We start from the raw sequence: 54,148 nt of genomic DNA on the forward strand, positions 1-54,148 counted from the left end.
CCATGCGCACGTCGTCGCCCCAGCGGGCCTGCAACTCGTTCCGCACCAGTACCCACGACGCGGTCCGCAGCGTGAAACCGTGCACGAAGAGCACGGTGACCGGCGCCGTCCGGGGGCCGACCTCGCGGACGTGCAGGGGCACACCGTCGGGGCTCATGACGATCGACTCCCGGTCGGACCGGAACACCAGGTCGTCGGGCGAGATGGGGTCGTCGCCCGCCCCGCGCACACCGAGAACCCTTGCTGCGGCTGCGATCGTCGTCAGCGCGGCGACGGCGACGCCCGTTCCGAGGCCGGCGAGCAGGGCGGGGCCGGGCAGGCGCTCGGGGATGTGGATGCGGCCGCGATCGTCGTTCACAGTTCCCCCGTGTAGGTCCGGACGGCGCGCCCGCGCACGCCGGTGAGGATCTCGTAGTCGATGGTGCCGACCTTCTCCGCCCAGTCGGCGGCGACGTCGGCGCCGGGCGCGTCCCCGAACAGGACGGCGGTGTCCCCCTCGGACACGCCTCCCCCGTCGGGCCCGAGGTCGATCACGCTCTGGTCCATGCAGACCCGGCCGACCTGCGGGAAGCGCCGGCCTCCGATCGCCACCTCGATGCGGCCGCTCAGCGGGCGCCACACGCCGTCCGCGTAGCCGGCCGGGATCAACCCGACGACGGTGTCGCGTGGCGCGATCCAGCTGTGGCCGTAGCTCACCCCGTCGCCCTTGCGGATCCGCTTGATCAGGATGACGGGCGCGGCGAAGGTCATCGCGGGCCGGAGCCCGAACTCCCTGCCGGGCACCGGGACTCCGCCGTAGAGGGCGATGCCGGGGCGGACCAGGTCGAAGTGCAGGTCGGGGCGCGTCAGCGCGGCCGCGGAGTTCGCGGCGTGCACCTGCGTGGGCGTCAGTCCGTGCGCCCGGGCGTCGGCGACGGTGGCGGCGAGCGCATCGCGCTGGACGTCGAGGAACGGGTGCTCCGGCTCGTCGCCGTGCGCGAGGTGGGTGAAGACGCCCTGGAGTTCGACCGTGCCCGCCCGCTCGGCCTCGACGAGCGCGTCGCGGGTGGCGGCCCACTCCGCGGCGGAGACCCCGTTGCGGCTGAGCCCGGTGTCGACCTTGACGTGCACCGTCGCGGGCCGGCCGACGTTCCTCGCGGCGGCCACGACGGCGGCCAGCTGGCGCGGCGAGCTGACGCCGATCCGCACGTCGGCGTCGATGGCCCGCTCGAAGCCGCTCGTGCTGAGCCAGCTGAGCAGCGGCGCGGTGACGCCGCCCTCGCGCAGCGCGACGGCCTCGTCGACGGTGGTCACGCCGATCTCGGTGGCGCCGCCCGCGAGCACGGCCCGCGCCACGGGCGGGGCGCCGTGCCCGTAGGCGTCGGCCTTGAGCACGGCCATCACCTCGGCCCCCGGCGCGTGGTCGGCGACGATCCGCGTGTTGTGCGCGACCGCGCCCAGGTCGATCTGCGCGGTCAACCGCTCCAGCCCGGTCACGGGAATCGATGTCTTCATGGCGCTGCTCAGCCTAGTCGCGCAGCAGGGCGACCAGGACGCCCGGCACCGCCGCACTGATCGCTGCGGCGTGCGTCGGGGCACCGTCGGCGGCGCGGTCCGCGGCGAGGCCGTGCACCCGCGCGGCGCAGGCGGCCGCGTCGAGCGGAGCGAGTCCGGAGGCGAGGAGTTTGCCGACGAGTCCGGTCAGCACGTCGCCGGAGCCGGGCGTCGCGGCCCAGGACGAGCCCGCGGTGTCGGCCACGCCGGTGCCGTCGGGCGCCGCGATGACGGTGACGTGCCCCTTGAGCAGCACTGTCGCGTCGAGTTCGCGGGCCGCCTCGCGGACGGCCGCGACCCGGTCGTTGCCGACGGGACCCACGAGCCGCGCGAATTCCCCCGCGTGCGGCGTCAGCACCGTCGGGGCGGTGCGGCCGGACAGCAGCCCCGGGTGCTCGGCGAGCAGGGTCAGCGCGTCGGCGTCGAGCACCGTCGGGAGGTCCTGGTCGAGGACCCGGGCCAGACGGTCCGCGGCGGCTCCGTCGGTCCCCATGCCGGGGCCTACGGCCCACGCCTGCACGCGCCCCGCGTCCGCCACGTCATCGCTCGCGACCACCTCTGGCCAGGCGGCGAGAACCACCTCGCGGGCGGTGCCGGCGTAGCGGACCATGCCCGATGTCGCGCGGATCGCGGCGCCCGTCGCCAGAACGGCCGCGCCGGGATACTGATCGCTCCCGGCGACGACGCCGAGCACGCCGAGGCTGTACTTGTCGTCGGCCGGGCCGGGGACGGGCCAGAGCGCGGCCAGGTCGGCGTCGTCGTAGGCGCGCAGCTCGCCCGCACCGAGCGTGAGACCGATGTCGACGAGCTCGACACGGCCGCACCGGGCCGGAGCGAGGGCGTGGACGGGCTTGAGAGCACCGAAGGCGACAGTCACCGCCGCGGTCACGGCCGGGCCGTGGACGACGCCCGTGCGCACGTCGACGCCCGACGGGGTGTCCGCCGCGACGATCGGCGCGGTGATCCCGGCGACGAGGTCCGCCGCCTCCGGCCGGAGCGCGCCGTGCGCGCTGATCCCGACGATGCCGTCGACCACCAGGTCCGGACGGCGCGGCACCGCGACGACCCGCCCGCCCGCGCGCTTGAGGGCGCGGAGCCCCGCGGCGTGCGCACGGTCGGGGGCGAGCAGCACAGCCTCCACGGCGACGCCGCGGCGGCGGAGGAAGGCGCCGGCGAAGAGCGCGTCGCCGCCGTTGTCGCCGGAGCCGACGAGCAGCGTGACGCGGCGGCCCGCGGTGCCGCCCGTGCGATCGATCAGGTCGCGCGCGCACACGCCCGCGAGGCCGTAGGCGGCGCGGCGCATGAGTGCGCCCTCGGGCAGGGCGGCGAGGAGGGGCGCCTCGGCCGCGCGCACGGTGTCGGGGTGGTGGAAGTGCCGCACGCCGCCACGGTACGGCAGATCGGCTAACGTGAGCGGCGTGACGGATGCGAACAAGCTGGTGAAGCAGTTGCAGCGCCGGGGCCCGCACCGCGTGCTCAAGGGCGACCTGGGCGTCGCGGGCCTGCCCGGCGTGATCTACACGCCCGAGATCGGCTCGAACCTGCCCGCGGTGGCCTTCGCCCACGACTGGCTCACGCCGTCGAAGCGCTACTCGAAGACGCTCGAGCACCTCGCCTCCTGGGGCCTGGTGGTTGCCGCGCCGGACACGGAGGGTGGCGTGCTGGCCTCCGACGGTCGCCTCGCGATCGACCTGGGCACCGCTCTCGACGTGATCACCGAGGTCCGCCTTGGCGATGGCGCCATCACCGTGAACAAGACGAAGCGCGCCGTGGTCGGCCACGGCTGGGGCACCGGGGCGGCGCTCATCGCCGCTGCGGCCGACTCCCGCGTCGAATGGCTCGCCGCATTGTTCCCGGCGCCCACCTCGCCGCAGGCCGAGAAAGCCACGACCGGCACCCATGCGAACGCGCTGATCCTGGGCGCGCCCGGCAACGAGCATTCGATGACCTCGAACGCCGGCGTCCTGTCTCTGCGCTACGCGGGCCCGACGGAGCTGCGGATCGTGCCCGGCGCCGAGCCCGGCGGCCTGGCGGAGGGCATCTCACTGCGCGGCGCCCTCGGCGCGGGCGGCTCCGACAAGTCGACGCAGAAGATGGTCCGTGCGCTCCTGACGGGCTACCTGCTCGGCGGGCTCGCCGAGAACAAGGCGTACAAGGTCTTCACCGAGGTCGGCGCCGACCTGGGCGACAGCTCGTACGTCTGGGACCCGAACGCGGAGCCCGAGCAGCCCAGCGCCCTGCAGCGCCTCCGCAGCCTGGCCTGAGGGCCAGCGCTCAACCCGAGTCCTGACTCAGCCCGCGCTGAGCCAGGACTCCGACTGCTCCGCACGCGCGATCACCGGGATCGGCCGGGTGATCTCGGCCGGTTCCGGCGCGACGCCCGCGACGCGCAGGAGCTCGTCGAGCAGGTCCTGTCGCCCGGCGATGCGGATCGCGCGGGCGTGGTCCTCGGGGTGCGGGTCGGTGCTGCTCATCGGTTCTCCTAACTCCCGCTGACCGCGAATTCGGCGCCGGTGCCCTGGTCGGCGGATTCGGCGGGCGGGCACGGCTCCACCGCGGGTGCAGTGTCCTGCGCGCCGTTGTTCTTGGGCTTGACCGGGGCGGCCGGCACCACCGGTACGACGGGGCCCGGCGTGGCCGCCGGGGCCGCGCCGCCACCGGTCGACGGGGCCGGCGTGGTTCCGCCGCCCGTGCCGGACGGGGACGCTGCCGCCGGCGTTGCGCCGCTACCGGTCGCTGCGCCGGTCCCGGTCCCGGTGCCGTTGCCGTTCTGCGTCGCAGGCTTCGCATCGGCCGGCTTCGCGTCGCCGGCCTTGCCCGTACCGTCCTCGCCCTTGTCCGCGCCGTCCTCGGCGTTGACGGCAGTGAGTTTGCCGTCCTCGCCGACCTTGAGCGTGGCCTTCTCGACGACCGTGCCGTCCGGCTTCTTGGCGGTGACCTCCACAGTCTTACCGTCGGGACTGAGCGTGGCGGTGACGGTGCGGCCGAGGGCGTCGACGCCCAGGACCTTCTCGCCCTTCATGCCCCTGTCGCCGGCCTTGTCAGTGCCCTTGTCACCCGTCGAGTCCGTGCCCTTGCCATCGCCGGTCTTGTCCTTCTCGCTCAGAGCCTCGGTGAGTTTCGGGAGCAGCTGCGAGAGCCACGACGGCGTGCCGCTGCCCGTACCGGTACCGGCGCCCGTGCCGGTGCTGGGCGTCGCGTTCGACGGGGCGGTACTCGCGCCCGTCGTGGTGGGCGAGGTCGTCGTGCCGGTGGTCGTGGGGCCGGTGGTGCTCGGGCTGGTCGGGCTGGTCGACGTCGGAGTCGTGCTGGACGGGCTCGTGGACGTCGGCGACGTGCTCGACGGCGAGGGCGTCGTGGGCGACCCGCTGCCGCCGCCTCCGCCGCTGGTCACCGGCGACGCGGTGGTCGGGCTCGTCGTGGTCTGCGTGGTGGTCGCCGTGATCGTGCCGAAGGACGGGGCCGGGAACGCCGACGCATCGATGCCCTTGGCCGCCGCCGGCACGGTCGCGTAGGCGGCCTGGACGGCGGAGACCGCAGCTGCGTTGATCTGGTCGAAGCGGGCGAGGTCCTGCGCGAGTTGCGCTTCGAATCGCTCACGGGAGCCCGCGTTGAGTTCGGCAAACGATACGACTCCCGGAACCACCAGACCCGCGACCCGCATCACGCCTACCCACACGCCGGCGTCCGCTTCCTTCGAAGCGAACTCGCTGAGCGCGTCCGTCTTCGTCTTCACCGCGGACAGGACCGCGCCCGGTACCGATTCCGCCGCGGCCGCGGTCCTCTCGAGGACCGTGGCTACCGGCTCGCTCCGCCTCTGCTGCGCGTCCAGGGTCGTCACGGCGGCGCGTCCGGCATTGTCGGGCCAGGCCGTCTGCACGCTCGTACGCGCCGCGGACTGGTCCGTGACGGCCTGACGCGCGGCCGTGGCCTGCTGCCGCAGCATGACCGCATCGCCCCGAAGAGATGCGAGATCGATGCCTCGCTCGTTGTCGTAGTCGCGGCACACGTGATCACGCCAATCGGGCCATATCTTCTGCGACAACCACTTCGCGATGTCGAGCATCGCCTTGAAGTACTGCAGGCAATCCGCACCCGCGTCGAGCATCTGGTCAACGGTCTGCTCCGCCACGGATCAGGCCCCCGTGACGGCGGCAGCGCCACTGTCGTCGGTGGTCCTGTGCGCCGATGCGGACGTGGTCAACCCGGTGCCGCACGCGCGCGAGGCCACCTGCCAGGTGTCGACGCCCTTCGCGAGGCTCTCCATTGTGGCGGCGTAGGCGGCACCGTCGTCCTGGTACTTCCGCCCGAAGTCACCGGCCTCCGCGGTGAAGCCGCGGAGGCGGCCGGCGACGGTGCCGAGGTTGTCGGCCACCGTCGAATAGCTGCCGCCGGCCGTTGACACCGCGACGACGTCGATCTTCGTGCCCATGCGATCCCCCTCGCTCACACGTCCCCTTACTCATTGGACGCACCAGCAGGCGAATCGGTTCCTCTTCTTCCTCAGATCGCCCCGGCCGCGCGCACCGCGTCGAGCAGACCGGACGGGCGGGCGTTGACGGGGAGGGGCTCGACCTGCGCGAAGCCGCAGCCGATGGCGCGGGAGGCACCGTCGGCCTCCTCGCTGTCGCCGACCATGAGCACCCTCTCCGGCGGCAGGCCGAGGGCGGCGGTGGCGGCGTGGAAGACGGCGAGGTCCGGCTTGGCGTGGCCCACCTCGAAGGAGAGGACGAACTCGTCGACGAGGCCCTCGATGCCCTCGCGCTCGAACGCGGGGCGGATGTCGTAGCCGATGTTGGAGAGCACGCCCACCTTCAGGCCGGCCTCGCGCGCGGCGCGGAGCACGGCGGCGGTGTCGGGGTAGATCGACCAGTTCAGCGGGTTCGAGAACTCGCCGTAGAGCCGCTCCCGCTCGCCCTCTTCGGCGACGCCGGAGTGCTCGAGGACGTGCAGGTACGCGCCGCGGTGGTCCGCGGAGGAGAGATCGCGGGCGTGCCAGGTACGCAGCGCCTCGCCCGCCATCGGCACTGGGACACCGACGGGCACCGTCATCCGGTACAGGAGCTCGTGCTGGGCGGCGTCGTCGAGCTCGCGTCCGTCCGCGTCGTTGAGCCCTGCGAACCACGCCGGGTCCGGCTCCAGCCGGAACAGCGTCCCCGAGAAGTCGAACAGCACACCCTCGTAACCGGTCATAGCCACACGCTACCGGTTATGAAAACGTTTCGACAGTAGGTTCCCGGAACAGCACCGTCAGGAGATGAGACCCGCGAGGCGCTCCGCGGTGCCGCGGGCGACCTCCTCGGTGGGCGCCTCGACCATCACGCGGACCAGCGGCTCCGTGCCCGACGGGCGCAGCAGGATCCGGCCGGCCTCGCCGAGAGCGGCCTCCTCCACGGCCAGCGCCGCGACCAGATCCGACGAGGCCATCGCCGCGGCCTTGTCGATCACGCGCACGTTCACCAGCACCTGCGGCAGCACCGTGAGCACAGACGCCAGCTCGGCCAGCGAGGAGCCGGTCTGCGCCATCCGCTCCATGATCTTGAGTCCCGTGAGCACGCCGTCGCCCGTGGTGCCGAGCGCCGGAAGCACGATGTGCCCCGACTGCTCGCCGCCCAGGGCGTAGCCGCCGGTACGCAGTTCCTCGAGCACGTACCGGTCGCCCACCGCGGCGGTCCGCAGCGTGATGCCCGCGGCCTTCATCGCGAGGTGCAGGCCGAGGTTGCTCATCACCGTCGCGACCAGCGTGTGGTCGGTGAGCTCGCCCGCCTCGTCCATCGCGATCGCGAGGATCGCCATGATCGCGTCGCCGTCGATGGTGCGGCCGGCCGCGTCGATCGCGAGGCAGCGGTCGGCGTCGCCGTCGTGACCGAGACCGAGGTCGGCCTCGTGTGCGAGCACCGCCGCGCGCAGGCTCTCGAGGTGCGTCGAGCCGCAGTCGCGGTTGATGTTCAGCCCGTCGGGGGCGTCGTGGATCGCGATCACCTCGGCGCCCGCGTCGCGATAGGCCTTGGCGGCCACCGTCGAGGCGGCACCGTTGGCGGCGTCGACGACGACCTTGAGGCCCGCGAGCGGGACGTGTACCGCGGACTCCAGGTGCGCGACGTAGCGGTCGACGGCGTCGAAGGCGCGCTTGACGCGGCCGATCGCGGCACCCGTGGGGCGGGGCGGGGCGGGGTCATCGAGGGCCGCCTCGATGGCGTCCTCCTGCGCGTCCTCCAGCTTGTGGCCGCCGCGGGCGAAGAACTTGATGCCGTTGTCCGGCATGGGATTGTGCGAGGCGGAGATCATCACGCCGAGCGCGGCGTCGTACTCGGCCACGAGGTGGGCGACGGCGGGCGTGGGCAGGACGCCCACGAGCAGCACGTCGACGCCGGCGCTGGTCAGGCCCGCGGAGACCGCGGCCGACAGCATCTCCGACGACGCCCTCGGATCCCAGCCGACGACCGCGAAGGGCCTCGTCCGGCCCTCGAGGTCGTGTGCACCGAGCACCGCCGCGGCTGCGGCGGACAGGCGCAGCGCCAGGTCGGCGGTCAGATCCTTGTTGGCCAGGCCGCGCACACCGTCGGTCCCGAACAGACGCCCCATGGGTCATACCTCGCTAGAGAAAGAAGAGGGAGGAGGCGAACCGGCCCCGCGGCCGGTCGCGCTCACCGCCATGACGGCGGCGAAGGAGGTGGAAACGAGACCAGGGCAGGCGCCCGCACGAATGCGGGTGCCTGCCCTGGGACGAGCCTGCAATCAGCGCTTGCTGTACTGCGAAGCCTTGCGGGCCTTCTTCAGGCCGTACTTCTTGCGCTCGACGGCACGCGGGTCACGCGTGAGGAAGCCGGCGCGCTTGAGCGCGGGGCGATCCTCGGGCGAGACCTCGATCAGCGCGCGGGCGATGGCGAGGCGCAGCGCGCCCGCCTGGCCCGACGGGCCGCCGCCGGTGAGGTTGGCGGCGATGTCGAAGGACTCGAGGCGCTCGACGGTGACCAGCGGGGACTTCACCAGCTGCTGGTGCAGCTTGTTGGGGAAGTAGTCCTCGATGGTGCGGCCGTTCAGCACGAAGTTGCCGGTGCCGGCGGTCAGACGCACGCGGACCACGGCCTCCTTGCGGCGGCCGACGGTCTGGATGGGACGCTCGACGACGACGGGGCCACGGGGGGCGCGGGTCTCGGCCGAGGCCTCGGGGGTCTCCGAGGTGTACTCGTTGGGAACGACCTCGGCGTCGGTCTCGTTGTTCTCGATCGTGTCGCTCACTGCTGCGCCACCTGCTTGATCTCGTAGGGAACCGGCTGCTGCGCGGTGTGGGGGTGGTTCGGGCCGGCGTAGACCTTCAGCTTGCCGCCGATGGCGCTGCCCAGCTTGTTCTTCGGGATCATGCCCAGAACAGCCTTCTGCACCACGCGCTCCGGGTTCTTGGAACCGAGGACCTCGCTGATGGTGCGCGAGCTCAGGCCGCCCGGGAAGCCCGAGTGGCGGTAGTGCCGCTTGTCGGTGAGCTTGGCGCCCGACAGGGCGACCTTCTCGGCGTTGATGATGATGACGTAGTCGCCGCCGTCAACGTTGGGGGCGTAGGTCGGCTTGTGCTTGCCGCGCAGCAGGGTGGCAGCTGCGACAGCGAGGCGGCCGAGCACCACGTCGGATGCGTCGATGACGTGCCACTGCCGGGTCACGTCACCCGCCTTCGGGGTGTAAGTAGGCACAGGAGATCCTCTGCTCGATGGTTCGATGCCGGTCCCATGTGCGGCAAGAGCGCTCCCGGCGACCAACGGAGACCCGGGGCTCGACTCCGCATCGCACCCCAGTCCTACGACCGGAGGGCAGCGCGGCGCCACACACCAGCGGACCAGAGTACGCGGGTGCCCCGTCGCAGGTCAAAACGGCCTGATCCCTGCCCGACGGTGCCGCGGCTCAGGGTCCGGTAGGGGGCTTTCCCGGATGTGGCGGGGCACCGTCCGGAAATAGCGTCGAGGACATGACCACCCCGACCGTGGAGGCGCCCGCCGCGCCCGCGACCGACGCCCAGCCCCCGCGCTGGACCACCGCCCAGCTCATCGGCTTCCGCCTGCTCTTCAGCCTGGGCGGCGGCCTGACCATTCTCTCCGTCTTCGGCAGCCTGCAGCTCGCGCCCGTGATGTCGGTGGTGCAGGGCCCGTTCGCCCGGCTCGGCGCGCTCGTCACCGGCACCGAGCTGCAGCTCCCCGAGCTCACCAGCTCGGGTGATTCGATGGGCATCTGGCAGTACCACATCGGCTGGGCCGTGGTCGCGGTCGTGATCACCGCCGTCTGGACGTTGCTCGACCGGGGCCGCGGCGACTACCGCAGCCTCGGCGGGCTGCTCTGGCAGGTGGGCCGGATCGCGCTGGCGAGCGGCATGATCTTCTACGGCCTGGGCAAGGCGATCCCCACGCAGATGGGCTTCATGCAGCTGCCGACCTACGCGCTGCAGCCCGCCGGCGACATCAGCCGGATGAACATGCTGTGGGGCTTCATGGGCGCCTCGGACGGCTACTCGATCGTCACCGGTCTCGTCGAGCTGATCTCCGGCATCCTGCTGCTCTCGCGCCGCACCTGGATCCTGGGCGCGCTGGGCTCGATCGTCTCCATGGTGCAGGTGCTGCTCATGGACAGCTTCTACAACGTGCCGGTGAAGTTCCTCTGCTTCGAATTCCTGGTGATCGCGATCGCCCTGCTCGCGCCGCAGTGGCTGAACCTGGTCCGCGCGGGCTTCGGCCGTGCGACCGGACCGATGCCCGCGATCTGGCCCGCCGCGGGTTCCGACCGGTCGTGGCTGCGCCGTGCGGGGAAGACGGCGGCCGCGCTCGCCCTCATCGCGATCACCGGGGTCGGCCTCGCCGCCGGGGTCATGATGAAGTCAGCGCTCTCGGAGACGCGCGGCGACGTCGACGGTACGTGGCACGCCACGTCGTTCCGGGTGGACGGCCGCGAGGCGGCCCTCGCCACCGACCCGGCGTGGATCAACGTGGCCATCACCTACCGCGGACGCGGAATGTGGGAGGCCGCGGGCGAGTCGTACAACGCCTTCGTCACCCAAGACTCCGCGGCACGGGTCACTCCCTGGCTCCTCGACGTCAGCGACTCCGCGCTCACGATCAAGCCGAGCAAATCCGGCCCCGAGACGGTGCTGCAGTACACGCAGCCGGACCGCGACCGGCTGACGATCAGCGGGCGGGTCGACGGCCGCGAGATCGTGGCTGCCTACGAGCGGCGCCCGATGAAGCGGGATTCCGAGCCGCTGCGGTTCACGCACCCCGTCCCCGACGAGGACGCGCCGACCCTCGACTTCCCCTGAGCCCCGTTACATCTGTCACTAGGAGTGGTCGTGAGCCAGATTTACGATGACGGCATGAGCGCCCCCCAGAGCCCGCTGGGCCCGTCCGCACCGTCGAACCATCCCGGGCAGGGGGTACCGCCCCTGCCCGGTCCCCCGCCGCTGCCGGGGCCACCGCCCCCGTCCGAGCCGCCCGCGCCGGAGCCCGTGTGGTCGAGCGCGCGGAAGCTGGCCTTCCGCCTGCTGTTCGTGGTCGGCGGCGGCATCCTCCTGCTGTCCGTGTACGGCAACGCTGGGCTGGCCGTCGTGTGGAATCTCTCCGGCATCTGGTGGCTGCTCGCGCAGATCGGCAGCTTCGTCACCACCGGCGGGGGCGTCGACATCGTCATCTCCGGCGGCGGCGACAACCGGTGGCAGTGGTCCATGCACCTCGGCTGGATCCTGGTCGGTCTCGTGATCGTGGTGGTGTGGACGGCGCTCGACCGCAACCGGCCGAACTACCGCGCGCTGTTGGGACTGCTCGGCGTGTTCGCGCGGTTCGCGCTGGCGCTGTCGATGCTGTTCTACGGCATCGCCAAGGTGATCCCCACCCAGATGGGCTTCATGGCGCTGCCCGCGCACCAGTTGCAGCTCACGGGCGACACCAGCCTGTTCTCCACGCTGTGGGGCTTCATGGGCGCGTCGGTCCCGTACATGGTGATCACCGGCCTGGTGGAGCTGACGGCGGGCGTGCTGCTGCTGTGGCGGCGCACCGCGGTGCTGGGGTCGCTGGTCGTGATCGTCGCGATGGGCCAGGTCTTCCTGCTCAACCTCTTCTACGACGTGCCCGTGAAGATCATCGCGGGCGAGCTGCTGATCATCGCGATCGCCCTCACCGTCCCGTACGCGCCGAACCTGCTGCGGGCGGCGCTGAACCGCCCGACTGCGACCCCGGTGCCGCCGCTCCCGGTCGCCGGCGCGAGCCGTTCGTGGGCCCGGATCACGGGGCAGGTCCTCAAGTTCGGCATCGCGGGGATCCTGATGATGGTGCTCACGGCGAGCGGTGCGCTCATGACCTACGTGATCCACACCCCGCGCTCCGCACTCGACGGGGTCTGGCGGGCCACGTCCTTCACTGTCGACGGTGCCCCTGCCGGGCTTGCGCAGCGCGATCCGGCTCCGTGGTCGAACGTGGCGATCACCCTGCGCGGCAATGATTCCAACGCGGCCCTGAAGTCGCTGAGCACTGCGTACGACAGCGTGGTGACGCAGGAGCCCTCCGGCTACACCACCGCGTGGGGGCTCGAAATGGAGGGCGACGTGCTCGCGCTCCGCAAGAAGGAGGGTGACGCTCCCCTGCGCGTGACCGCGCGCGTCGACGGCGACCGGCTGCAGCTCAGCGGCACGGTGGCCGGCAAGCGCATCGAGGGCGTCTACGAGCGCCGATTCATGGAGCGGCAGCGTTCGCACTTCCGCTTCGTTCAGCCCGACGATTCCGGCGCCGCCGGCCCGGAACGAGGAGGTTCCTGACATGACCAGACCATTCCGCTTCGCGGTGACCGCACTGCCGGTGCCGCAGCTCGGCGACTGGGCGACCTATGCACGGTCGGTGGAGTCCGACGGCTTCGACGTGCTCGCGCTGCCCGAGAACTACCCGCTGCCCGACGGTTTCACCTCCGCCGCGGTGGCGCTGGGCGCGACCTCGACGCTGGAGGTGGCGAACTACGTGGTGGCGTCGCCGCTGCACGATCCGAAGCACGCGGCGTGGCAGGCGCATTCGCTGGCGACGATCAGCGGCGGCCGGTACCGGTTCGGCATCGGCACGGGCCGGCCCGACGTGGCCGGCGACGCCGCCGCCCTCGGCGTGCCCTTCGGCACGGGCGCCGAGCGCCTCGCTCGCGTCGTGGACACGCTCGACGCCCTGGCAGCGCTCGACGGTGCCGGGCACACCCCGGTGCTCATGGCGGCGGGCGGGCCGAAGGCCCTCGCGGTGGCGCGCGAGCGGGCCGACACCGTGGCAGTCGCGACGGCGCCCACCACCACGGCGGAGGCCCTCGCGGCGCTGACGGCGCCGCTGCGGGACCGGGTGGAGCTCGCGTGCTCGATCTTCGCGGTGAACGGCTTCGCGCCCGACTACGTGAGCGCGTTCATCGGCACCGACCTCGACGCCCTGCGCGCCGTGGACTCCCCGGCGCTGGTGGACGGCTCCGTGGACGAGATCTGCGAGACGTTGATCCGCCGGCGCGAGGAGTACGGCTTCTCGCTCATCGCGCTCGGCGGGCACACCCTGGAGGCGATGCGCCCGGTGGTCTCGCGCCTGGCCGGGACGTGACGCGCCGACGGTGCCCCTCCCCGACGGCACCCCTCAACGGCGTTTCAGGCGCATGATTGGGGGCATGCGCCCAGAACTGAGGTCCGTGCCCGGTGCCGCCCCGCAGGGCGTGGTGTTCGGGGATCCGCACGTCACGCCCGACGGGACGACAGTCATCACCGTCTCCCGGGTGCGGCGCCGGCGCGGCGGCGAGGACCGCGTCTCCGCGATCGGCGTCTATACCGTGCAAGACGGGCAGGCGGTGTGGTCGCCGGCCGTCGACGCGGACCGCATCGCCCTGATCGGCGTGGCGACCGGCCTCATCGCCGCGACGCTGGGTTCCCTCGCCGTGCTGCGGCAGCCGCCGTGGCCGCTGATGACCGGCGCGATCACGGTGACCCGAGACAGGTAGGGCCCTCCGGCTGGCTCGTCCACCATCGCCACTTGCACCAGCTCGACACCGCGGGGCCGGGAAACCGAGCGCCGGCGCAACCTCGAGACACCAGAAGACGAGCGGTACCCACCGCCTCCGCGCAGCGGCAGCCATCACCAGCTCCTCCTTCACCCGCACATCCATTTCAACAACCCGCCACTTGGGGACTCCTCTGCGCCAAGCTACGGAACAGGCTGAGCTCGTTCGGTCTGAGACTTCAGTGGATCTAACAGGACAACTATCGAACCCTCAAGGTCAGCTTGGGCGGATGCTTAAGTCCTAACCCCCACGAGGCAGGGAATCCACCCTGGCCAGCTACCTCCTCCCCGCCCCACCAGCCGCGTCTTAACTATCGCGCCCGAGGCATGGCGGTCGGTCGCCCCGTCGACCAGCCGTTCATGTGCTCGGCAGCCTGGGCGGCGGCAGTGACGTCGGGGGTGCCTATCGCGAAGTTGTCCGAGCATCCGATTGCGTTACAGATCGAACGCGGCGATGAACCGCACCGCGGCGCACCGGCCAGCAGACCTGCCGCGGAAGTACTTGAAGAGTTCACCGGACGCCGCACTGAGTAATGCTATCCCCGTGACAGCCCCCCAGACGGGGGAGCCCGAGATAGCCGCTGACAGTCCTGTGGCGGTTGTAGTCAGGCCGACCGCGGGCGCGCCCACATTGACGGCGGTCTTCCAGCTGGCGGCCTTTGCTCGGCGGTTGAGCTCGTCAGACGCGGAACGAATCTGCGAGCCAAAGACGTGTGACGCTCTCTTGGGTCCGCTACGATCAAGCTCGGCCGAATATGTGTCGAGAGCGACGTTCAGAGTATTGCGCCACAATGTGAACTCGTCACTACTCCGGATGTCAATCAGGTCTCTGAACGTTATTTTTTCGGGGCTGAAGCGAGGTATTCCTACTGTCGCGAGGGTCTGGAGGTGTCGGCCCTCACCGAACGGGCTGTCGGTGAGGGCATGCTCCTCGCCCAGCTCGTCAATGATCGCTTCAGTACGTACTTCGAGGATGCGGAGCTCGATCTTATTCGTGAGATAGAGATCCGCGTTGGTTTCCACCACGTTTGCAAGCTGCCACGATACCTCCATGAGTGCGCGCGCGAACGCGTCGACTTGCTGAAGACGCGAGATTCCAGTAGGGAAGTCGGCCGGCCGCATACCACAGACTTCCATGAGTATCGATGCATTGTAATCGAAGAACGGAACTTCGTGTGGGTGGGATTCTTTCCAGTACCCCTGCTCGATTACGGCGAGAAGCGTCTCCATCCCGTCTCCAAGATTGAATGGCACAATCCACTTCTGGCGCTCGCTGCTCTCCAGTACCGGATGGACGCGTGATACCCGCACCACGTCAGCACTGATTAGGGGATCGATCTGAGCGATGCTGCCTGCGGCTCGCCTAATGAATTCTGGGTCGGGCTTTAAGATGGGCTCGCCCTTGACGTCGTAGAAGACTCGCCGCAAGGGATCTGCGAGTACGATGCCGTTACACGCCGCGAGGTGTGACTGCAGCTCAAGGATCGGCGGGTCGGCGGATGCCCTGGCCGGACTTAGACCGAAGTTGCGGAGGGTGGCCACGCTATCCGTGTGGTGACTGACCAGCGGCCAAATCTCGTTGCTCGGATTGTCGAAGGAGTCTGTGTCTGCTGACCATTCAGCATGCCAGTCGCGTAGTGCATCCACTTCCGCGGGCCCGAGGCATCGTCCACGGGCGACATCCTTGGCGTCAGCGCCCAACGCCAGCCGAAAGATGTCAGTGATCCGGTCGTGGCTCTTCGCGCCCATAACTGGGAGACACTACTCTCGCTCATCAATGGAGTGGCCGGTCCCCGATTGTCGGTCCACCCCGTGCTGGAGTCCAGGGGGTTGAATCCGTTCTCAGTGCGTTATCATCTGAACGGATGACACTCTGGGCGCGCCACCGGTGCACGCCACTAACGCAAACGCACGCTGTTACCCGTGCCGTCCTGCCCCGAGTAGTGTCCGAGAGAGGACGGCTCGGTCATGCCCCTTGACAATCGCTCCGCGTATCAGACTGCGGCTCGTCTGCCAACGTCGGCCACGGGTCATTGGGCGGTACCGGTCTCGCGGCTTCAGGCAACGGCAGGCTGGTCACAACGAACAGGTTCAGGATGTCGTCGCGATCCAAAAACATGATCTGACTACGCTTGGAGGCATCGAGTGCGTTCCCGAGCCAGTTTCGGGCCTGCTTGGTAATCTCCCCGCCCGCCACGATGAATGCGTGGTCGACGAGCACCCGGTGGTTGATCTCCGGATCGAAGATCTCGTGCGCGAGCATCATGAGCGCCTGGTTGTGGATCTCGGCCATGTTGGCGTTGCCAGCTCTCGTGACACCAGACGCGTCGAGCTTGCCCTTCTTGGCCTGAATCCCGAAATATAGGACGTGCTGGGTCGGCAGCGTGTACCGCATCCAGATGTCCTTGCCGTACTCGAGCGCCTTGTCCTTGTGTCCGGCCGCGGTGATGCGGTGGAAACCGAGTTGGCGGAAGAGCGGCAGCAAGACCTCCTCGATGAGCTCATCCTCGCTGCATCCGTCTAGGTAGGTGGCGAGGTCAGCCCGGCGTTGCACCTCGACGGCGCTGAGCGGGCGATGCGGGTTGGCCTGAAGAATCGTCACGGTGTCGGTGCCGACATGCCTCAGATAGCAGTGTCGGTCCTCGCCGTAGAAGGCCTCGAAACCTTCCCTGGCCAGAACGGTGTTGAGTTGTTCCATAGCCTTGGGGCGATCGGGGCCCTCGTTCATGCCGTCGGCGGGCGCCATCAGTTGGTCGATGAGGCGACAGAAGATCTCCGGCGGATGTGTCGGTCCGTCGTGTGGCTCCGCCAGCATCGACTCCAGAACGTCCGCGACCCACCGGTGGCGGGTCGAGCCGTCGTGCTCCCAGTCGGTGTCGAGGTCCCGGAAGAACTCGGTGATGTACATGCTCGACCGGTACGGGAAGTAGGACGGCTCCTTGCCGTCGATCTGGTCGGGCGATCCGAGATTGCCGCAGATCAGGTTGGCGAGTGCCTCGGTGTTGCGCCGCTTGAAGTTCACGCCTGCTCCCCGTCTCGCGCTGGACGCATCAGTCGCCCGGCCGAATTCGCTGTTGGGTGAGCCGGTCGATGACCTGGCTGGGCAGGCATCCGTGCTCAGTCATGACCGACCGCACGTGCTGCCGCAGCAGGTGCTCCGTCTGGATGCCCGCCGCGCTGGTGAGCAGATCGCTCCATACGGTCGAGACGTCCCCGGCAATCTGCTCGATGGTCTCGGTTGAAGCTAGGTAGACGTTCGGGTTCGCCGCCGGCGCATGGGCAGGATCCACAGTCAGCCTGTCGGACACGATGATCGCCGGGCTACCGGCGGGAGGATGGTCCATCCCGCTGTCGGCGGCGAGCTGATCGAGCTGGGTGTTGGCCTGGCGTACATCGTGCAGCGGCAGGAGACCGTCTGCGTGCTGCTCGGACTTGGCCTCGACCGTCATCCACATGGCGGTGTCCCATCGCCAGGCGGAGTCGCAGCGTCCCTGGCCCTTTGGCTTCGACGCGGTCGCACCGAGATAGGTACCCAGAGCTGTCAAGCCGCCCTCGTAGATCGATGCTTCGTCCTGCGCGAGGGCCTGGCGCATCGCCGACAGGTCGTCGTTGATGCGGTTGGCGCGCAGTTGTCCCCGCAGCTTGGCCGCGATCGCGTTGACGGCGACGACGTCCATGCCGACGAGTGGTACCTCCTCGCTGCCGGGAAGCTCGCGCATCTCCTTGAGCCACGTGCCGCGGTTGGACGCAGCTGCGGCCTGTCGCACCAGAGCGCGAGCGCGCCCACGCTGGGCCTCGTCCTGGGCCCCTAGATGAAGCCACACGGCTGCGATATAGAGCAGCAGGCCCCGGTAGCCACGCGTATCGTCGCCGCCGACGCCGACCAAGCGAGCTGCCTCCTGCAGCTGCTCACTAGCACCGAACCAGTCGCCACGGAACGCCAGCTGCCATGCGTCCACCTCCAATGCGGCGGACTTGCCCAGCGCGTCGGCCGCAGGTGACTCAACCTTCACCGCGTCCTGTCGGAACTCGGCGACCATCGGCTCGCCCTGCTCACGCCAGTCCGCGTCGTGCTGGAGGAACATCAGGACATTGTCGACGACCTCGTCAGGGTTGGTGCCCTTGCTGTTCTGCCAGCCGAACTCCACCTCGGCCTGCAGCTCGGGCTCGAGCGCCTGACGGTTGTCTGGGCGGCTGAAGTACCGAGTGATGTCCGATCCGACCACGACGACCACGGCATAGTCATTCGGGCCCCGGGTGCAGCGGCCTGCGCCCTGAACGATGCGGGTGCGTAGTCGTTCAGCGAGGGCAACGCTGGCCTCAGCTCGCTCGCTGAGGAACTTCTCCTGCAAGCTGACCGCGTCGGGCTTGCCACCGAGGACCACAATCCGGCAGGCGCCTCCGGGGAGGTCGAGGCCGTCGTAGCGATTGGCAAGGCCGAGTACGCCGGTGGGCGACTTGGCGAAGACGTCGAGGCCGTACTCCAGAACGTCGCGACCCATCACGGGCACGCCGCTCCCGGCCAGAGCCGCAGCTGCTGCCTCCGTATTGGCGACCGTGTCTTGGCTCAGCACCAGCGCCTTGTTCGTGGTGCCGATGACTCGCTTCGTCAGCCCGACCGCATCGCCGCCTGGGGTCAGGTCAGGAAACACAAAGAGGCGTCGGCCGGAGCGCGGCGGCGTCTTGGTCGGCAGAGGCATCCGGAGGATCTCTGCCCGGCCGAAGGCCCGCTCGAGCTCCCCGCCGGAGCCGAGCGTTGCTGATAGATAGATCCGCTGCCCTGCCCTAGAGAAGATCCTGTTCTCGAAGGTCGGAGGAATCATGGGCCGGATCTGGATACCGCCGTACGACAGGTAGACACAGCAGGACGCCAGTCCGGAGCGGATCATGGCGAACTCGAACTTGTAGTCCCCCTGCAGTTGGGCGAGCGCAGCGTCGAGTGTCGCGAGGGCTGCGGGGTCTACGGCAGGCAGCACGAGACGAACCTGGTGGTGTGCGCCGGGGTCGGGTGCGCCCTGAAGGCGTTGCAGGAGCAGGCCAGACGTGAAAGGCTTGAGGGCTTCGAGGACGTAGAGGTACGTGGTGGGGTCTTCGTGGCGGCGGATGCTGATGCCGTACTCCTCACCGACGAACTGCTCGCCGGCGTGGGCGTCGTCGAAGATGAGTAGACGGGGTTCGGGCAACTTGGGGCTGCTGTTGAAGACGGCACTGTAGGTCGTGATGCCGATGCCTTCGCCACCCTCAACGGCACTCTCGTCAGCAGTAGCCCAGCCGCGGTGGCTGCCGATCAGGAGAACACCCGGAACACCTTCGCGCTGGGCCGTCGCGAGGACCTGCCGCGCCAGCTGCTTGGTTGGGGTGGCGTAGATGATTGGCCCCTCACCCTTGCGACGCACCCACTCTCCGATGAGGAGACCGGGAAGCGTCTTGCCCGAGCCAGTGGGTAGCTCGAGCGCGAGGTCGGGCGTGGCCTGGTGATGCTCGGCGTAGGCCCGAATGACGTCGCCCTGGTGAAGCCAGAGGCCGTCGACGGCTTCGGTGGTTCGAGGCAGCGTGCCACTCAGATACAGCTCCTCCGGCGACGGGAACTGCTGCTGCCCCCTGCTTGTTTTACCTTGGAATGCCATGGTTCGTGTCCGATTCGTCGTCGTTCGGTGAAGTGGTGACTCTGGCGCTCTGGCTCGTGCCAGAGCACCTGCAGCTTGATGCGTCCGGCCACGCAACGCTCGTCCTCAACCCCGCGCCAAGTCCACCCACATGATCCACTTCGAGCCGGAGCACGGCGCTTTCGCCGTCGCGCGCTACCAAGCGCCCTCATATGGGACGACGCTCTAGGAGAGAGATGACCGGCGCACGGTGTCCGTGCTGCCCTTCGCTCATCTCCTGAAAATTCGGCGCCGGGGTGCGTGACGTGACCCTTCGGAACAGCTCCGTCGGTACCCTGCACTGGTCCACCAGCTGCTCCTCTGCGATCCCCTCGTCGGCCAACAATTCAACTGCGCGAGGCAGCAATGACGGTTGCTCGACCACCGTCACGAGGCCGGGCTCAGCTCGCCTCCATCCTCGAGCTGAGATTGACGTCATAGCATTGCGATATGACACATCGCTGAGGCGGCCGAGCCATCGCGCCCTGTAGAGAAGCGCCTGGATGCTCACACCCCACTGCTCCTTCAGCTGAGCCAAGTCCTTCCACACACTTCCGCCCATCGATCCCGGCAGTAGGTTACGAATCTCACCAGACGGCATGAGTAGTTCTGCCGCAAAGCGATGGGCCTGATCCTCGACGACCCGGCTTCCCGGCTCGGCGTCGCCATGCATCACCAAATGTCCAAGCTCGTGAGCCACATCAAACCGCTGACGGTAATAGTCCCGCTTGATCGGGTTCAAAACCACAACTGGTCGAATCTTGCTATCAAACGAGTAGGCGTCGACGGATGCCGCTTGGGCTGGCGAAAATACGACCAGTACCCCATGGTTTTCGAGTAGGCGCACCAAATGTCCTGCCGGCCCTGACCCCAACCCCCACGCTTGTCGGACATGGTTCGCTGCTCGCTCCGGCCCTTCCCCATCGTCCGGCGCAACAGGGAAGGATGGCACGCCTGCGTCTGGGAACTCGACGTGTCGCTCCAAACTGTTAGCGATGTCGACTGCCGTCTGCCCGTAGGCAAATGCTTGATCCCGCGCGAGCTGACTTGTCGATCGCAATGATCGGAAGTGCGGCGCGCTGCTCTGAGCCGCGATATCGTCGGGTCGCACAGCAAAGAAGCCCGGCTCGACCGACAGGCTCAGAGCCAACTTGGCGACCGCTGCTGGCGTCGGACGCTTGCGGCCGTTTTCCCAGGCCGCGACAGCCGTTGGACTCACCTCCACACGAGCTGCGACTTCGCTCTTTCGCAGACCGGAGAGGTGTCGTGCCATCGTCAGGCGTCGACCGTCGAAAATTGCTGATACATCGGCAGCGCGATCAGCGTTCGATTGGTTGTCATTCACTGCTCCGCACTCGCATGACCCGTCTCGTCGTTACGACGACGAATCCGCACTGGCGCATCGGGAACTGGCGAAGGGCCAGTTGGCCGCGGGCCGACGTCGGTTCGGCGTCCACCGTCCGCCGGCGGAGTCGACAACACGTCGTGCTGCCAGTGCCATCCATCTTCTCCGGCAGAATTCAGCCGTGGGCGGCCTAGGATCAGTTCTCGATTCTGGCTGACGGGATCGAGGGTGTGTGCGAGCACAAACGTCAGGAGATCGAGCTGCTTGGCTTGCTTGAACATGGCCTCGATACCGGCGACCTCTTCGTCGACGAGCCCCTCGAACAATGAACCTTGCGCCGCGTCGGGGTTAGGCTGCGAAGCCACTCGTTGCTTGGTGGGGCTCTTCTCAGACCAGTGCACCTCGTCAACCTTGCCGAACGGACACGATGCCAGAAGGAGGCGGACTCCAGCGGACGCCCACCCAGGACTGCCGTTCAAGTCGGAGCGCTCCACAAGGTCTGGGGCCAGGCGCGGCATCGTGTCGACATCTACCGTCGAGAGCTGCGCCAACAGCGTGTCGAGGCCAGCGTCGTCGTTCTCGCTAGACACCGCGTATCGGTCACATGCGAAGACCCGATCAAGACGGTTACGAAACAAGGTGAATCGCGTGGTACCAAGCCACGTCGCGTCGTGGCCGTCTTCCTCGGAGTACTCCTCTAGCGTTCGAGCCGAAGCTGACAGATAGGCCCAGCGCACACCCGCCAAGACTCCCGCTTCGCGGAGTGCGGTGATCACGTCTTCCTGTTCACTCACGGCATCAGACTACACCATGTCCAGTAGATCGCGCTCAAAAATGAACCATTGCCGCCTGACTGTGCGGAGAAGTTAGCACTACTCGATCCGCCGAACCAACCGCCACCACTCCAACAGCACGTCGACCTTCCCCAGATCCACCTCAGCGGCTACTCCGTCGGTCAAGTTCGGGATCGTCGCCACTGGCTTGGAGCCCCACGACGAGCGCACGAGGTCGAGCGCCTGCTTCGCGTCCGTGGTCGAACTGAACCTGATCGCCGAGACCCGCACCGTCTTCGACGGCGCGGCAGGACGGTCGACCCGCGTCAACGCCACGCCGACCTTCCCCTTCGTGGACGTGTACGAGACCGACTCGTGGAGAAGGTCCGCGCCGACCATGCTGATCGCCGGCACGGCACCGACGCCGGGGGCTGCTTCAACCAGGGCCGGGTCCGCATCGGAGGGCAGAACCAGTACCTCCAACATGCGGTTGCCATCAGCGACCCACGCCGAGTTCGGGTCCCCCCCGCCTGGGGCTGTACAAACTCGTCGGGTTGTCCCCCACGTCAAGCCCCGGCGGGAGGGGCGACGCCGATGATGAGCGCGCTACCGCCGTGGGCCCCGTGGCCTCCCCCGCGATCGCCGTGCCGCACCCGGACAACACGACCACGGCTGCCAGCGCGAGGCAGGTCATCGTGCGCCGCTTCATCGCCACTCCCTCAGACACTCGTGCAGGTTCGCGCACACCGGTTTCGGTCGCCTTTCGGGATTCTTGCAGAGCCACCAAACGACGCGTTCACCTACGCCGACCCACCCGCAGCCCGCCGTCGAATCGCCTCGGCGATCCTGGCGTCCTGCTCTGGTGCCGGCGGGGCGCCGCGGCCCCGGCCGGCCATCGCGAGGGCGTACCAGCCGCGGAGTTGTGTCACGGCGTAGCGAAGAAGGCTCATACCCATTAGACGCACCAGCCCGGCGATCCGTTCCATCCACGTCCGTTAGAGGGGACAACAATCTCCGCACACGGGGGCGTCACGGATGCGCCGATGAAGCTTGCGCTCACCGACTACACCAGCATCATCACCAACTAGCGGGGCGTCTTTATCACATGACGAGGCCAGCGCTCGTCCACGCGTCGGCCCGGAGCTCCCGATCGTCGCCACGAGATCCTGCCATCCCTTCCTGGAGTTCGTGGTGGCGAACTGGATCTCGTACTCGACCTTGATTGTCGACCACCGGGACGGCGTGACGCTCGAATCATGTCGTACCTCGGCCGCGTGACCGCGAACCCGGAGATCTGCCATTGCCAGGCGGTCATTCGCGGCATGCGGTACCCGGTCGCCGACCTGCTCGACCTACTGGCGTCGGGGATGAGCATCAAAGAGATCGTGAGCGACTACCTCAAACTGGAGCGCGAGGATCTGCTCGCCGCGCTGGAGTTCGCGGCGCAAGCCACCGGACACCGCTACGTGGTCCCCTTCGACGCAGATTGACCGGCTCCGAATCAGTGAGGCTCCTTGTAGACGATCAGTGTGTGACGGGCTCCGCCGCGGCGGATTCGGCGGCTTCGCGCTTGCGGGCGCGGCGGCGGGTGATCACGGTGATCGCGATGGGGATGATGATCGTCAGCGCGGAGCCGATGAACAGCACCTCGAGGTGGTCGCGCAGCAGCGGGATGCCGCCGAGGAAGTAGCCGAGAAGCACGATGCCGTCGCACCACAGGATCGAGCCGAGCACCGAGAACAGCGTGAACTTGCGGTGGTCCATCTTCGAGAAGCCCGCCAGCACCGGCACCAGCGTGCGGACGATGCCGATGAACCGCGCGAAGAGCACCGTGAACGGGCCGTACTTGTCGAAGAAGGCGTAGGTCTTGTCGACGGGGCCCTGCCCGATGAAGTTCATGACCCTGCCGCGCATCACCTTCGGTCCGGCGTACCGGCCGAGGGCGTAGCCGCACTGATCGCCGATGATCGCCGCGATCGGCAGGAACAGCAGCAGTTGCCACAGCTGCGCGAAGGGCTGGGGCTGCGCCGCGAAGATGCCCGCGGTGAACAGGATCGAATCGCCCGGGAAGATGAAGCCCACCAGCAGACCGGTCTCGATGAAGATCAGCAGCACCAAGCCGATGAGGCCCGCGGAGCCGAGGAAGCCGGTGACGTCGAAGGGGTTCACATCACCCGAGTATCCACGCGGTGGGCGTCGCGATCATGAACTGCGGGCGAACGGCGGCTCAAGCTCCGTCAGTCGCCGCAGCAGCCGCCGGAGGGGCCGTCGACCTCGCGCTTCTCGCGGGTGATCAGGTTGCGCTCGGCGAGCTCGTCGTCGGCGGGGTAGTCGACGCGCACCAGCGTGAGCCCGCAGGCGGCGGCCACGTTGATGGCGCTGGAACGCTCGCGCTCGTCGAGGAGCCCGGCGACCCAGTCGGCGGACCGTCGGCCCTCCCCGACTGCGGCGACCGCCCCGACAAGGGAGCGCACCATCGACCAGCAGAAGGCGTCGGCGGAGACCTCCGCGGTGAACACCCCGTCGGCGTCGCGGCGCCAGGCGAAGCGCTGCAGCTCGCGGACCGTCGTGGCGCCCTCGCGGCGGCGGCAGAAGGCGGCGAAGTCGTGCAGGCCGAGCAGCCGGTCGCTCGCCTCCTGCATCCGGTCCAGGTCGACGGGCCGGCGCCACGGCGCGGTGTCGCGGGCGCGCAGCGGGTTCGCGCCGAACAGGGCGTCGGTGAGGCGGTACTCGTAGTGGCGGCGCAGCGCGGAGAAGCGGGCGTCGAACTCCGGCGGGGCGACGCGGATCGCGGTCACCCGGACGTCCTGCGGCAGCATCCGCGCCAGGCGGCGCACCAGGCCGTCGGGCAGCACCTCAGGGTCCGGCAGGTCGAAATGCGCGACCTGGCCCGTCGCGTGCACGCCCGCGTCGGTGCGGCCGGCGACGGTGAGCTGCACCTCCGCGCGCAGGATCGTGCGAAGAGCCTCCTCCAGCACGCCGCACACCGTGCGGCGCTCGGGCTGGCGGGCCCAGCCGCTGAAGTCGGTGCCGTCGTAGGCGATGTCGAGGCGGTAACGAGTCATGTCGCCGTCAGACTCTACCGGTGCGAGCCCGGCGCCAGGCCCGCCGCTAGGCCGTCCAGGTAGCGCGTGAGCGCGGTGTCGAGCAGCACGTCGGCGTTGTACGGGTAGCTCGTGTGCAGCGCGTACGTCCTCGCCGGCGAGCTGGGTCGCGCCGACGGCGACGTCCCCCGCGCGCCCGCCAGGTACGACGCCGTGATGCGGCCGTTCGTGAAGAAGGCGCAGGGGCTGCCGCCGGGCCGCCCCGCGGGGTCCGCGCCGAGGGGCCGGATCGGCGTCGCGCTCGGCGACCTCACGTACCGGACGGCGATGACGTGGCCGATGCGGCTGATCTGGGCGGCGCCGTTCGCGAAGGCCGACGGCATCGACCTGCCCGTCTACGCCTGATGCGGCTCACGATGTCGTTTTCCGCGGCGGTACGCATGCACCAGCGCACGTCCGCATGCGCGGAAGTCGACATCCTGAGCGGCGTAGCGTCGGGCCCATGACCGATACCGCGCAGACCGTCACCGTGTTCGCCGATGTCCCGCCGGCCGTGCTGTTCGCGGCGCTGGCCCGGCCCGCGGTGCACGCGGCGGCCGACGGCTCCGGGATGCTGCGCGGCGTCTCCGACGACGGCCCCGAGACGATCACCGGCGTCGGCCAGATCTTCGGCATGGAGATGACCGACGAGCAGGGGAGGCCGTACTCGGTCGACAATCACGTCACGGCCTTCGAGGAGGATCGGCGGATCGCGTGGCTGCCCGACGGGCGCGGGAAGCCGCCCGTCGGCGTCGAGTGGTCGTGGGAGTTCACCCCGGATGGCGAGGGTTCGTTGATCGCCGTCACCTGCGACTGGTCGCGGGTGACGAACGCGGCCTACCTTGCGCAGTTCACCCTGCCGCGGGTCTCGGCGGACAAGGTGCGCGCCACCGTCGACACCGTGATCGCGCTCCTCGGCTGAAAGATCTCCGTCTCCACCCCGATCTCGCGGGCGAAACACGCCGCACAGCGCGTTACGGCGGTGATCTTGAAACGACGAAGCCCGCCACCTGCGGTGCAGGTGGCGGGCTAGCGTGCGTGGGTGACTACTCCGAGTCGGAGGCGTCCTCCTGCTGCGACTTCGGCAGCGAGTAGCCCGCGGCCTCGGCCGAAGCGTCGTCGGCGAACCAGATCTCGGCGACCGTCGACTCGAAGAAGCGGGTACCGGGACGGTGGTACAGCTTCGAGTCGGCGTTGCCCTTGATCGGGAAGCCCTCGGGAGCCTCGTCGGCGTCCTCGAGCGGCGCGTGCGCGCCGGCGGGGAGGTCCGAGCCCTCGGCCGGAGCCTCGGTCTCGGCGATCTCCGCAGCCTCGACGGCGGCGGACTTGGCAGCGGCCTGCGAGGCGGCGACGCGGGTGGCACGCGCCCCCTCGGTGGCGGCGAGCTGCTCGGTCACGATCTCGATGACCGCCATCGGGGCGTTGTCGCCCTTCCGGTTCTCGGTCTTGATGATCCGGGTGTAGCCGCCCTGACGGTCGGCGACGGCCGGAGCGATCTCCGCGAACAGCACGTGCACGACGTCCTTGTTGCGGATCTCCTTCATGACCTCGCGGCGGTTGGCCAGCTTGCCGTGCTTGGCATGGCTGATCAGCTTCTCCGCGTAGGGACGCAGGCGCTTGGCCTTCGCCTCCGTGGTCTCGATACGGCCGTGCTCGAAGAGCGCGGTCGCGAGGTTCGCCAGAATGTGCTTCTGGTGCGAGGCCGAGCCGCCCATCCGGGCGCCCTTAGTGGGCCTAGGCATTGTTTCTCCTGTGGGTGGTTAAGAGCTGTTCAGCTCAGAGCTGCTCGGTCTCGGCGTAATCCTGGTCGCCATCGGCGTCGCCCGAGAACGACGGCTCGTCGCTCCAGGTACCGGTGGCCGGGTCGTACCCGTCGACCTGCGACGGATCGAACGACGCGGGGCTGTCCTTGAGGGCCAGACCCAGCGCGTGCAGCTTGACCTTGACCTCGTCGATCGACTTCTGACCGAAGTTGCGGATGTCGAGAAGATCGGACTCGGTGCGGGCCACGAGCTCGCCCACGGTGTGCACACCCTCGCGCTTGAGGCAGTTGTACGAGCGCACCGTCAGGTCGAGATCCTCGATCGGCAGCGAGAACGCCGCGATGTGGTCGGCCTCGGCCGGCGACGGGCCGATCTCGATGCCCTCGGCCTCGACGTTGAGCTCCCGGGCGAGCCCGAACAGCTCGACCAGGGTCTTGCCCGCCGACGCCAGCGCGTCCCGCGCGGTCATCGAGTTCTTGGTCTCGACGTCCAGGATCAGACGATCGAAGTCGGTGCGCTGCTCGACACGGGTGGCCTCGACCTTGTACGTCACCTTCAGCACGGGCGAGTAGATCGAGTCGACCGGGATGCGGCCGATCTCGGCGCCCGACGCCTTGTTCTGCACGGCCGGCACGTAGCCACGGCCCCGCTCGACGACGAGCTCGATCTCGAGCTTGCCCTTGTCGTTCAGGGTGGCGATGTGCAGGTCGGGGTTGTGGACGGTGACCGACGCCGGGGGGACGATGTCGCCCGCGGTGACGGCGCCCGGGCCCTGCTTGCGCACGTACATGGTGACCGGCTCGTCGTCCTCCGACGAGACGACCAGGCCCTTGAGGTTCAGGATGACGTCGGTGACGTCCTCCTTCACACCGGGGACCGTGGTGAACTCGTGCAGCACGCCGTCGATGCGGATGCTGGTCACGGCCGCGCCCGGGATGGACGACAGCAGCGTGCGGCGGAGCGAGTTGCCCAGCGTGTAGCCGAAGCCCGGCTCCAGCGGCTCGATGATGAACTTCGAGCGCGCCTCGGAGATGACCTCTTCGCTGAGGGTGGGTCGCTGCGAGATGAGCATTGAGTATTTCCTTCTCTCTGGGCGTCCGCTATTTGACGCCCGTAGGAGGTCGCCGGCGGCGAATCCGCCGGCGACCCTGCACTACTTACTTCGAGTAGTACTCGACGATGAGCTGCTCCTGGAAGGGCACGACGATCTGCTCACGCTCGGGCACGCGGTGCACGAGGATGCGCAGGGACGACGGAACCACCTGGAGCCACGCCGGAGCGGTGCGCTCGCCGAGCGTCTCACGCGCGATCTGGAACGGCGTGGTGCCGAGCGACTTCGGGCGGACGTCGATGATGTCGTACTGCGAGACGCGGTACGAGGGAACGTCGACGCGGACGCCGTTCACCGTGAAGTGACCGTGGGTCACCAGCTGGCGGGCCTGACGACGCGTACGCGTCAGACCGGCGCGGTAGACGACGTTGTCGAGGCGGGTCTCGAGGATCTGCAGCAGGGCGTCACCGGTCTTGCCGGTGGCGGCCTTGGCCTCCTTGTAGTAGCGCGAGAACTGCTTCTCCATCACGCCGTACATGAAGCGGGCCTTCTGCTTCTCCTTGAGCTGCAGCAGGTACTCGGACTCCTTGATCCGCGCACGGCCGTGCTGGCCGGGCGGGTAAGGACGACGCTCGAACGCCTCGGAACCGCCGACGAGGTCGACGCCCAGACGACGGGACTTACGGGTGACAGGGCCGGTATAACGAGCCATGGTTTCTCTCTCCTACCTTCCCTAGACCCGACGCCGCTTGGGCGGACGGCAGCCGTTGTGCGGCTGCGGCGTCACGTCGGAAATGGTGCCCACCTCGAGGCCGGCGGCCTGCAGCGAGCGGATTGCGGTCTCGCGGCCCGAACCCGGGCCCTTGACGAAGACGTCGACCTTCTTGACGCCGTTCTCCTGCGCCTTGCGGGCAGCGTTCTCGGCGGCGAGCTGCGCGGCGAACGGGGTGCTCTTGCGCGAGCCCTTGAAGCCGACGTGGCCCGAGGAGGCCCAGCTGATCACGTTGCCACTGGGGTCCGTGATCGAGACGATCGTGTTGTTGAACGTGCTCTTGATGTGAGCGTGGCCGTGCGGGACGTTCTTCTTTTCGCGACGACGCGAAACGCCCTTCTTCGCGCCCGTGGCGCGCGACTTCGGAGGCATTACTTCTTCTTTCCGGCGATGGTCTTCTTCGGACCCTTGCGGGTGCGAGCGTTGGTCTTGGTGCGCTGGCCACGCACGGGCAGGCCACGACGGTGGCGGATGCCCTGGTAGCACTGGATCTCGATCTTGCGACGAATGTCGGCCTGCACCTCACGGCGCAGGTCGCCCTCGACCTTGTAATCCGTGCCCTCGATGAAGTCACGGAGCTTGGTCAGGTCCTCGTCGCTGAGGTCCTTGCTGCGCAGATCCGGGCTCACACCGGTCTCGGTGAGAATCTCAGTCGCGCGGGTACGGCCGATGCCGTAGATGTAGGTCAGTGCGATCTCCATGCGCTTCTCGCGCGGGAGGTCGACACCCATAAGACGTGCCATTCTTGGCGGTTTCCTTCTTCGTAGTCGGAGGTCTGCTCCCCGTCCGTCCTCGGTGGTTCCGGCGCTTTCACGCCGGCCGAGGCCCCGGCCTCCGAGCCGGGGGTGCACAGGGGCTCGTCTGCCCCTGCTGGTGCGGAGAGGTCATCGTGTGTTCAAGCGGCGAACCGCTCGAAGCGCACTGATCTAGCCCTGACGCTGCTTGTGGCGCAGGTTGTCGCAGATCACCATGACCCGACCGTTACGGCGGATCACCTTGCACTTCTCGCAGATCGGCTTGACGCTGGGGTTGACCTTCACGTCAGTCCTATCCAGTTGTTCTCAGTGTTTTTCCGCACCGCCACCGTTAGCCGGAGGGGTGCCACGGCACGCACGACGAAGCCGCGCACGCACGCGATGATCCAGTGTACGCTTCGCGCCCGTCGGCCCCAAATCAGCCGCGGACGGCGTGCGAGCACCGCGCACGAGGAAGCTCTCATGCTAGCCTCAGGAACAACCGGCGATGCACTATTCGCCACTCTTCATTCCCCTGATCCGATCCTCGATCGAAAAGGACCCGCGATGCGTCTGTCCCCCTCCCGCCGCCTGAGCGTCGCCGCCACCGCCGCTGTCGGCGTCGCGGCGTCCTTGCTGGTCTCGGCGGCCCCCGCGACGGCCGCACCGCGCGTCGTCGTCGGCCCCGGCTCCGAGATCGACATCGTGCAGAAGGAGACGGCGGAGGGCATCGATGTCAGCGTCTGCACCCTCGGCGTCCTCGCCCTCACGCCCGACGGCCGCCGCGTAGGAGTCACCGCCGGCCACTGCGGCCGCCCGGGCCAGACCGTCGCCGTGCCGGTGCCGGGCCAGGACCGCACCATCGCCTCGGTCGGGAAGATCGAAAAATCCTCGAATCCGAAGATCACCGCGGACGGCCGCACCGCGGACCCGAATCAGCCGGACTGGGGCACCATCGCCTTTTCGGCCGGCGTGCCACTGGTGAATGCGCAGGGGAAGGTCCGCCCGACCAAGGTCGGTCGCGCCGCCGTCGGTGACCAGGTGTGTCGACAGGGCCGTACGACCGGTTGGCAGTGCGGCAAGGTCGCCGACGTGGCCGGCAACCGCGTTCTGGTGACGATGAAGGGCGATCACGGCGACAGCGGCGGTCCACTGGTCCGCCTTTCCGACGGTGCCGCACTCGGCATCACCTCCGGCGGCCTGGACCTGAGCCGCGAGTCGGGCACCCAGTCCGAGTTCTTCGACCTCGGCTTCGTCCTCGCTCAGGCCGGCGGCCTACGCCTCGCGGTCTAGTACCCCGAAGACGAAGAAGGCCCACCCCGCGGGGTGGGCCTTTCTCGTCTGTTTCGGCGTCGCGCTACGCGGTCACTTGTACCGGTAGACGATGCGCCCGCGCGTCAGGTCGTACGGGGAGAGCTCCACGACGACCCGATCCTCGGGCAGAATACGAATGTAGTGCTGCCGCATCTTGCCGCTGATGTGGGCGAGCACCTTGTGCCCGTTCTCCAGCTCGATGCGGAACATTGCGTTGGGGAGCGGCTCGACGACGCGGCCCTCCACCTCGATGGCTCCGTCCTTCTTCGCCATACCCTCCACGATCCTGTTGTCTTCAGCGGACGCCGTGTGCGACCTGTGCCCCTCCGGTGCGGACGGGCATGCGGCCGAACGCCGCGCTACCCACCTATTCTACGCGCTCAGCACTCGTCCGACGAATCCTGCCCGGAACCGCCCCCCGCGCTGACGAGGTGCAACGCGAGTTCGACCGAGTCGGGAACGAAGTCGGCGGGGTCCGCCGCGACCGCCGCGAGCAGATCGCCCGGCGCCATCCACGTGCCGCTCGCCACCTCCTCGGGCTGGTGCACGACCGCCCCGTCGTACGTGCAGACGTACTGGAAGCACACGAACCGGGTACGGGGATCCTCGTAGCTCCGCACACCGACGGGCCGCAGCTCCACCCCGTGCACCCCGAGTTCCTCGAAGGCCTCGCGCGCGGCACCGTCGTCCGGAGACTCCCCCGCCAGGAGCACACCGCCCGCGGTGAAGTCGCGCAGCCCCGGGTAGACGTCCTTGATCGGCGTGCGGCGGTGCACGTAGATCCGGCCGGCGGAGTCGAAGACGAGGACGCCGGTAGTGCCGTGCCGCAGGTTTTCGGCGCGCACCCGCGACCGCGGCGCGGCCCCCGCGGGGCTCCCGGCGTCGTCGTAGAGCGCCACGATCTCGTCCGTCATTTCTCCACAGTATGAGCCAAACCCTGGACACCGCACCGCGCGTGCACTTGTATCGGGGCCATGAGCAATCCGGACAGCCCGAACTGGCATTTCGAGACCGCGCAGATCCACGCCGGGCAGGCTCCCGACGGGGCCACCAACGCGCGCGCGCTGCCGATCTACCAGACCACGTCGTACACGTTCAACAACACCGATCACGCCGCGGCGCTGTTCGGGCTGGCCGAGCCGGGCAACATCTACACCCGCATCATGAATCCGACGCAGGACGCCGTCGAACAGCGGATCGCCGCGCTCGAGGGCGGTGTCGCCGCCTTGCTCGTGGCCTCCGGCCAGGCGGCCGAGACTCTCGCGATCCTCAACGTCGCCGAGTCGGGCGATCACCTCGTCAGCTCGCCGTACCTGTACGGCGGCACCTACAACCTGCTGCACTACACCCTCGCCAAGCTGGGCATCGAGGTCACCTTCGTCGAGAACCCGGACGATCTGGAGCAGTGGCGCGCCGCCGTCCGCCCCAACACCCGGGCCTTCTTCGCGGAGACCATCTCGAACCCTCGGGGCCACGTGCTCGACATCGCGGGCGTCTCCGGCGTGGCTCACGAGAACGGGCTGCCGCTCATCGTCGACAACACCGTCGCCACCCCGTACCTGCTGAATCCGCTCCAGCACGGCGCCGACATCGTCGTGCACTCGGCCACCAAGTACCTCGGCGGCCACGGCGCGGCGATCGGCGGCGTCATCGTCGACGGCGGGAACTTCGACTGGACGCAGGGCCGGCACCCGAACTTCACCACTCCGGACCCGTCGTACCACGGCGTCGTCTTCGCCGATCTCGGCGCGCCCGCCTTCGCGCTCAAGGCCCGCGTGCAGCTGCTGCGCGACCTGGGCCCCGCGATCTCGCCGTTCAACGCCTTCCTGCTCTCGCAGGGCATCGAGACGCTGAGCCTGCGCGTGGAGCGGCACGTCGAGAACGCGCAGAAGGTCGCCGAGTACCTCTCCGGCCAGGAGGGCGTGACCTCCGTGATCTACGCCGGTCTCCCCTCGTCGCCGTACCACGAGCGCGCGAAGGAGCTGCTGCCCAAGGGTGCCGGCGCGATCGTCGCCTTCGAGCTCGCCGGCGGCGTGCCCGCGGGCAAGGCCTTCGTCGACGCCCTGGAGCTGCACAGTCACGTCGCGAACATCGGCGACGTCCGCTCGCTCGTGATCCACCCCGCGTCGACCACGCATTCACAGCTCACCGAGCAGGAGCAGCTCGAGGCCGGCGTCACGCCGGGCCTGGTGCGCCTGGCCGTCGGCGTCGAGCACATCGACGATATCCTCACCGACCTCCAGCTCGGCCTCAAGGCCGCGGCGAACGCGTCCTAGGGAGCCCGTGATGCGCGCGCTGCGGTGGTTGCGACGGCAGGCCCGTTCCGTCCTTCAGGACGACGGTGCCTGGACCGCGGCCGTGCAGCGCGGGTGTACCTAGACACTGCACGACGGAGCGCGCCCCCGAGTCCTCGACGAGGGGGCGCGCTCCGTCTGCGTGTCGGCGGCTCTAGCGTTCCAAGGCCGCGCGAACCTGGTTCTCGAGGGCGACGGTGGCGGATCTCGGCAGGTCGATAAGGCCGTCGAGCTCCGCCCGGGCGCGCTGGTAGGCCTGCTGGCGCTCCGGGCCGGAGGCGGAGCCGTCGAGCGCGACGGCGAGCAGCCGCTGCGCCTTGGCGAGGCGCTCCTGCTCCACGGGCGAGAAGTCGCCGCGGCGGCGGCGCTTGGCCTCCTGCTCCGCGACGTCGAAGGCCGCGGCGTACGCGTGCACCGCGTCGCGGTACTGCTCGACGTCCGCCGCGGACGCCTCGTCGGGAGAATCCGGACGGAGCAGGTCAGCGCGACGCTTGGCCTTGTGGAAGTCGACGGTCAGCGGCTCCCGCATGTCGACCATCATCGGGAAGTCGAGGATGGTGGCGAGGTCCGTCTCGTAGCCGAACCAGCGGGTGTCGACGCCGTCGTGCGCGGCGACAGCGCGCGCGAGTTCCCGCTGGACCTGCGCCGCATCGACCCGGCCCATGCCCTGTGTGGTGGCCAGAGCCACCTTGGTCTCCTGCTTGATGCGGTACTTCTCGAGGCGCCGGTTCGCGCGGCGCTCGTTCCACGCCGATGCGCCCTTGGCCGCAGCGCTGATCGAGCCGCCGAACACGAAGATGAGCCACCAGTAGTTCATCCACTCCACGAGACCAGGCTAGCGCGGCGGTTCGGGCCGCTCAGGAATCTTGGTCTGGTCCTGAGCGGCCCGACCTCACTGCTGCTGCTCCGCGTTCGCGGTGACGATGTCGACCACGTACTGGGCGAGGCCCGGCGCGACGTCCTCGTAGTGCTTCCTGAACCGGGGATCGGTCACGTACATCTGTGCCACGCACACCTGCATCGCGTGGTCGCAGTCGTACCAACGGTCGATCCCGGCGCGGTGCCGTTCGGCGAGCTCGTTCGCCTCGGGCGAACCGGGCGCGACGCCGCGGGCCAGGCCGTCCGCGAGCGCGGCCTCGAGGGCATCGCCCTCGGCTTTGAGCTGCTTCCAGTCGTCCTTGCTGAGCTTCGCAGTGCGCTCGGCGCTCTGCTTCCACGCGTCGGTGTCGCCCCAGCGCTGCTCCGCCTCCTCGGCGTAGCCCTCACCGAGCCAGTCGGCGCCGAAGATCTCGGTCTGCTCCTCGGCGGTGAGGGTGATCCCCCGCTTCTTGCTGTTCATCATGTCCTCCGCGGCCGCGACCATCCGGTGCAAACGGTCGATCCGCTCGGAGAGCAGCTTGTGCTGCGCCTCCAGGTGGGCCATGGCATCGGCCGACGGATCGTCGAGCAGGGTCGCTATCTGCTCGAGCGGGAAGCCCAGCTCCCGGTAGGTCAGCACGCGGTGCAGCCGCTCGACGTCGTCGTCCGAGTAGGCCCGGTAGCCGGCGCCGGTGCGCGCCGACGGCGGGACCAGCCCGATCTCGTCGTAGTGGTGCAGCGTGCGAACGCTGACCCCGGTCATTCGCGCGATGGCGCCGACCGGGTGGAGGGGCTTCCGTTCGTTCACGCCGACCACGCTCGCGCCTCACGTCGCGTGAGGGTCAAGAGCGTTGTCATCTCCGCAGGTCAGGGACGCGGGGTGAGGACACGCGGACCGTCGGCGGTGACGGCGACGGTGTGCTCCCAGTGCGCGGACCGCGCACCGTCGTCCGTGACGACGGTCCAGTCGTCGGCGAGGACGGAGGTGTCGGGGGTGCCCAGGGTGAGCATCGGCTCGATCGCGAGGGTGGAGCCGACAACGAGGTGCGGGCCCTTGCCCGGGTCGCCCTCGTTGGCGAGGAAGGGCTCCATGTGCATCTCGCGGCCGATGCCGTGACCGCCGTAGCCGTCGACGATCGCGAACTCGCGGCCCAGCCGCGCGGCCTGCGCGTAGGTGGCGGTCTCGATGGCGTGCGAGACGTCGGTGAGGCGGTTGCCGTCGAGCATGGCGGCGATGCCGGCCTCCATCGCGAGGCGCGTCGCCTCGGAGAGTTCCTCGTCCGCCTTGGACAGCTCACCCACGCCGAAGGTCCACGCGGAGTCACCGTGCCAGCCGTCGAGGATCGCGCCGCAGTCGATCGACACGAGGTCGCCCTGCGCCAGCACCGTCTCCCGGTTCGGGATCCCGTGCACCACGACCTCGTTCACCGAGGAGCAGATCGAGCCCGGAAAGCCGTGGTAGCCCTTGAAGGACGGGACGGCTCCGGCCTCGCGGATCACCGTCTCGGCGACCTCGTCGAGTTCGAGGGTGGAAACGCCGACGCGGGCGGCGTCGCGGACCGCGACGAGCGCGCGACCCACGACGGCGCCCGCGGCGGCCATCGCGTCGAGCTCTCCCGCGGAGCGGAAGGGCACGGTCTTCTTACGGCGGAAACGACTCACTTGTCGAGCTGCGCGGTCACGCGGCCGAGGACCTCGTCGACGGTGCCGACGGCGTCGATGTGCGTGACGAAGTCGCCGTAGTAGGCGAGCAGCGGCGCGGTCTGGTTCTCGTACACGTGCAGGCGGTTACGGATGACCTCGTCAGTGTCGTCCGCGCGGCCGCGGGCGAGCATGCGCTCGACGACGGTGTCCTCGGGAACCTCGAAGGAGACGACGGCGTCGAGCTTCTGGCCGCCCTCGGCGAGGATCTCACCGAGCGCGTCCGCCTGATCCGTGGCGCGCGGGAAGCCGTCGAGGATGAAGCCGTTCGTCGCGTCGGGCTCCGCCAGACGCGAGCGCACCATGTCGACGGTGACCGACGACGGGACGAGTTCTCCCGCGTCCATGTATTTCTTGGCCTCGACTCCCAGCGCGGTGCCCTCGCTGATGTTGGCGCGGAACAGGTCGCCCGTCGAGATGTGCGGAATGCCGTACTTCTCCGACAGACGCTCCGCCTGCGTGCCCTTGCCAGCGCCGGGAGGGCCGAGAATAACGAGTCTCACTTGAGGAATCCTTCGTAGTTACGTTGCATCAACTGACTCTCGATCTGCTTCGTGGTGTCGAGCGCCACGACCACGATGATGAGGACCATCGTGCCGCCGAACGGCAGGTTACTCATGTTCGAGCCGCTACCGGTGAGTTCGATGAAGAGGTTCGGGAGGATCGCGATGATGCCGAGGTACAGCGAGCCGGGCAGTGTGATGCGCTGCAGCACGTAGTTCAGATAGTCAGCCGTCGGCTTGCCGGGGCGGATGCCCGGGATGAAGCCGCCGAACTTCTTCATCTCGTCGGCGCGCTCCTCCGGGTTGAAGGTGATGGCGACGTAGAAGTACGTGAAGAAGATGATCAACGCGAAGTAGATCACGATGTGCCACGTGCTGCCGGGGTTGACCAGGTTGGTCTGGATCCACTGCACCCAGCCCGCAGTCGAACCGCTCGCGACGAGCTGGATGACCAGCTGCGGCAGGTACAGCAGCGACGAGGCGAAGATGACCGGGATGACGCCGGCGGTGTTCACCTTGAGCGGCAGGTAGGTCGACGAGCCGCCGTACATCTTGCGGCCGACCATGCGCTTGGCGTACTGCACCGGGATCCGGCGCTGCCCCTGCTCGACGAAGACGACGGCGACGAGGATCAGGAAGACCGCGAAGCAGACGAGGCCGAAGGCGAGGCCGCCCTGGCTCTGCAGGATCTTCTGGCCGTCGGCGGGCAGGCGCGAGGCGATGCCGGCGAAGATGAGCAGCGACATGCCGTTGCCGATGCCGCGCTCAGTGATCAGCTCGCCGAACCACATGACCAGGATCGCGCCGGCGGTCATGGTCGCGACGATGACCGTCAGCGAGAAGATGCCGTTGTCATCGAGGATGCCGGGGCAGTCGGGCAGCAGGTTGCCACGCGAGGCCATCGCGACGATCGCGGTCGCCTGCAGCAGAGCCAGCGCCACCGTCAGGTAGCGGGTGTACTGCGTGATCTTCGCCTGGCCGGCCTGACCCTCCTTACGGAGCGTCTCGAAGCGCGGGATGACCACCATCAACAACTGGATGATGATCGACGCGGTGATGTACGGCATGATGCCGATCGCGAACACCGACAGCTGCAGCAGCGCGCCGCCGGAGAACATGTTGATCAGCGAGTAGACCTGACCGCTGTCGCCACTCGTGGCCTTGTCGACGCACTCGGTGATGGTTCCGAAGTTCACACCGGGGGACGGCAATGTGGCGCCGAGCCGGTAGAGCACGAGGATGCCCAGGACGATCAGGATCTTCCGCCGCAACTCCGGGGTCCGGAAGATCGGGACTAGGGCCGAAAGCACACATCCTCCTGGCAGCCGGGCGGCCCGGACGGGCCGCCCCACGCTCATGGACATCTGCTCCGCACGCGGTGGAGCAGGACGTCCTCATGGGTAATCCTGCAAACGTATGAACTCTAACAGCCGTACTCATCACGGCTGTTCACGGTAGGTACCGGCCGGCAGGAGACAGTCGGCACCGTCGTGGAGCGAAACGAGAGCCGCGGTAGGCACCGGTGACCGGCGCCTACCGCGGCGTCCACGTTGCGCAGCGCGAGGACTAGGCCTCGGCCGAGGGCTTCAGCTCGGTGGTCGAACCACCGGCGGCCTCGATCTTCGCCTTGGCGGCGCCGGTGACCTTGGTCGCCGTCACGTCCACCTTGACGCTGATCTCGCCGTCGCCCAGCACCTTCACGACACGGTTCTTGCGAACCGCACCGGCGGCGACGAGCTCGTCGATGCCGATGGTGCCGCCCTGCGGGAACAGGCGAGCGATGTCGCCCACGTTCACCACCTGGTACTCGACGCGGTTGCGGTTCTTGAAGCCCTTGAGCTTCGGCAGCCGCATGTGCAGCGGCATCTGGCCGCCCTCGAAGTTCACGGGGACGTTCTTGCGCGCCTTGGTGCCCTTGGTGCCACGACCGGCGGTCTTACCCTTGGAGCCCTCACCGCGACCCACGCGGGTCTTGGCCGTCTTCGCGCCCTTCGCGGGACGGAGATCGTGCAGCTTGATAGCCATTGCTTACACCTCCTCCACTTCCACGAGATGCGATACGACCTGGATCAGGCCGCGGTTGACGGGGGTGTCCTCACGGACGACCGACTTGCGGATGCCCTTGAGGCCCAGGGTGCGCAGGCTGTCGCGCTGGTTCTGCTTGAGCCCGACGAGGCCTCGCACCTGGGTGATCTTCAGCTCTGCCATGACTTACGCTCCCTGACCTGCACGGGCGCGGAGCATGCCGGCCGGGGCCACGTCCTCGATGGGCAGGCCGCGACGAGCCGCGACCTCCTCGGGACGCTGCAGCTCCTTGAGAGCCGCCACGGTCGCGTGCACCACGTTGATGGCGTTGTCCGAGCCGAGGCTCTTGGCGATGACGTCGTGGACGCCGGCCGCCTCGAGCACGGGACGCACGGCGCCACCGGCGATGACACCGGTACCCGGGCTGGCGGGACGCAGCAGCACGACGCCGGCCGCGGCCTCACCCTGCACCGGGTGCACGATGGTGTTGCCGATCATGGGGACGCGGAAGAAGTTCTTCCGAGCCTCCTCGACGCCCTTCTGAATGGCCGCAGGAACTTCCTTGGCCTTGCCGTAGCCGACACCGACCATGCCCTGGCCGTCACCGACGATCACGAGGGCGGTGAAGCTGAAGCGACGACCACCCTTCACGACCTTCGAGACGCGGTTGATGGTGACGACCTTCTCGATGAACTGGCTCTTCTCGGCCTCGCGGCCACCACGCTGATCGCGGTCGCGGCCACCACGACCGCCGCGGCGGTCGTTGTTGTTGTTATCGGGACCGTTGTTTCCGGCGGGGCCGTTGTTGCCGCCGTCACGACGCTGACGTCCGGGCATCAGGCTGCCTTTCGTTCGGTGGAAATCATGCTGGTACGAGTCATCAGAACGTCAACCCGCCTTCGCGAGCGGCGTCCGCGAGCGCAGCGATCCGGCCGTGGTACTTGTTGCCACCACGGTCGAACACGACGGCCTCCACGCCGGCAGCCTTGGCACGGGCGGCGATGAGCTCGCCGACCTTCGCGGCCTGGGCCGACTTGTCGCCGCCCGCGGCCTTGACGTCCGCCTCCAGCGTCGACGCCGCGGCCAGCGTGTGGCCCTTGAGGTCGTCGATCAGCTGGACGTGGATGTGCCGGCTCGAGCGCTTGACCGCGAGCCGCGGACGGACCGCGGTGCCCTCGATCTTCTTGCGCAGGCGGAAGTGGCGACGAGCCTTCGACGTACGACGGCGCGTCGAGACGTCCTTGCCCGCAGGGATGCGCTTCTTGTTCTCAGTCTGAGTTGCCATGAGTTACTTACCCGTCTTTCCGACCTTGCGACGGATCTGCTCACCCTCGTACCGCACGCCCTTGCCCTTGTAGGGATCGGGACGACGGAGCTTGCGGATGACCGCCGAGACCTGGCCGACCTGCTGCTTGTCGATGCCGGACACGGAGAACTTGGTCGGGCTCTCCACCACGAAGGTGATGCCCTCGGGCGCCTCGATCGGGACCGGGTGGCTGTAGCCCAGGGAGAACTCGAGGTCCTTGCCCTTGAGCGCCACGCGGTAGCCGACGCCGTAGATCTCCATCTTCTTGGTGTAACCCTCAGTCACACCCGTCACCATGTTGGCGACCAGCGTCCGCGACAGACCGTGCAGCGCCTTGTTGCGCCGCTCGTCGTCGGGACGGGCGACCACGATGGCGCCCTCATCGTTCTTCGACACCGAGATCGGCTCGGAGACGGTCAGCGCCAGCTGGCCCTTGGGGCCCTTGACGGTGACGTCCTGGCCGGCGATCTGCACGTCGACGCCCGCGGGAACGACCACGGGGTGCTTACCAATTCGCGACATAAGTTTCTGTCCCCTTACCAGACGTAAGCGAGGACTTCGCCGCCCACGCCCTGCTTGGCTGCCTGGCGATCCGTGAGGAGCCCCGAGGACGTGGAGATGATCGCCACGCCCAGGCCGCCCAGGACCTTCGGCAGATTGGTGGACTTCGCGTACACGCGCAGACCGGGCTTCGACACGCGGCGCAGGCCGGCGATCGAACGCTCACGGCTCGGGCCGTACTTCAGCGAAACGACGAGGTTCTTGCCGACCTCGGCGTCCTCGGTACGGAAGTCGGTGATGTAGCCCTCACGCTTGAGGATCTCGGCGATGTTCGCCTTGATCTTCGAGTGCGGGAGCGTCACCTCGTCGTGGTACGCCGAGTTGGCGTTGCGCAGACGGGTCAAGAAGTCTGCGATCGGATCAGTCATGGTCATGACAGATTCGTCTACCTTTCTCGCAGCGGTTCCCATACATCGCCGGCGGTCTGGTGCCTGGCTCTCGACAGCGCGAAAGACGGGCCTGGAACGTCCGACGGTGGGCCTACTACGAAGCAAACCGTCCTGCAATACCGTTGCACTGCAGGGATTCCGGACCGGCGAACCGGTTCGGGGAAGTGCGCCGGCCGTGCTCGAAGCACGACAGGCAACCTCACTAGTGTAGAGAAAGTGCCGGTCAGAGTCGAATCGGAGCTCTTGTCCCCGGCGGGTCAGTTCACCCGCAGCGTCGTCGTGACCGGCGTCGGGTTCTGGGTCAGGTCCAGGACCGGGCAGTGCTTGTCGACAGTCTCGGTCAGCTCGCGGTAGCGCTCCTCGGTGTCGGGGCCGGAGATGTCGACCGTGACGCGCACCGCGGTGAAGCCCGGACGGACCGTCTCGTCCAGGCCGAAGAAGCCGCGCACGTCGAGGTCGCCCTCGGCGCTGAGCTTCAGCTCGTCGAGGGTGACGCCCAGTTTGTCGGCGTAGAAGCGGTAGGTCACCACCTGACAGGACAGCAGGGCGCCGAGGTACGCCTCGACGGGGTTGATCGCGGTGTCGCCGCCGCCGAGCGTCGGCGGCTCGTCGACGACGAGGGTGTGCTGCCGCGCCGTGGTCACGCTGCCGACCGTGCCCTGCGGGACGGCCGTCGCCGCGAAGACGACGTGCGCGTTGGCAGTGTTGCGGGTGACGGCCTGGTCGGTCGCGTCGATGATGGCGGCGAGGGTTCCGGTGGCGGACGCGGTCATGGGTCTCTCCTGGGCTCGGACGGGTTACTTCCTTCGCGGAACATATGTCCGTTCCCGCGGCCGCACAGCGGTTGCGGTCAGCGTGATTCGCTGCCGATACTCTGAGCAACGTGTCCACCTTCCTGACGGTCGCCCTGCTCGCGGTGCTCACCACGGTGGGCCTGGTCGGGGCCGTAGTGTCCGACGGTGCCGCCTCCCTGGCCTGGGCGATCGGGACCGTCGTCGTCGCGGGTGTGCTCGCGTGGCGACTGCGGTCCGCGCCGCCGGGAATGGGGTTGGTCGCCGCGTTCGTCACCGGCGTCCTCGTCGTCTCCGCCGGGCTACCCGCAGCGATCGTGCTGACCGAGACGCGGAGGTCGGGCGCGCCCGCGTCGAACAGGGCCGGGGCAGGAGTCGCGCCCGGCTCCGCGAGCCCGGTGGCCGACCCGTCGACCGAGCTCCGGCGCGCCGTCGCCAAAGCCGGCGAGATCCAGCCCGGCGGCGCGGATTCCCTCCTCGAGATCGACATCGACGAGAACACCACCCGGGTGACGACGCTGGACCTGACCACCGGCCAGCGCGTCTCCGCATACTTCTCCCGCAGCAGCGACAAGTGGTACGCGCCGACCCGCACCTCCACGAACGACCGTGCCGACTCCGCGTTCCGCGCTTCCGACATCGCGGGGCTCGATCTCACCGCGACGGCGGCGAAGGTGACGGCGGCCGCGGATACGATCGGCATCGACCGGAGCTCTCCCCACGCGTCCGACGGCATCGAGATCGAGCGGCGGAGCGGCGACAAGCGCCTGGTCGCCACCTTCGGCATGTCGGGCGTGGACGTCGAGACGGACGCCGCGGGGAACCTGCCCGACAACCTCGCGCTCGCGAAGGTCGACGGGCTCCTCCCGCTCGCCGAGCGACTGCTGCGTACGAACGGCCTCGATCCCGCGCAGCCGGTGATCGATGAGCTGCAGTACCGCGTCTTCGCGCCGAACGTCGGCTCGGTCGGCAGCGGGAAGGGCACCGTCGAGATGCGGATCTCGGGCGGGGGTCGCTCCGGCACGCTCAAGGAGACCGTCGGCAAGTTCCCCGAGGTGAGCCTCAGCCCGTCGCGATCGACGAGCAGCTCGGCGTTCGCGCTGCGCGTCGTGACGGCTGCCGGGATCGAGCGGGCGCGCACCGACCTCGTGCAGCGCTTCTCCGTGCTGCCGATCGACGCGCACGCCCTGGGCATCGAGGTCGACGAGGACAGCCGGGCCCGCGCGTCCGACCGGACGGCGCTACCTGTGATGGAGGTGGGACTCGGGCCGGGTTCGCGGGCGAGCGCCTACTACGGGCTGGACGGCGCCTTCCTGCGCACCGACTAGGTCCGCGCGGCGGTGAGGCGGCGAACCGTCGCGACCTCGGCGTCCCTATAGGGGCGGCCGTCGGGCCAGAGCAGGTCGTGGAACCACTGCTGCGGCTGGCGCGCGCCGACGTAGGGCTGCTTCCACGAGTCCCACGGGCAGTAGGTCTGGCTGCGGCCGGCGACGAAGCCCCACTGGTAGGCGTCGATGCCGAGCTCCTTGCAGATCGGGAGGATCGTCTCGATGGTGCTGCCCTGCGGGCGGGCCATGTACTCGGTGAGGAGCATCGGGCGGCCCTGCTTGGCGAGGTCGGCGGCCATGGCGCGGAACTTCTCCGGCGGGTCGTAGCTGTGGAAGCTGATGACGTCGGACTGCTCCAGCTGGATCGCGCGGATCTCGGGACGGGTATCGGCCCAGACGCCAGAGGTCAGCGGCTGCGTCGGCCCGCCGGCACGGGCCCACGCGAAGGCCTGCGGCAGCAGCTTCGCGACGCGGGCGACCTTGTCCGGCGGGCTCAGCGGGTACGAGTCCGCGAGGTTCTCGGGCTCGTTCCACACGTCCCACGCGACCACGCGGGGATCGTTCGCGAACGCCTTGACCACGCCGGTCGCGTAGGCCTGCAGGCCCGCGGTGTCGCCGTTCGTCAGGCCGGCGGCGCCGGGGCTCTGCACCCACGTCGAGTTGTGCACGCCGGGCGTCGGCTCGCGCTGTACGCCGGGCTTCGGGTTCGGGTCCCAGCACGAGTCGAACAGCACGAACATGATTTTGATGCCGTTGTTGTTCGCGATGGTGAGGAAGGCGTCGAGGCGCTGCACGAAGCCGGTCGGGTCGGCGGTCCACAGCTGGTCCTGCAGGAAGACGCGCATCGTCGTCATGCCCAGGCCGCGGGCCCAGCCGAGCTCGAGGTTCATGCGGTTCGGGTCGAAGGTCTGCGCCTGGAACATCTCGAACTGGTTCCCGGCGTTGGCGTTGATGTAGTTGGCCCCGACCATCCACGGATTCTGCGCGCGCCACTGCTGCGCCCGCTCGGGCGTCCAGCGCGCGGCCGGTGCCACACCCGGGGGCGTCGCGCCCGGGGTCGTCGGCCCGACAGTGCCTCCGGCTCCCGTCCCGGATCCGGGGTCGGCGGCGGCGCGCGCGGCCACCATCACGGCCGGTAGCGCGGCGGCGGTCCCCAGCAGAACCCGTCGAGTCACAACAATCACACTGACACCATAGGCAACAATTGTCACAGAACGGTGAAGGTCGGATGCTGTCGCGCGTCGCGAAACCGGCCATTTCCGGGCGCGCGACGACGTATTCGCATCGTCACGCAGAATTCGGCCGGTTTCGGAACGGGTGTCAGCCCTCGATGGCCTTGCGGGCCTCGGCCTCCAGCTCGGCGCGGAAGCGGGGCGGCGCGGGGAGCACCCCGCGGTCGACGAGTTTGTCGACGGTGCTGACCACCTGGTTCAGGTACGCGGCCCGCTCGGCGGCGACGCTCGACGAGGCGTGGCGGTACAGCTTGAGTCCGCGGTCGAGGTCGCGCACGTCCTCGTCGGCCAGGCCGTCGGAGCCGGTGCTGCGGGCGTACCGATCGGCGGCGTACCAGGAGGTGCGCAGGTCGGTGACGGCGTCCGCGTACTCCGCGGCGGACTCGTCGCCGGGGTACTCGTCGGTGCGCAGGGCCCCGGCGTGCTCGAGCGCGTCGTGGAAGGCGATCACCTTCGGCGAACTGAAGTCCCACATCGCGGGGAAGCGCAGCAACATCTCGGGGTCGAGCTCGTAGGCCGCGTACTCCCCCAGCACCGTGTCGTGCCGTCCGGCGGCGCGGTCCCACAGCGCCCGGCCCGACGGTGCCGGGGCGGGCTTCGGTTGCGCGCGCTGCGTGCGCGGCCGCTCGGGAGCGGGCTTCACGTCGACGAACCGCAGCGGATCATCCCGACGGACCGCGGTCGCGTCGCCGCCGCCCGCGAGCAGCACGATCATGCCGACGATCAGGGCGCCGGCCAGGAACAACAGCGCGACGGGGCCGACGAACCGGGCACCGATCAGACCGACCGCCGCGACGCCGAGAACACCGGCGAGGACCGTGTTACGCATCGGAATCACCCACGTCGCCCAGCGTAGTCGTCAGGCGGCGAGCGCCTGCTCCCCCGCGGGCAGGGCGGCGACGGCACCGTCGGGCGACGGGGGCCGGGCGATCCGCGCGTAGGCGACCGCCATCGCGCCGGCGGCGCCGAGAAGGGCGACGGCAGCGAGGTGGCCGCTCTGCGCCATGGGCACGCTGAGGTAGCGGATGGAGAGGAGGATCGCGGCGAAGGTGAGCGCCCCGCCCACGACGGTGGCGATCCGGCGCGGATGCCAGCCGTCCTCGGGGCGGACCATCGCCGCCTCGAGGGTCAGCGCGAAGACGAAGCCGGCGACGAGATCGACGCCGTAGTGCGCGCCGATGCCCAGGGTCGCGGAGATGGTGCAGACCCACCAGAAGACGCCGAACACCTTGAGCAGACGCGGGCCGCGCAGCGCGTGCAGGAGGATCGCGGTCGCCCACGCGGTGTGCAGGCTGGGCATGCAGTTGCGCGGCGCAGCCTGGCTGAAGTACGCGGAGACCGGCTCGAGCGACGTGGGCACGACGTGCGGCCAGACGTTCATCCAGCCGGCGCCGACCACCTCGTTGCCGAAGGCGTACGCCGGGCCCACGACAGGGAACAGGAAGTAGACGATGGGGCCGATCGCGCCGATGAGGACGAAGGAGCGCACGATGTGGTGCCGCGGGAAGCCCTCGGTCGAGCTGCGGCGCAGCTGGAAGTACGCCACGACGGCGGCGCCCACCGGCAGGTACGTGTAGACCTTGGTGATCAGGGCGAGGTACCAGCCGTGCTCGTGGACGAAACGGCCCATCACCCACGACGGGCTGCCGAGCGCGCGGTCGGCGACCTCGACGAAGTGGTCGGCGACGTACGGTAGCGCCTCCATCGTGAGCCCCAGCCACACGGACGAGCAGGCGTTCGCGACGATGAGGATCCCGGCGACGCCGGCGGCCTTGAACGCCGCCACCTGCTCGCGGCCGGTGAGTCGCAGGCCCGCGTACGCCGCCAGCGCGACCAGGCCCCACATCACGCCGTTGCCGAAGTGCAGGGGCGAGCCGGCGGCGAGCCGCTCGGCGTTGAACAACACCTCGGCGGCGGCGACGACGCCGACGAAGGGCAGGCGCAGCCGCGCGGGCATGCACATGAGGGCGAGGGCGAGGGCCGCGATCTTCACCTCGCCGGTGACAGGGCGGCCGACGAAGTCCTTGGCGAGGCCCTCGATCGGTCCGGCTAGGCCGTAGACCGTCGCGGCCGCCTGGATCGCGGCGACGAAGAGGACGACCGCGAGCACAGCCCACATCCACGGGCTGTTCCGGAACCTGCTGCGGGGACGCTCACCGCGTGGACCCCGCGGGAGCGCGAAGTCTTCACGCACCAACATGAGATGACAGCATAGTTAACAGTCGGGTAACACTGTGAATCCGCTGCGCGTTTCGTGACGCGAATCGCGTGCCGCCATCGCCCCGGAAACGACGACGGGCGCGCACCCCGCCGAAGCGGAGCGCGCGCCCTCGCGCGAATCTTCTCCCGAGTCAGGCTCGGGCGGGACTCACCAGCTGCTCTTGTGCACGCCGGGGAGCTCGCCGGCGTGCGCCATCTCACGCAGGCAGATACGGCAGAGGCCGAACTTGCGGAACACCGAGTGCGGACGGCCGCACTTGTTGCACCGGGTGTAGCCGCGGACGGCGAACTTCGGCTTCTTGTTGGCCTTGTTGACCAGCGCCTTCTTTGCCATGGCTCAGTTCTCCTTGAAGGGGAAGCCGAGGTGCTTGAGCAGCGCGCGGCCTTCCTCATTGTTGGTGGCAGTGGTGACGACGGTGATGTCCATACCGCGCGGGCGGTCGATGGAGTCCACGTCGATCTCGTGGAACATCGACTGCTCGTTCAGGCCGAACGTGTAATTGCCGTTGCCATCGAACTGGTTGCCGTTGAGGCCGCGGAAGTCGCGGATACGGGGAAGCGCGATCGAGGTGAGGCGATCGAGGAACTCCCACATGCGGTCGCCACGGAGGGTGACGCGCGCGCCGATCGGCATGCCCTCACGCAGCTTGAACTGCGCGATGGACTTGCGGGCCTTGCGGATCTCCGGCTTCTGGCCGGTGATCAGCTCGAGGTCCTTGACGGCGCCGTTGATGAGCTTGGCGTCGCGGGCGGCGTCGCCGACGCCCATGTTCACGACCACCTTGACGACGCCGGGGATCTGCATCACGTTGGCGTACTCGAACTCGCTGTTCAGCGCGTCCTTGATCTCGGCGCGGTAGCGCGCCTTCAGGCGCGGCTGGGTCTTCTCAGAGGTGGTCATCTCAGATGTCCTTCCCGTTCTTGCGGGAGATCCGCACGCGCTTGCCGGTCTCCTCGTCGGTCCGGTAGCCCACACGGGTGGGGTTGCCGTCCGAGTCGACGACCATCACGTTGGAGACGTGGATCGGGGCCTCGCGGACCTCGATCCCGCCCTGCGCGGTGGCGGACGTGCTGGTGTGCTTCTTGATCCGGTTGACGCCCTCGACGAGGACCTTGTCAGCCTTCGGGAAGGACTCGACGACCTTGCCCTTGGCACCCTTGTCGGGGCCCGAGATCACGATGACGGTGTCGCCCTTGTGCACCTTCATGTCAGAGCACCTCCGGAGCCAGCGAAACGATCTTCATGAACTTCTTGTCGCGCAGCTCGCGGCCGACCGGGCCGAAGATGCGGGTGCCACGAGGGTCGTTGTCGTTCTTGATGATGACAGCGGCGTTCTCGTCGAACTTGATGTACGAACCGTCCGGACGGCGGCGCTCCTTGGCGGTCCGCACGATGACGGCCTTGACGACCTCGCCGCGCTTGACGTTGCCGCCGGGGATGGCGTCCTTGACGGTGGCGACGATGATGTCACCGATGCCGGCATAGCGGCGCGAGCTTCCACCGAGCACGCGGATGCAGAGGATTTCCTTAGCACCCGTGTTGTCGGCGACCCGCACCCGCGATTCCTGCTGAATCACTAGAGAGTCTCCTCGACCTGGATTTTCATGCGCGCCGGATTTCCGACCCGAACGCGCGTGGTCAGCCGCCTGGCACCACAGGGCGCCGGGCAACCCGTCCATGATAGGGGAAGTCGCAGGTAGATGTCGAATCCGCGCGGGCTATCGTGCTGGGGTGCAGCTCTCCGATCTGCCCGTACGCGGCGTCACGCGACTGCGGGGCACCTCCGCCCCCGCGCTCGCCTCCGCCGCCGAGCGCCGCGGGCCGCAGGACCCGGTCGTGGTCTTCCCAGGCCTCCCGCAGCCGCTGCCCTCCTCTCCCGGCGCCATCATCGACGACGTGCTGGCCCGGGCGGTCGCCGTCGCCTTCGAGGTCTTCCCCGCCTGGCTGCCCGACCCGGCGATCTCCCCCGAATCCGGCGGGATCCTGGACCGGTTCGCCGCCCGCGAGCTCACGCACCGGCACGATGGCGGCGCCGGGATCGGCACTGCGCTCGGCGCGCTCGCCACCGCGGCGCTGCGGCCCGAGTCGGGCCGAGGCTTCGCCGAGCTGCCCGCCGCCGACCGACGCGACGCCCTCGAGTACGCCCTCACCAGCAGCTACCACGCCCCGTCGGTGGCGCTCGCGATCGATGTCGAACGGCCACTCCCCCCGCACCTCGGTGACGCCCTCTCCAGCGCGTCGCGGTGGCTCGCTCGGGGAAACAGCACCGTCTGGCTGTTCGGGCCGGGCGCGGCGCCCCTGGACCGGTTCCCGGTCGTCGACGGTCCGCCCGTCGTGGTGGAGCCGCGCCGCGAGCCGTCGGAGTTCACCGTCGGGCTCGAGCCGCTGCCCGCGTTCCCGCCCGTCGCGGGGAAGCCGCACCCGGCCAGCGCCGCGGAGCAGCGCCTCGAGCGGGGGCTGCTGAGCCAGGCGTGGGCGGGGGCGCGGCACTGGAACTACGCCATCGACCTGGCGCCACTGGCCCGGCCGGTCCGCGTCGACCTGCTGTTCCCGCAGCCCCGCCTGGTGGTGGAGGTCGACGGCCCGGACCACCGCGCAACCGAGAAGTACGAGGCCGATCGACGCCGCGACGCCGACCTCATGCTGGCCGGCTTCCGAATACTGCGGCTGACCAACGCGCGGATCATGGACGACCTCGCGGAATCCCTGTCGATCATCCGTACATTGGTCACTGCAACGGAATCGGGCCGCGGGAGGGGTGCGTGATGGGCGAGTCGATCGCGGGGCTCACGGGCACGGAATCCGCGGTGCTGCTGGTGCTCGCGTCCGCCGTCGAGCCGGTGCGCAACCCGGATCTCAAGCTGCTCGGGCCCGCCCTGGAGGCCCCGTCGCGACGCAAGCTGGTCGAGCGCGGCCTGCTCGACGTCGAGGTCGGCGAGCGCCGGGCGCTGCTGCTCTCCCTCACCGACCGCGGCTGGGCCGCCGCGGCCGCGCTACTGGAATCTCCTCCCCCGGCGCGCGCGACACCACAGCTGCGCGCGCTCTTCACCTTCGCCGCCGGGATCGGCCGGTACCTGCGCCGCGAGTCGCTCGCGCTGGGCGAGGTGGCCACCCCCGCCGACGCCCCCGCGCCGTCGGTGCCCCCCGCTCCCGCCCCGTCCGTCCCCGAGCCCGCACCCGACGGACCGCCCGCCGACCGGGTGCGCGCCGCCTACCGTGCTGTCGCCGCGCTGGGGGCCTGGGTGGCCCTGCGCGACCTGCGGGCCGCGCTGCCCGGCGTGCCGCGCACCGTCGTCGACGAGGGCCTGCGCGCCCTGTATCCCGAGCCCGGCGTGCACATCGTCGCCGAGGACAACCTCAAGGCCCTCACCCCGGACGACCACGCCGCCGCGCTGCAGCTGGGCGGCCGTCCCCTGCACGCGATACGGATCACCCGATGACCCTCCACGACACCCAGCGCACCGCGCTGCGTTCCGTCCGCCTGAGCTGGGCGCCCACCTACGAGGAGGTGTGGGACGCGGCGTCGGAGGACACCCACGTGGACGGCCTGCACACCGACGTCTGGGAGGACCTCGAGGACGCCCTCGGCGACGCCGTCGCGTCGACCGGCGCCTCCCCCACCGGGCTGGTGATCACCGGCAACGCCGGCACCGGCAAGACCCACCTGCTCACCCGGTTCCGTTCCGAGGTGCAGACGGCCGGTCACTACTTCGTGCTGCTGGAACTGCTCGACGCCACCGACTTCTGGCGCGCCGCGCTGACCTCGCTGCGCAGTTCGCTGCTGCGCCCCGCCCGCGACCACGCGACCCAGCTGGCGCAGCTGCTGTGGCTGCTCTCCGACGAGGCCGGGCTCTCCCGCGCGCACCGCCGCGAATTCTCCGGCGACGCCGTGCCCACACCGGAAGGTCTCGACGCGTTGGTCGCGGCCATGAGCAAGCGCCGCCCGCAGGTGCGGCAGTACCACGGCGTGCTGCGTGCGCTGGTGCTGCTGGCCTCCCCCGACAGCCGCCTCGCCGACCTCGGCTCCGCCTTCCTCGATGACATCGAGGTCGAGGAGACCGCCGCCGAGCGGCTGCACTGGGGCCTGCCGGCCCACGGCTTTCCCGCGGTCGAGACGGTGCGCGCGGTCTCGGCGTTCATGGCGGAGACCGCGGCGACGGTCTTCGCCGTCGACCAGATCGACACGCTCCTCGCGCAGTCCGCGGCCACCCTCACGGCGCCGGACGCCGCCGAGAGCGAGGTGATCGAGCAGGTCGGCCACGGGCTGATGTCGCTGCGCCAGGGCCTGTACCGCACCGTCACCGTCGCCTGCATGCTGCCGACGGCGTGGGAGACGCTCTCCAGTCGCGCCACCGCCTCCGTCGCCGCCCGGTTCCGGGTGGTCGGCCCGCTGAAGTCGCTGCCCGACGGTGCCATCGCCCGCGCCATCGTCGAGCGTCGGCTCACTGCCGCGTACCGCGCGAAGGATTTCGTCCCGCCGCACCCCACCTGGCCGATCGCCCCGGAAGCCTTCGCCTCCGCGGTGCACCACACTCCGCGGGACCTGCTCACCAAGGTCGACGCGCACATCCGCGCATGCGTGAGCACCCGCACCGACTTCGAGCTCGCAAGTTTCGACGACGGGCCGGCGCGCTCGGCACCGTCGGTCCCGGGACCCGGGCCGACGGAGCCCGCCCCGGCGCCCGCGGACCCGCCCGTCGACGTGCTGGCCCGCATCGACGAGCAGTTCGAGGCGCTGCGGATCCGGGCCCGTGTCGGCGACGTGGCGACCGACCAGGCCGTCGCCGACAAGCGGATGGGCGGCCTCATCGAGGCCGGCCTGCGGGCATGGACCCGCGAGGACGGCGGCGACGGCTTCCAGATCGAGCGGGGCAACAAGCAGCTCGACGGCCGGCTGCGCCGGCGCCTGCCCGGCCGCGTCGAGGACGAACAGCACTGGGCCTTCCGCGCGATCCCCGCGGCCAATGCCGTCGCCGCCACCAACCGCGTGCAGAGCGCCGCGACCGCGGCCGGCGTCGCCGCCGGGATGGATCGTCGCAAGCTCTTCCTGCTGCGCTCCACGTCCTGGCCGACCAGCCCGAAGGCGTCGTCGGTCATCGCCGACGCCGTCGAGCGCGGCGCCGAGCTGCTCCCCCTCGACGAGGCCGACCTCGCCACCCTCGACGCGCTGGGGCGCATCATCGCGCACGGCCCCGACGGCCTCGACGAGTGGCTCACGGCGCGGCGCCCCGCCCACGGGCTGCGGATGTTCGCGGGACTCGACGGTGCCCCGAAGCCTGCCGCCGAGCGGCCAGCCTCGCGCCGCGCTCGCGGCATGATCCCCGGCGACGCGGTGGGCCGCGTGGGCGGGCTGTCGAGCTCCGTCGCCGACGTCATGTTCGGCGGCCCGCCCGTCCCGCGTCCCGCACCGACTCCCGAGCCCGCCGCCCGGCCGGCGGCGGCGCCGTCGGACCCCGCCGGCATCGCGGTGGGCCTCGGACCGGACCACGGGCCCGTCACCCTGAACCCGGCCGAGCTGCGCAAGCACACCGCGATCTTCGCCGGCTCGGGATCGGGCAAGACGGTGCTGATCCGCCGGCTCATCGAGGAGTGCGCGCTGCGCGGGGTCTCGGCGATCGTGCTGGACCCGAACAACGACCTGTCCCGGCTCGGCGAGGCGTGGCCGCAGGAGCCCTCGGGCTGGTGGGAGGGCGACGCCGAGCGGGCGCGCACGTATCTCGCCGACACGGACGTGGTGGTGTGGACGCCGAACCGGGCGTCCGCGCGACCGCTGGTGCTGCAGCCGATCCCGGATTTCGCGGCGCTGCGCGCGGGCATGGACGGCGACGATCTCGACGCGCAGGAGGCGCGGGAGGGCTTCGCGATGGCCGTGGAGGCGTGCGCGAGCGCGCTGGAGCAGCACGTCGGCGTCGGCGGATCGCGCCGCGAGCAGCAGCGCGCGATCCTGCGCGAGGCCCTCGACGCCTACGGCCGGGAGATCGGCCGCGCCGATATCCGGGCGTTCGCCGAGTTCCTCGGCGCATGGAATTCGACGCGCAGCAGTCTCGGCAGTGCCGACAAGCTGGCTCCCGAGCTCGCGGCGAACCTGCAGGCGGCACTCATCAACAACCCGCTTCTCGGTGGCCGCGGCGAGGCAGTCGACCCCGGGACGCTGCTCACTCCGGCGGGCGGCAAGGCCGCGCGGATCTCGGTGATCAGCCTCATCGGCCTGCCCGACGAGACGCAGCGGCAGACCTTCGTCGCGCAGCTGCAGCTGGCGCTGTTCTCGTGGATCAAGCGCCATCCCGCGGGCGATCGCCCGCTCGGCTGGCTGCTCGTCATGGACGAGGCGCAGCAGATCGCGCCTTCGGGGGCGGTGAAGCCGTCCACGGAGTCGACGCTGCTGCTCGCCTCGCAGGCCCGCAAGTACGGGCTGGGGTTGGTGTTCGCGACGCAGGCACCGAAGGGCCTGCACGACAAGATCGTCGGCAACAGCGCGACGCACTTCTACGGAAAACTCAACGCGCCCGTGCAGATCCAGGCCGCGAAGGACCTGGCGGCCGCCCGCGGCGGCCGGCTCGACGGCATCGGTGGGCTGGGCGCGGGCGACTTCTATCTCGGGGCGGGGGCGGCGACGGTCCGCTTGCACTCACCGATGTGTCTGAGCCATCACGCCGCCAGCCCGCCCACCGAGGACGAGGTACTGGCGATCGCCCGCGGCTGACGGCGGGGCTGACCGCGCGTGGGTCCACGCGGGCAGTCCGACCATCGTCCACAGATCCGGCGAGGGCTCGGCGCCGACGGCCGCCATTCGATCTGTCCACCGGGGCACCTCCGATTCCCTGGGTCCAGCGGACCCCGGTACGCGGCGCGGCAAACGAGTAGGCGACTACCCGATTGTGCGGGCGGGCATCAGCCCGCGGGGCGGGTGGCCCGGCGACGGGGCTGCTGGGCGCGGCCCTGCCCCTGCGGGCGGCCCTGGCCGGACGGTGCCTGCCGGGCGCCGGAGCGCTGCTGGCCGCCCTGGCCCTGGCCCTGGCGACGCTGCTGGCCGCCCTGACCGGCGGAACCGCCCTGACCGCGGCCGGCGCCGTCGGACCGCTGCCCGGTGCCCTTGCCGCGCCCGGCGCGGCCCCGGCCCGGGGCGTGACCGCCGCCGGACCTGCGCTGCTGCTGCGGCTGCGGCGCCACGACCTCGGGCTCGACGTACGGCGCGACCTCGCCGACCAGCTCGACGACGACCGGCGATGCGGCCGTCACAGCGACAGGACGGGCGCTGATCGCGGCCTTCTTGAGCAGGGCCTGCGTGTCCTTGCGCTGGTCCGAGGTCATCACGGTGACGACGGTGCCCTCATTGCCGGCGCGGGCGGTGCGACCGCTGCGGTGCAGGTAGGCCTTGTGCTCGGCCGGCGGATCGACGTGCACGACCAGCTCGATGTCGTCGACGTGGACGCCGCGGGCCGCGATATCGGTGGCGACGAGCACGCGGGCGGTGCCGGTGCTGAAGGCCTCGAGGTTGCGGTCGCGCTGCGGCTGGCTGAGGTTGCCGTGCAGGTCGCGCGCAGGGATGCCATCGGCGGTGAGCTGCTTCGCCAGCTTCTTGGCCTGGTGCTTGGTGCGCGTGAACAGGATGCGGCGGCCCGTACCCGAGGCGAGGGCGCGCACCAGCTCGTTCTTGTCGTCCTTGCCGCCCACCTCGAAGACGTGGTGCGTCATGGCGACGACGGGCGAGTTCTCGGGGTCGACGGAGTGCGAGACCGGGTCGGTCAGGAACTTGCGGACCAGCCGGTCGACGCCGTTATCCAGCGTGGCGGAGAACAGCATGCGCTGCCCGCCGGCCGGGGTCGCGGCCAGGATCCGGGTCACGACGGGCAGGAAGCCCAGGTCGGCCATGTGGTCGGCCTCGTCGAGCACGGTGACCTCGACCCGCGACAGGTCGACGATGCGCTGTCGCATCAGGTCCTCGAGGCGGCCGGGGCAGGCGACGACGATGTCGACGCCGTTGCTCAGCGCCTGCTCCTGGCGGGTCTGCTTCACCCCACCGAAGATGGTGGTGACGCGCAGGCCGGCGGCACGGGCCAAAGGCTCGACGGTGGCGGTGATCTGGGTGGCCAGCTCGCGCGTGGGGGCGAGGACGAGGCCCGACGGCTTGCCCGCGGGGGCGCGATGCCCGGCGATGCGTGCGACCAGCGGGATAGCGAAGGCCAGGGTCTTGCCCGAGCCCGTCTTCCCCCGGCCGAGCACGTCGCGGCCGGCCAGGGTATCGGGCAGGGTGTCCGCCTGAATGGGGAACGGCGTGCTGCGGTCCATGTCGTTCAGGGCGGCGATGAGGTTCGAGGGGACGCCGAGGTCGGCGAAGGAGCGGGTGGACACAGGGGTGCTCACGGTAAGGGTGTACCTAACGGTGGTGGTGGCGAAGGCGGCGGTGGCCGCATCCGTTCGCCGCAAGAAAAGAACCGGGGAAATGGTCTCGAGCCGAGATCGGCGAGTCAGGGGCCCGGGTGCCCTACGACGGCGCGGGACGTCACCGTCCCGCATGTTCCTCAGCATAGCAAACCTGTTCGCACCGTCCCGCATAATCGATGATGGAGTGCCGATGCTCACACACTGTGCGTTCGCACCCTCGTGGAACGCAGAGGGACTTCATGAGCGACAATGCAGTCATCAGGCGCGCGTCGACGCGCATCAGGGGAGGCAAGATCATGACCGCAGTTACGAGGATCCATCCGTTCCGCGGCCGCGGGGGCGCGGCACTGGTCGTCGGGGCTTCGCTGTTCGCGCTCGCAGGCTGCGGCTCGGTGGCGGGGACCGGCTCGGCGGACCCGCAGGACGTGGCCGCGTATCAGAGCACCATCGCGTCGTCGCGGGCCGCCGCCGCGGCGTCCGCGGGCAAGTCCGCGTGCTCGTCG

Annotated in this window: 62 protein-coding genes (2 of these 62 running past the window's edge); 15 read left to right on the forward strand and 47 right to left on the reverse strand. The window is 69.5% G+C overall.

Annotated features, from left to right (window positions below; all coding sequences use genetic code 11):
- The 3 genes in view from HNP44_RS00555 to HNP44_RS00565 are tightly spaced (at most 13 nt apart) and all read right to left on the reverse strand, a layout consistent with a single transcriptional unit that may run on beyond the window.
- Window positions 1-358, reverse strand: the 5' portion of a protein-coding gene (locus HNP44_RS00555; protein WP_259143928.1) for an alpha/beta fold hydrolase. The gene continues 713 nt to the left of window position 1, outside the view; 358 of the gene's 1,071 nt are visible here — the first part of the coding sequence; the start codon lies at window positions 356-358; its stop codon lies beyond the left edge, outside the window.
- A complete protein-coding gene (gene alr, locus HNP44_RS00560; RefSeq protein WP_259143929.1) occupies window positions 355-1,494 on the reverse strand; it encodes an alanine racemase in 1,140 nt (379 codons plus the stop codon). Before alr ends, HNP44_RS00555 begins: the two co-directional genes overlap by 4 nt.
- 13 nt (window positions 1,495-1,507) lie before the next feature.
- Window positions 1,508-2,914, reverse strand: a complete 1,407-nt coding sequence (locus HNP44_RS00565) for an NAD(P)H-hydrate dehydratase (RefSeq protein WP_259143930.1) — start codon at window positions 2,912-2,914, stop codon at window positions 1,508-1,510.
- Window positions 2,915-2,951: 37 nt separating this feature from the next.
- On the opposite strand from HNP44_RS00565, the gene HNP44_RS00570 reads away from it, so the two are divergent.
- Window positions 2,952-3,797 (forward strand): hypothetical protein, encoded by an 846-nt coding sequence (locus HNP44_RS00570; protein ID WP_310437648.1) that lies wholly within the window; start codon window positions 2,952-2,954, stop codon window positions 3,795-3,797.
- Window positions 3,798-3,824: 27 nt separating this feature from the next.
- On the opposite strand, the gene HNP44_RS00575 is transcribed toward HNP44_RS00570, so the two are convergent.
- The 7 genes from HNP44_RS00575 to rplM form a co-directional block, all read right to left on the reverse strand.
- Window positions 3,825-4,007 (reverse strand): hypothetical protein, encoded by a 183-nt coding sequence (locus HNP44_RS00575; protein WP_259143932.1) that lies wholly within the window; start codon window positions 4,005-4,007, stop codon window positions 3,825-3,827.
- 8 nt (window positions 4,008-4,015) lie between these two features.
- The gene (locus HNP44_RS00580) at window positions 4,016-5,665 is read right to left on the reverse strand and encodes a hypothetical protein (RefSeq protein WP_259143933.1); all 1,650 of its coding nucleotides are present in this window, start codon (window positions 5,663-5,665) and stop codon (window positions 4,016-4,018) included.
- A gap of 3 nt (window positions 5,666-5,668) precedes the next feature.
- Window positions 5,669-5,965 (reverse strand): hypothetical protein, encoded by a 297-nt coding sequence (locus HNP44_RS00585; protein WP_259143934.1) that lies wholly within the window; start codon window positions 5,963-5,965, stop codon window positions 5,669-5,671.
- A 71-nt stretch (window positions 5,966-6,036) separates the two neighbouring features.
- The gene (locus HNP44_RS00590) at window positions 6,037-6,726 is read right to left on the reverse strand and encodes an HAD family hydrolase (protein WP_259143935.1); all 690 of its coding nucleotides are present in this window, start codon (window positions 6,724-6,726) and stop codon (window positions 6,037-6,039) included.
- A gap of 57 nt (window positions 6,727-6,783) precedes the next feature.
- On the reverse strand, window positions 6,784-8,118 hold the full coding sequence (glmM, locus tag HNP44_RS00595) for a phosphoglucosamine mutase (RefSeq protein ID WP_259143936.1): 1,335 nt from the start codon (window positions 8,116-8,118) through the stop codon (window positions 6,784-6,786).
- A gap of 153 nt (window positions 8,119-8,271) precedes the next feature.
- On the reverse strand, window positions 8,272-8,775 hold the full coding sequence (gene rpsI, locus HNP44_RS00600) for a 30S ribosomal protein S9 (protein WP_224651186.1): 504 nt from the start codon (window positions 8,773-8,775) through the stop codon (window positions 8,272-8,274).
- Entirely contained in the window at window positions 8,772-9,221 is a 450-nt protein-coding gene (gene rplM, locus HNP44_RS00605) for a 50S ribosomal protein L13 (protein ID WP_224651183.1), read from the reverse strand. The genes rpsI and rplM overlap by 4 nt, the downstream gene beginning before the upstream one ends.
- 272 nt (window positions 9,222-9,493) lie before the next feature.
- Between rplM and HNP44_RS00610 the strand changes: the two genes are divergently transcribed.
- The 4 genes from HNP44_RS00610 to HNP44_RS00625 all read left to right on the forward strand — a co-directional run bounded on the left by HNP44_RS00610 (window position 9,494) and on the right by HNP44_RS00625 (window position 13,512).
- Window positions 9,494-10,831, forward strand: a complete 1,338-nt coding sequence (locus HNP44_RS00610) for a hypothetical protein (RefSeq protein WP_259143937.1) — start codon at window positions 9,494-9,496, stop codon at window positions 10,829-10,831.
- A 54-nt stretch (window positions 10,832-10,885) separates the two neighbouring features.
- The gene (locus tag HNP44_RS00615; RefSeq protein ID WP_259143938.1) at window positions 10,886-12,319 is read left to right on the forward strand and encodes a hypothetical protein; all 1,434 of its coding nucleotides are present in this window, start codon (window positions 10,886-10,888) and stop codon (window positions 12,317-12,319) included.
- A gap of 1 nt (window position 12,320) precedes the next feature.
- Complete coding sequence (locus HNP44_RS00620; protein ID WP_259143939.1) at window positions 12,321-13,121, forward strand: LLM class flavin-dependent oxidoreductase; 801 nt, start codon at window positions 12,321-12,323, stop codon at window positions 13,119-13,121.
- 64 nt (window positions 13,122-13,185) lie between these two features.
- Window positions 13,186-13,512, forward strand: a complete 327-nt coding sequence (locus HNP44_RS00625; RefSeq protein WP_259143940.1) for a hypothetical protein — start codon at window positions 13,186-13,188, stop codon at window positions 13,510-13,512.
- A gap of 494 nt (window positions 13,513-14,006) precedes the next feature.
- Here HNP44_RS00625 and HNP44_RS00630 read toward each other — a convergent pair whose 3' ends face one another.
- The 7 genes from HNP44_RS00630 to HNP44_RS00660 form a co-directional block, all read right to left on the reverse strand.
- A complete protein-coding gene (locus HNP44_RS00630) occupies window positions 14,007-15,320 on the reverse strand; it encodes a hypothetical protein (protein ID WP_259143941.1) in 1,314 nt (437 codons plus the stop codon).
- Window positions 15,321-15,537: 217 nt separating this feature from the next.
- Window positions 15,538-16,593 (reverse strand): restriction endonuclease, encoded by a 1,056-nt coding sequence (locus HNP44_RS00635; protein ID WP_259143942.1) that lies wholly within the window; start codon window positions 16,591-16,593, stop codon window positions 15,538-15,540.
- Between the two features lie 28 nt (window positions 16,594-16,621).
- Entirely contained in the window at window positions 16,622-19,198 is a 2,577-nt protein-coding gene (locus HNP44_RS00640; protein ID WP_259172202.1) for a DEAD/DEAH box helicase, read from the reverse strand.
- Window positions 19,199-19,385: 187 nt separating this feature from the next.
- A complete protein-coding gene (locus HNP44_RS00645; protein ID WP_259143945.1) occupies window positions 19,386-20,561 on the reverse strand; it encodes a helix-turn-helix domain-containing protein in 1,176 nt (391 codons plus the stop codon).
- Entirely contained in the window at window positions 20,558-21,355 is a 798-nt protein-coding gene (locus HNP44_RS00650; protein ID WP_259143946.1) for a hypothetical protein, read from the reverse strand. Before HNP44_RS00650 ends, HNP44_RS00645 begins: the two co-directional genes overlap by 4 nt.
- A 78-nt stretch (window positions 21,356-21,433) precedes the next feature.
- Complete coding sequence (locus HNP44_RS00655) at window positions 21,434-21,904, reverse strand: DUF7373 family lipoprotein (RefSeq protein ID WP_445515055.1); 471 nt, start codon at window positions 21,902-21,904, stop codon at window positions 21,434-21,436.
- 230 nt (window positions 21,905-22,134) lie between these two features.
- Entirely contained in the window at window positions 22,135-22,320 is a 186-nt protein-coding gene (locus HNP44_RS00660) for a hypothetical protein (protein ID WP_259172204.1), read from the reverse strand.
- A gap of 270 nt (window positions 22,321-22,590) precedes the next feature.
- Between HNP44_RS00660 and HNP44_RS00665 the strand changes: the two genes are divergently transcribed.
- Window positions 22,591-22,824, forward strand: coding sequence for a DUF433 domain-containing protein (locus HNP44_RS00665; protein ID WP_259143948.1), 234 nt, complete (start codon window positions 22,591-22,593; stop codon window positions 22,822-22,824).
- Window positions 22,825-22,858: 34 nt separating this feature from the next.
- On the opposite strand, the gene HNP44_RS00670 is transcribed toward HNP44_RS00665, so the two are convergent.
- Complete coding sequence (locus HNP44_RS00670; protein WP_259143949.1) at window positions 22,859-23,503, reverse strand: DedA family protein; 645 nt, start codon at window positions 23,501-23,503, stop codon at window positions 22,859-22,861.
- 68 nt (window positions 23,504-23,571) lie between these two features.
- Window positions 23,572-24,399: a tRNA pseudouridine(38-40) synthase TruA gene (gene truA / locus HNP44_RS00675; protein ID WP_259143950.1), complete on the reverse strand. Its 828-nt coding sequence runs from the start codon at window positions 24,397-24,399 to the stop codon at window positions 23,572-23,574.
- Window positions 24,400-24,510: 111 nt separating this feature from the next.
- Here truA and HNP44_RS00680 point away from each other — a divergent pair, with 111 nt between their 5' ends.
- Both HNP44_RS00680 and HNP44_RS00685 read left to right on the forward strand, forming a co-directional pair.
- Window positions 24,511-24,783 (forward strand): hypothetical protein, encoded by a 273-nt coding sequence (locus HNP44_RS00680; protein ID WP_259143951.1) that lies wholly within the window; start codon window positions 24,511-24,513, stop codon window positions 24,781-24,783.
- Window positions 24,784-24,880: 97 nt separating this feature from the next.
- Entirely contained in the window at window positions 24,881-25,339 is a 459-nt protein-coding gene (locus tag HNP44_RS00685; RefSeq protein ID WP_259143952.1) for a hypothetical protein, read from the forward strand.
- Between the two features lie 124 nt (window positions 25,340-25,463).
- Here the strand turns inward: HNP44_RS00685 and rplQ are convergent, their stop codons facing one another.
- The 6 genes from rplQ to rpmJ all read right to left on the reverse strand — a co-directional run bounded on the left by rplQ (window position 25,464) and on the right by rpmJ (window position 29,043).
- Window positions 25,464-26,159: a 50S ribosomal protein L17, sunset domain variant gene (gene rplQ, locus HNP44_RS00690; RefSeq protein ID WP_259143953.1), complete on the reverse strand. Its 696-nt coding sequence runs from the start codon at window positions 26,157-26,159 to the stop codon at window positions 25,464-25,466.
- A gap of 34 nt (window positions 26,160-26,193) precedes the next feature.
- Complete coding sequence (locus HNP44_RS00695; RefSeq protein ID WP_224650154.1) at window positions 26,194-27,252, reverse strand: DNA-directed RNA polymerase subunit alpha; 1,059 nt, start codon at window positions 27,250-27,252, stop codon at window positions 26,194-26,196.
- Between the two features lie 85 nt (window positions 27,253-27,337).
- The gene (gene rpsD / locus HNP44_RS00700) at window positions 27,338-27,943 is read right to left on the reverse strand and encodes a 30S ribosomal protein S4 (protein ID WP_224650151.1); all 606 of its coding nucleotides are present in this window, start codon (window positions 27,941-27,943) and stop codon (window positions 27,338-27,340) included.
- 21 nt (window positions 27,944-27,964) lie between these two features.
- On the reverse strand, window positions 27,965-28,375 hold the full coding sequence (gene rpsK, locus HNP44_RS00705) for a 30S ribosomal protein S11 (protein WP_068522638.1): 411 nt from the start codon (window positions 28,373-28,375) through the stop codon (window positions 27,965-27,967).
- Entirely contained in the window at window positions 28,375-28,746 is a 372-nt protein-coding gene (gene rpsM, locus HNP44_RS00710; protein ID WP_224650148.1) for a 30S ribosomal protein S13, read from the reverse strand. The genes rpsK and rpsM overlap by 1 nt, the downstream gene beginning before the upstream one ends.
- Window positions 28,747-28,929: 183 nt before the next feature.
- Window positions 28,930-29,043: a 50S ribosomal protein L36 gene (gene rpmJ, locus HNP44_RS00715; RefSeq protein WP_013127970.1), complete on the reverse strand. Its 114-nt coding sequence runs from the start codon at window positions 29,041-29,043 to the stop codon at window positions 28,930-28,932.
- Window positions 29,044-29,304: 261 nt separating this feature from the next.
- Here rpmJ and HNP44_RS00720 point away from each other — a divergent pair, with 261 nt between their 5' ends.
- Window positions 29,305-30,030, forward strand: coding sequence for a S1 family peptidase (locus HNP44_RS00720; RefSeq protein ID WP_259143954.1), 726 nt, complete (start codon window positions 29,305-29,307; stop codon window positions 30,028-30,030).
- 72 nt (window positions 30,031-30,102) lie between these two features.
- Here HNP44_RS00720 and infA read toward each other — a convergent pair whose 3' ends face one another.
- Both infA and HNP44_RS00730 read right to left on the reverse strand, forming a co-directional pair.
- Window positions 30,103-30,324 (reverse strand): translation initiation factor IF-1, encoded by a 222-nt coding sequence (gene infA, locus HNP44_RS00725; protein ID WP_005140011.1) that lies wholly within the window; start codon window positions 30,322-30,324, stop codon window positions 30,103-30,105.
- A gap of 107 nt (window positions 30,325-30,431) precedes the next feature.
- Complete coding sequence (locus HNP44_RS00730; RefSeq protein ID WP_259143958.1) at window positions 30,432-30,965, reverse strand: NUDIX hydrolase; 534 nt, start codon at window positions 30,963-30,965, stop codon at window positions 30,432-30,434.
- 60 nt (window positions 30,966-31,025) lie between these two features.
- Here HNP44_RS00730 and HNP44_RS00735 point away from each other — a divergent pair, with 60 nt between their 5' ends.
- Entirely contained in the window at window positions 31,026-32,327 is a 1,302-nt protein-coding gene (locus HNP44_RS00735) for a bifunctional o-acetylhomoserine/o-acetylserine sulfhydrylase (RefSeq protein WP_259143959.1), read from the forward strand.
- A gap of 172 nt (window positions 32,328-32,499) precedes the next feature.
- Here the strand turns inward: HNP44_RS00735 and HNP44_RS00740 are convergent, their stop codons facing one another.
- From HNP44_RS00740 to HNP44_RS00795, 12 genes are all read right to left on the reverse strand, one after another.
- Window positions 32,500-33,162, reverse strand: a complete 663-nt coding sequence (locus HNP44_RS00740; RefSeq protein WP_259144261.1) for a hypothetical protein — start codon at window positions 33,160-33,162, stop codon at window positions 32,500-32,502.
- A 75-nt stretch (window positions 33,163-33,237) separates the two neighbouring features.
- On the reverse strand, window positions 33,238-34,011 hold the full coding sequence (locus HNP44_RS00745) for a MerR family transcriptional regulator (RefSeq protein ID WP_259143960.1): 774 nt from the start codon (window positions 34,009-34,011) through the stop codon (window positions 33,238-33,240).
- Between the two features lie 59 nt (window positions 34,012-34,070).
- On the reverse strand, window positions 34,071-34,865 hold the full coding sequence (gene map / locus HNP44_RS00750) for a type I methionyl aminopeptidase (RefSeq protein ID WP_259143961.1): 795 nt from the start codon (window positions 34,863-34,865) through the stop codon (window positions 34,071-34,073).
- Window positions 34,862-35,407, reverse strand: coding sequence for an adenylate kinase (locus HNP44_RS00755; RefSeq protein ID WP_259143962.1), 546 nt, complete (start codon window positions 35,405-35,407; stop codon window positions 34,862-34,864). Before HNP44_RS00755 ends, map begins: the two co-directional genes overlap by 4 nt.
- Window positions 35,404-36,717 carry a preprotein translocase subunit SecY gene (gene secY, locus HNP44_RS00760; RefSeq protein ID WP_259144262.1) on the reverse strand — a complete coding sequence of 438 codons (1,314 nt, stop codon included), beginning with the start codon at window positions 36,715-36,717 and terminating at the stop codon, window positions 35,404-35,406. The genes HNP44_RS00755 and secY overlap by 4 nt, the downstream gene beginning before the upstream one ends.
- 256 nt (window positions 36,718-36,973) lie before the next feature.
- Window positions 36,974-37,432, reverse strand: coding sequence for a 50S ribosomal protein L15 (gene rplO, locus HNP44_RS00765; protein ID WP_068573249.1), 459 nt, complete (start codon window positions 37,430-37,432; stop codon window positions 36,974-36,976).
- A 3-nt stretch (window positions 37,433-37,435) separates the two neighbouring features.
- Window positions 37,436-37,615, reverse strand: coding sequence for a 50S ribosomal protein L30 (gene rpmD / locus HNP44_RS00770; protein ID WP_068522648.1), 180 nt, complete (start codon window positions 37,613-37,615; stop codon window positions 37,436-37,438).
- A 3-nt stretch (window positions 37,616-37,618) separates the two neighbouring features.
- On the reverse strand, window positions 37,619-38,269 hold the full coding sequence (gene rpsE / locus HNP44_RS00775; protein ID WP_259143963.1) for a 30S ribosomal protein S5: 651 nt from the start codon (window positions 38,267-38,269) through the stop codon (window positions 37,619-37,621).
- A 43-nt stretch (window positions 38,270-38,312) separates the two neighbouring features.
- Complete coding sequence (rplR, locus tag HNP44_RS00780; RefSeq protein ID WP_259143965.1) at window positions 38,313-38,717, reverse strand: 50S ribosomal protein L18; 405 nt, start codon at window positions 38,715-38,717, stop codon at window positions 38,313-38,315.
- A 3-nt stretch (window positions 38,718-38,720) separates the two neighbouring features.
- Window positions 38,721-39,260, reverse strand: a complete 540-nt coding sequence (gene rplF, locus HNP44_RS00785; RefSeq protein WP_259143966.1) for a 50S ribosomal protein L6 — start codon at window positions 39,258-39,260, stop codon at window positions 38,721-38,723.
- A gap of 14 nt (window positions 39,261-39,274) precedes the next feature.
- On the reverse strand, window positions 39,275-39,673 hold the full coding sequence (rpsH, locus tag HNP44_RS00790) for a 30S ribosomal protein S8 (protein WP_068533016.1): 399 nt from the start codon (window positions 39,671-39,673) through the stop codon (window positions 39,275-39,277).
- A 272-nt stretch (window positions 39,674-39,945) separates the two neighbouring features.
- Window positions 39,946-40,461: an OsmC family protein gene (locus HNP44_RS00795; protein WP_259143967.1), complete on the reverse strand. Its 516-nt coding sequence runs from the start codon at window positions 40,459-40,461 to the stop codon at window positions 39,946-39,948.
- Window positions 40,462-40,571: 110 nt separating this feature from the next.
- Here HNP44_RS00795 and HNP44_RS00800 point away from each other — a divergent pair, with 110 nt between their 5' ends.
- Window positions 40,572-41,807, forward strand: a complete 1,236-nt coding sequence (locus HNP44_RS00800) for a hypothetical protein (RefSeq protein ID WP_259143968.1) — start codon at window positions 40,572-40,574, stop codon at window positions 41,805-41,807.
- Here HNP44_RS00800 and HNP44_RS00805 read toward each other — a convergent pair.
- The 7 genes from HNP44_RS00805 to rplN form a co-directional block, all read right to left on the reverse strand.
- Window positions 41,804-42,934, reverse strand: a complete 1,131-nt coding sequence (locus HNP44_RS00805) for a cellulase family glycosylhydrolase (RefSeq protein ID WP_374758736.1) — start codon at window positions 42,932-42,934, stop codon at window positions 41,804-41,806. The two genes, HNP44_RS00800 and HNP44_RS00805, sit on opposite strands and share 4 nt — an antisense overlap.
- 193 nt (window positions 42,935-43,127) lie before the next feature.
- Window positions 43,128-43,868, reverse strand: coding sequence for a hypothetical protein (locus HNP44_RS00810; RefSeq protein ID WP_259143970.1), 741 nt, complete (start codon window positions 43,866-43,868; stop codon window positions 43,128-43,130).
- Window positions 43,869-43,898: 30 nt separating this feature from the next.
- Complete coding sequence (locus tag HNP44_RS00815; RefSeq protein WP_259143971.1) at window positions 43,899-45,239, reverse strand: phosphatase PAP2 family protein; 1,341 nt, start codon at window positions 45,237-45,239, stop codon at window positions 43,899-43,901.
- Between the two features lie 168 nt (window positions 45,240-45,407).
- Window positions 45,408-45,593: a type Z 30S ribosomal protein S14 gene (locus HNP44_RS00820; RefSeq protein WP_224650095.1), complete on the reverse strand. Its 186-nt coding sequence runs from the start codon at window positions 45,591-45,593 to the stop codon at window positions 45,408-45,410.
- Between the two features lie 3 nt (window positions 45,594-45,596).
- Window positions 45,597-46,160 carry a 50S ribosomal protein L5 gene (gene rplE, locus HNP44_RS00825; protein WP_259143973.1) on the reverse strand — a complete coding sequence of 188 codons (564 nt, stop codon included), beginning with the start codon at window positions 46,158-46,160 and terminating at the stop codon, window positions 45,597-45,599.
- Window position 46,161: 1 nt separating this feature from the next.
- Window positions 46,162-46,467, reverse strand: coding sequence for a 50S ribosomal protein L24 (rplX, locus tag HNP44_RS00830; protein WP_068522658.1), 306 nt, complete (start codon window positions 46,465-46,467; stop codon window positions 46,162-46,164).
- Window position 46,468: 1 nt separating this feature from the next.
- The gene (rplN, locus tag HNP44_RS00835; RefSeq protein WP_013128004.1) at window positions 46,469-46,837 is read right to left on the reverse strand and encodes a 50S ribosomal protein L14; all 369 of its coding nucleotides are present in this window, start codon (window positions 46,835-46,837) and stop codon (window positions 46,469-46,471) included.
- A gap of 154 nt (window positions 46,838-46,991) precedes the next feature.
- Between rplN and HNP44_RS00840 the strand changes: the two genes are divergently transcribed.
- The 3 genes from HNP44_RS00840 to HNP44_RS00850 are packed head-to-tail and all read left to right on the forward strand — an operon-like array spanning window position 46,992 to window position 51,963.
- Window positions 46,992-48,026 (forward strand): endonuclease domain-containing protein, encoded by a 1,035-nt coding sequence (locus HNP44_RS00840; RefSeq protein WP_259143974.1) that lies wholly within the window; start codon window positions 46,992-46,994, stop codon window positions 48,024-48,026.
- A complete protein-coding gene (locus HNP44_RS00845; protein ID WP_259143975.1) occupies window positions 48,026-48,700 on the forward strand; it encodes a hypothetical protein in 675 nt (224 codons plus the stop codon). Before HNP44_RS00840 ends, HNP44_RS00845 begins: the two co-directional genes overlap by 1 nt.
- Entirely contained in the window at window positions 48,697-51,963 is a 3,267-nt protein-coding gene (locus HNP44_RS00850; RefSeq protein WP_259143976.1) for a helicase HerA domain-containing protein, read from the forward strand. The genes HNP44_RS00845 and HNP44_RS00850 overlap by 4 nt, the downstream gene beginning before the upstream one ends.
- 188 nt (window positions 51,964-52,151) lie before the next feature.
- On the opposite strand, the gene HNP44_RS00855 is transcribed toward HNP44_RS00850, so the two are convergent.
- A complete protein-coding gene (locus HNP44_RS00855) occupies window positions 52,152-53,549 on the reverse strand; it encodes a DEAD/DEAH box helicase (RefSeq protein WP_259144263.1) in 1,398 nt (465 codons plus the stop codon).
- A gap of 392 nt (window positions 53,550-53,941) precedes the next feature.
- Here HNP44_RS00855 and HNP44_RS00860 point away from each other — a divergent pair, with 392 nt between their 5' ends.
- A protein-coding gene (locus HNP44_RS00860) for a hypothetical protein (RefSeq protein WP_259143977.1) crosses the window boundary here: on the forward strand, window positions 53,942-54,148 show its start. It continues 345 nt past the right edge of the window; the window shows 207 of its 552 coding nt (coding positions 1-207); its start codon is at window positions 53,942-53,944; its stop codon lies off the right edge, out of view.

The sequence above is a fragment of the Tsukamurella ocularis genome, from assembly GCF_024807615.1.
GTDB classification, from domain to species: Bacteria; Actinomycetota; Actinomycetes; order Mycobacteriales; family Mycobacteriaceae; genus Tsukamurella; species Tsukamurella ocularis.

Excerpts from the sequence above, each read along its gene's own strand:
- HNP44_RS00640 (WP_259172202.1), bottom strand. The coding sequence starts at position 19,198 with ATGGCATTCCAAGGTAAAACAAGCAGGGGGCAGCAGCAGTTCCCGTCG.
- alr (WP_259143929.1), bottom strand. The coding sequence starts at position 1,494 with ATGAAGACATCGATTCCCGTGACCGGGCTGGAGCGGTTGACCGCGCAG.
- rpmD (WP_068522648.1), bottom strand. The coding sequence starts at position 37,615 with ATGGCAGAGCTGAAGATCACCCAGGTGCGAGGCCTCGTCGGGCTCAAG.
- rplQ (WP_259143953.1), bottom strand. The coding sequence starts at position 26,159 with ATGCCTAGGCCCACTAAGGGCGCCCGGATGGGCGGCTCGGCCTCGCAC.
- rpsD (WP_224650151.1), bottom strand. The coding sequence starts at position 27,943 with ATGGCTCGTTATACCGGCCCTGTCACCCGTAAGTCCCGTCGTCTGGGC.
- HNP44_RS00855 (WP_259144263.1), bottom strand. The coding sequence starts at position 53,549 with ATGGACCGCAGCACGCCGTTCCCCATTCAGGCGGACACCCTGCCCGAT.
- HNP44_RS00820 (WP_224650095.1), bottom strand. The coding sequence starts at position 45,593 with ATGGCAAAGAAGGCGCTGGTCAACAAGGCCAACAAGAAGCCGAAGTTC.
- rpsH (WP_068533016.1), bottom strand. The coding sequence starts at position 39,673 with ATGACCATGACTGATCCGATCGCAGACTTCTTGACCCGTCTGCGCAAC.
- HNP44_RS00590 (WP_259143935.1), bottom strand. The coding sequence starts at position 6,726 with ATGACCGGTTACGAGGGTGTGCTGTTCGACTTCTCGGGGACGCTGTTC.
- HNP44_RS00795 (WP_259143967.1), bottom strand. The coding sequence starts at position 40,461 with ATGACCGCGTCCGCCACCGGAACCCTCGCCGCCATCATCGACGCGACC.
- HNP44_RS00720 (WP_259143954.1), top strand. The coding sequence starts at position 29,305 with ATGCGTCTGTCCCCCTCCCGCCGCCTGAGCGTCGCCGCCACCGCCGCT.
- HNP44_RS00845 (WP_259143975.1), top strand. The coding sequence starts at position 48,026 with ATGGGCGAGTCGATCGCGGGGCTCACGGGCACGGAATCCGCGGTGCTG.
- HNP44_RS00575 (WP_259143932.1), bottom strand. The coding sequence starts at position 4,007 with ATGAGCAGCACCGACCCGCACCCCGAGGACCACGCCCGCGCGATCCGC.
- HNP44_RS00585 (WP_259143934.1), bottom strand. The coding sequence starts at position 5,965 with ATGGGCACGAAGATCGACGTCGTCGCGGTGTCAACGGCCGGCGGCAGC.
- truA (WP_259143950.1), bottom strand. The coding sequence starts at position 24,399 with ATGACTCGTTACCGCCTCGACATCGCCTACGACGGCACCGACTTCAGC.
- HNP44_RS00735 (WP_259143959.1), top strand. The coding sequence starts at position 31,026 with ATGAGCAATCCGGACAGCCCGAACTGGCATTTCGAGACCGCGCAGATC.
- rplR (WP_259143965.1), bottom strand. The coding sequence starts at position 38,717 with ATGGCAACTCAGACTGAGAACAAGAAGCGCATCCCTGCGGGCAAGGAC.
- HNP44_RS00610 (WP_259143937.1), top strand. The coding sequence starts at position 9,494 with ATGACCACCCCGACCGTGGAGGCGCCCGCCGCGCCCGCGACCGACGCC.
- rpsK (WP_068522638.1), bottom strand. The coding sequence starts at position 28,375 with ATGCCTCCGAAGTCGCGCGCCACGGGCGCGAAGAAGGGCGTTTCGCGT.
- HNP44_RS00810 (WP_259143970.1), bottom strand. The coding sequence starts at position 43,868 with ATGCGTAACACGGTCCTCGCCGGTGTTCTCGGCGTCGCGGCGGTCGGT.
- HNP44_RS00730 (WP_259143958.1), bottom strand. The coding sequence starts at position 30,965 with ATGACGGACGAGATCGTGGCGCTCTACGACGACGCCGGGAGCCCCGCG.
- HNP44_RS00805 (WP_374758736.1), bottom strand. The coding sequence starts at position 42,934 with ATGGTGGCCGCGCGCGCCGCCGCCGACCCCGGATCCGGGACGGGAGCC.
- HNP44_RS00630 (WP_259143941.1), bottom strand. The coding sequence starts at position 15,320 with ATGGGCGCGAAGAGCCACGACCGGATCACTGACATCTTTCGGCTGGCG.
- rpsM (WP_224650148.1), bottom strand. The coding sequence starts at position 28,746 with ATGGCACGTCTTATGGGTGTCGACCTCCCGCGCGAGAAGCGCATGGAG.
- HNP44_RS00685 (WP_259143952.1), top strand. The coding sequence starts at position 24,881 with ATGACCGATACCGCGCAGACCGTCACCGTGTTCGCCGATGTCCCGCCG.
- HNP44_RS00850 (WP_259143976.1), top strand. The coding sequence starts at position 48,697 with ATGACCCTCCACGACACCCAGCGCACCGCGCTGCGTTCCGTCCGCCTG.
- HNP44_RS00625 (WP_259143940.1), top strand. The coding sequence starts at position 13,186 with ATGCGCCCAGAACTGAGGTCCGTGCCCGGTGCCGCCCCGCAGGGCGTG.
- rplF (WP_259143966.1), bottom strand. The coding sequence starts at position 39,260 with ATGTCGCGAATTGGTAAGCACCCCGTGGTCGTTCCCGCGGGCGTCGAC.
- HNP44_RS00620 (WP_259143939.1), top strand. The coding sequence starts at position 12,321 with ATGACCAGACCATTCCGCTTCGCGGTGACCGCACTGCCGGTGCCGCAG.
- HNP44_RS00815 (WP_259143971.1), bottom strand. The coding sequence starts at position 45,239 with ATGTTGGTGCGTGAAGACTTCGCGCTCCCGCGGGGTCCACGCGGTGAG.
- HNP44_RS00665 (WP_259143948.1), top strand. The coding sequence starts at position 22,591 with ATGTCGTACCTCGGCCGCGTGACCGCGAACCCGGAGATCTGCCATTGC.
- rplE (WP_259143973.1), bottom strand. The coding sequence starts at position 46,160 with ATGACCACCTCTGAGAAGACCCAGCCGCGCCTGAAGGCGCGCTACCGC.
- HNP44_RS00740 (WP_259144261.1), bottom strand. The coding sequence starts at position 33,162 with ATGAACTACTGGTGGCTCATCTTCGTGTTCGGCGGCTCGATCAGCGCT.
- rplO (WP_068573249.1), bottom strand. The coding sequence starts at position 37,432 with ATGGCTATCAAGCTGCACGATCTCCGTCCCGCGAAGGGCGCGAAGACG.
- HNP44_RS00615 (WP_259143938.1), top strand. The coding sequence starts at position 10,886 with ATGAGCGCCCCCCAGAGCCCGCTGGGCCCGTCCGCACCGTCGAACCAT.
- glmM (WP_259143936.1), bottom strand. The coding sequence starts at position 8,118 with ATGGGGCGTCTGTTCGGGACCGACGGTGTGCGCGGCCTGGCCAACAAG.
- infA (WP_005140011.1), bottom strand. The coding sequence starts at position 30,324 with ATGGCGAAGAAGGACGGAGCCATCGAGGTGGAGGGCCGCGTCGTCGAG.
- rplX (WP_068522658.1), bottom strand. The coding sequence starts at position 46,467 with ATGAAGGTGCACAAGGGCGACACCGTCATCGTGATCTCGGGCCCCGAC.
- rpsE (WP_259143963.1), bottom strand. The coding sequence starts at position 38,269 with ATGCCCGGACGTCAGCGTCGTGACGGCGGCAACAACGGCCCCGCCGGA.
- HNP44_RS00660 (WP_259172204.1), bottom strand. The coding sequence starts at position 22,320 with ATGGAACGGATCGCCGGGCTGGTGCGTCTAATGGGTATGAGCCTTCTT.
- HNP44_RS00695 (WP_224650154.1), bottom strand. The coding sequence starts at position 27,252 with ATGCTCATCTCGCAGCGACCCACCCTCAGCGAAGAGGTCATCTCCGAG.